36 protein-coding genes (1 of these 36 only partly in view) are annotated in these 45,081 nt (G+C 69.3%); 13 read left to right on the top strand and 23 right to left on the bottom strand.

The window, feature by feature from the left end:
* Positions 1 to 1,376, bottom strand: a 1,376-nt coding sequence (locus AC1DW3_RS10280) for a CHASE domain-containing protein (RefSeq protein ID WP_477931077.1), incomplete at its 3' end; no start/stop codon positions are given.
* 103 nt (positions 1,377 to 1,479) lie between these two features.
* Between AC1DW3_RS10280 and AC1DW3_RS10275 the strand changes: the two genes are divergently transcribed.
* On the top strand, positions 1,480 to 2,025 hold the full coding sequence (locus AC1DW3_RS10275; RefSeq protein WP_477931075.1) for a DinB family protein: 546 nt from the start codon (positions 1,480 to 1,482) through the stop codon (positions 2,023 to 2,025).
* Positions 2,026 to 2,034: 9 nt separating this feature from the next.
* Here the strand turns inward: AC1DW3_RS10275 and AC1DW3_RS10270 are convergent, their stop codons facing one another.
* Positions 2,035 to 2,586 carry a pyridoxamine 5'-phosphate oxidase family protein gene (locus AC1DW3_RS10270; RefSeq protein WP_477931073.1) on the bottom strand — a complete coding sequence of 184 codons (552 nt, stop codon included), beginning with the start codon at positions 2,584 to 2,586 and terminating at the stop codon, positions 2,035 to 2,037.
* 106 nt (positions 2,587 to 2,692) lie between these two features.
* Positions 2,693 to 6,229 carry an indolepyruvate ferredoxin oxidoreductase family protein gene (locus tag AC1DW3_RS10265; protein WP_477931071.1) on the bottom strand — a complete coding sequence of 1,179 codons (3,537 nt, stop codon included), beginning with the start codon at positions 6,227 to 6,229 and terminating at the stop codon, positions 2,693 to 2,695.
* 196 nt (positions 6,230 to 6,425) lie between these two features.
* On the opposite strand from AC1DW3_RS10265, the gene AC1DW3_RS10260 reads away from it, so the two are divergent.
* Both AC1DW3_RS10260 and AC1DW3_RS10255 read left to right on the top strand, forming a co-directional pair.
* Positions 6,426 to 6,896 carry an Lrp/AsnC family transcriptional regulator gene (locus AC1DW3_RS10260; RefSeq protein WP_477931069.1) on the top strand — a complete coding sequence of 157 codons (471 nt, stop codon included), beginning with the start codon at positions 6,426 to 6,428 and terminating at the stop codon, positions 6,894 to 6,896.
* Between the two features lie 39 nt (positions 6,897 to 6,935).
* Entirely contained in the window at positions 6,936 to 7,946 is a 1,011-nt protein-coding gene (locus AC1DW3_RS10255) for a sensor domain-containing diguanylate cyclase (RefSeq protein WP_477931067.1), read from the top strand.
* Here the strand turns inward: AC1DW3_RS10255 and AC1DW3_RS10250 are convergent.
* From AC1DW3_RS10250 to AC1DW3_RS10200, 11 genes are all read right to left on the bottom strand, one after another.
* Positions 7,918 to 11,175 carry a hybrid sensor histidine kinase/response regulator gene (locus AC1DW3_RS10250; RefSeq protein ID WP_477931065.1) on the bottom strand — a complete coding sequence of 1,086 codons (3,258 nt, stop codon included), beginning with the start codon at positions 11,173 to 11,175 and terminating at the stop codon, positions 7,918 to 7,920. The genes AC1DW3_RS10255 and AC1DW3_RS10250 overlap by 29 nt on opposite strands.
* A gap of 160 nt (positions 11,176 to 11,335) precedes the next feature.
* Positions 11,336 to 12,316: an ABC transporter substrate-binding protein gene (locus AC1DW3_RS10245; RefSeq protein WP_477931063.1), complete on the bottom strand. Its 981-nt coding sequence runs from the start codon at positions 12,314 to 12,316 to the stop codon at positions 11,336 to 11,338.
* A gap of 54 nt (positions 12,317 to 12,370) precedes the next feature.
* A complete protein-coding gene (locus tag AC1DW3_RS10240) occupies positions 12,371 to 13,351 on the bottom strand; it encodes a diguanylate cyclase domain-containing protein (protein WP_477931061.1) in 981 nt (326 codons plus the stop codon).
* Positions 13,348 to 14,319: a GGDEF domain-containing response regulator gene (locus AC1DW3_RS10235; protein WP_477931059.1), complete on the bottom strand. Its 972-nt coding sequence runs from the start codon at positions 14,317 to 14,319 to the stop codon at positions 13,348 to 13,350. The genes AC1DW3_RS10240 and AC1DW3_RS10235 overlap by 4 nt, the downstream gene beginning before the upstream one ends.
* A 37-nt stretch (positions 14,320 to 14,356) precedes the next feature.
* A complete protein-coding gene (locus AC1DW3_RS10230) occupies positions 14,357 to 16,306 on the bottom strand; it encodes an ATP-binding response regulator (protein WP_477931057.1) in 1,950 nt (649 codons plus the stop codon).
* A 40-nt stretch (positions 16,307 to 16,346) separates the two neighbouring features.
* The gene (locus AC1DW3_RS10225) at positions 16,347 to 17,933 is read right to left on the bottom strand and encodes a hybrid sensor histidine kinase/response regulator (RefSeq protein ID WP_477931056.1); all 1,587 of its coding nucleotides are present in this window, start codon (positions 17,931 to 17,933) and stop codon (positions 16,347 to 16,349) included.
* An 83-nt stretch (positions 17,934 to 18,016) separates the two neighbouring features.
* Entirely contained in the window at positions 18,017 to 18,664 is a 648-nt protein-coding gene (locus AC1DW3_RS10220; RefSeq protein WP_477931054.1) for a response regulator, read from the bottom strand.
* A gap of 216 nt (positions 18,665 to 18,880) precedes the next feature.
* Complete coding sequence (locus AC1DW3_RS10215) at positions 18,881 to 20,554, bottom strand: PAS domain-containing sensor histidine kinase (RefSeq protein WP_477931052.1); 1,674 nt, start codon at positions 20,552 to 20,554, stop codon at positions 18,881 to 18,883.
* A gap of 237 nt (positions 20,555 to 20,791) precedes the next feature.
* Positions 20,792 to 22,141, bottom strand: a complete 1,350-nt coding sequence (ccsB, locus tag AC1DW3_RS10210; protein ID WP_477931050.1) for a c-type cytochrome biogenesis protein CcsB — start codon at positions 22,139 to 22,141, stop codon at positions 20,792 to 20,794.
* Entirely contained in the window at positions 22,138 to 24,216 is a 2,079-nt protein-coding gene (locus tag AC1DW3_RS10205) for a cytochrome c biogenesis protein ResB (protein ID WP_477931048.1), read from the bottom strand. The genes ccsB and AC1DW3_RS10205 overlap by 4 nt, the downstream gene beginning before the upstream one ends.
* Positions 24,217 to 24,292: 76 nt before the next feature.
* Positions 24,293 to 24,913 (bottom strand): c-type cytochrome, encoded by a 621-nt coding sequence (locus AC1DW3_RS10200; protein WP_477931046.1) that lies wholly within the window; start codon positions 24,911 to 24,913, stop codon positions 24,293 to 24,295.
* Positions 24,914 to 24,983: 70 nt separating this feature from the next.
* Between AC1DW3_RS10200 and yihA the strand changes: the two genes are divergently transcribed.
* Positions 24,984 to 25,733 (top strand): ribosome biogenesis GTP-binding protein YihA/YsxC, encoded by a 750-nt coding sequence (yihA, locus tag AC1DW3_RS10195; protein ID WP_477931044.1) that lies wholly within the window; start codon positions 24,984 to 24,986, stop codon positions 25,731 to 25,733.
* 3 nt (positions 25,734 to 25,736) lie between these two features.
* On the opposite strand, the gene AC1DW3_RS10190 is transcribed toward yihA, so the two are convergent.
* Complete coding sequence (locus AC1DW3_RS10190) at positions 25,737 to 27,794, bottom strand: DUF1631 family protein (protein WP_477931042.1); 2,058 nt, start codon at positions 27,792 to 27,794, stop codon at positions 25,737 to 25,739.
* Between the two features lie 88 nt (positions 27,795 to 27,882).
* Between AC1DW3_RS10190 and AC1DW3_RS10185 the strand changes: the two genes are divergently transcribed.
* Positions 27,883 to 30,066 (top strand): tetratricopeptide repeat protein, encoded by a 2,184-nt coding sequence (locus AC1DW3_RS10185; protein WP_477931040.1) that lies wholly within the window; start codon positions 27,883 to 27,885, stop codon positions 30,064 to 30,066.
* A 29-nt stretch (positions 30,067 to 30,095) separates the two neighbouring features.
* Positions 30,096 to 30,923, top strand: coding sequence for a MipA/OmpV family protein (locus AC1DW3_RS10180; RefSeq protein WP_477931038.1), 828 nt, complete (start codon positions 30,096 to 30,098; stop codon positions 30,921 to 30,923).
* A gap of 80 nt (positions 30,924 to 31,003) precedes the next feature.
* Here the strand turns inward: AC1DW3_RS10180 and groL are convergent, their stop codons facing one another.
* The 3 genes from groL to AC1DW3_RS10165 all read right to left on the bottom strand — a co-directional run bounded on the left by groL (position 31,004) and on the right by AC1DW3_RS10165 (position 33,993).
* A complete protein-coding gene (groL, locus tag AC1DW3_RS10175; protein ID WP_477931036.1) occupies positions 31,004 to 32,653 on the bottom strand; it encodes a chaperonin GroEL in 1,650 nt (549 codons plus the stop codon).
* Between the two features lie 98 nt (positions 32,654 to 32,751).
* On the bottom strand, positions 32,752 to 33,042 hold the full coding sequence (locus tag AC1DW3_RS10170) for a co-chaperone GroES (RefSeq protein ID WP_056202831.1): 291 nt from the start codon (positions 33,040 to 33,042) through the stop codon (positions 32,752 to 32,754).
* Positions 33,043 to 33,333: 291 nt separating this feature from the next.
* Positions 33,334 to 33,993: a hypothetical protein gene (locus tag AC1DW3_RS10165; RefSeq protein WP_477931035.1), complete on the bottom strand. Its 660-nt coding sequence runs from the start codon at positions 33,991 to 33,993 to the stop codon at positions 33,334 to 33,336.
* 211 nt (positions 33,994 to 34,204) lie between these two features.
* Between AC1DW3_RS10165 and AC1DW3_RS10160 the strand changes: the two genes are divergently transcribed.
* From AC1DW3_RS10160 to AC1DW3_RS10135, 6 genes are all read left to right on the top strand, one after another.
* Positions 34,205 to 35,122, top strand: coding sequence for a LysR substrate-binding domain-containing protein (locus AC1DW3_RS10160; RefSeq protein WP_477931033.1), 918 nt, complete (start codon positions 34,205 to 34,207; stop codon positions 35,120 to 35,122).
* Positions 35,123 to 35,230: 108 nt separating this feature from the next.
* Entirely contained in the window at positions 35,231 to 36,121 is an 891-nt protein-coding gene (locus AC1DW3_RS10155; RefSeq protein WP_477931032.1) for an amino acid ABC transporter substrate-binding protein, read from the top strand.
* A gap of 80 nt (positions 36,122 to 36,201) precedes the next feature.
* Complete coding sequence (locus AC1DW3_RS10150; protein ID WP_477931030.1) at positions 36,202 to 36,942, top strand: amino acid ABC transporter permease; 741 nt, start codon at positions 36,202 to 36,204, stop codon at positions 36,940 to 36,942.
* A complete protein-coding gene (locus tag AC1DW3_RS10145; RefSeq protein WP_477931028.1) occupies positions 36,942 to 37,604 on the top strand; it encodes an amino acid ABC transporter permease in 663 nt (220 codons plus the stop codon). Before AC1DW3_RS10150 ends, AC1DW3_RS10145 begins: the two co-directional genes overlap by 1 nt.
* A gap of 13 nt (positions 37,605 to 37,617) precedes the next feature.
* Complete coding sequence (locus tag AC1DW3_RS10140; RefSeq protein WP_477931026.1) at positions 37,618 to 38,352, top strand: amino acid ABC transporter ATP-binding protein; 735 nt, start codon at positions 37,618 to 37,620, stop codon at positions 38,350 to 38,352.
* 10 nt (positions 38,353 to 38,362) lie between these two features.
* Positions 38,363 to 39,340, top strand: a complete 978-nt coding sequence (locus AC1DW3_RS10135) for a catalase family protein (RefSeq protein ID WP_477931024.1) — start codon at positions 38,363 to 38,365, stop codon at positions 39,338 to 39,340.
* On the opposite strand, the gene AC1DW3_RS10130 is transcribed toward AC1DW3_RS10135, so the two are convergent.
* Entirely contained in the window at positions 39,337 to 39,744 is a 408-nt protein-coding gene (locus AC1DW3_RS10130) for a nuclear transport factor 2 family protein (protein ID WP_477931022.1), read from the bottom strand. The genes AC1DW3_RS10135 and AC1DW3_RS10130 overlap by 4 nt on opposite strands.
* Positions 39,745 to 39,798: 54 nt before the next feature.
* Positions 39,799 to 40,563, bottom strand: coding sequence for an SDR family NAD(P)-dependent oxidoreductase (locus AC1DW3_RS10125; RefSeq protein WP_477931021.1), 765 nt, complete (start codon positions 40,561 to 40,563; stop codon positions 39,799 to 39,801).
* A gap of 94 nt (positions 40,564 to 40,657) precedes the next feature.
* Here AC1DW3_RS10125 and AC1DW3_RS10120 point away from each other — a divergent pair, with 94 nt between their 5' ends.
* Complete coding sequence (locus AC1DW3_RS10120) at positions 40,658 to 41,590, top strand: LysR substrate-binding domain-containing protein (RefSeq protein WP_477931019.1); 933 nt, start codon at positions 40,658 to 40,660, stop codon at positions 41,588 to 41,590.
* Between the two features lie 143 nt (positions 41,591 to 41,733).
* Here AC1DW3_RS10120 and AC1DW3_RS10115 read toward each other — a convergent pair whose 3' ends face one another.
* The 3 genes in view from AC1DW3_RS10115 to AC1DW3_RS10105 are tightly spaced (at most 5 nt apart) and all read right to left on the bottom strand, a layout consistent with a single transcriptional unit that may run on beyond the window.
* Positions 41,734 to 42,939, bottom strand: coding sequence for a toxic anion resistance protein (locus AC1DW3_RS10115; RefSeq protein ID WP_477931017.1), 1,206 nt, complete (start codon positions 42,937 to 42,939; stop codon positions 41,734 to 41,736).
* On the bottom strand, positions 42,936 to 43,580 hold the full coding sequence (locus AC1DW3_RS10110) for a hypothetical protein (protein ID WP_477931016.1): 645 nt from the start codon (positions 43,578 to 43,580) through the stop codon (positions 42,936 to 42,938). The genes AC1DW3_RS10115 and AC1DW3_RS10110 overlap by 4 nt, the downstream gene beginning before the upstream one ends.
* A 5-nt stretch (positions 43,581 to 43,585) precedes the next feature.
* Positions 43,586 to 45,081, bottom strand: partial view of a substrate-binding and vWA domain-containing protein gene (locus AC1DW3_RS10105; RefSeq protein ID WP_477931014.1) — the 3' portion only. Its footprint extends 163 nt past the window's final position; only the last 1,496 of its 1,659 coding nucleotides appear in the window; its start codon lies beyond the right edge, outside the window — the gene reads right to left on this strand; the stop codon is at positions 43,586 to 43,588.

The raw sequence follows: 45,081 nt of genomic DNA, 5'->3' as shown, positions 1-45,081 counted from the left end.
GGCTGGATCTCGATGTCCACCCAGTAGTCGCGGCCGTCCTTGCTGCGGTGCATCAGCTCCACCTTGCAGCCCAGGCCGACGTTCATGGCCTCGCGCATGCCGTGCACGGTGTCCTCGTTGGTCAGCTCGGAATGCAGCAGCTCGCTGGGCAGACGGCCCAGGGCCTCCGCGCTCGTGAAGCCGCTGAGCCGCGTGAAGCCATCGTTGACCCAGTTGATGCGGCGCTCGGCATCGGTGATGAGGACGGCGTTCGTCGTGTGGCTGGCCACCCGGGCGAGCCGCGTCAGGTCGGCCGTCATGCCGCGCGCCATCTCCTCGGCGCGCGCCCGGCCGGCGGCCAGCAGATAGACCGTCACGGCGAGCAGCAGGCTCAGCAGGGCGCCGCCCAGCTCCAGGCCGACGCCGGACAGGCCGAGCAGCTTGACGGCGGCGTCGTGCGTCAGCGCGGTGTCGAGCATGAACTCGCGCCCGGCGACCGTGAAGGACAGCGCCTCGGCCGTTGGGGCGTCCGCCAGCGAATAGTCGGCCGCTTCCTCGGGAGTCAGGGCTTGACCCCGGTGCAGGGCCAGCAGCGGCCTGAACTCGCCGTCCGCCGTTTTCGCGGACAGCTTCAGGTCCAGCAGCGCTGCCGCCGGCTCGGCCACGCCGTGCAGCAGCTCGTTGGCCACCAGCGGTGCGTACAGCAGGCCCAGCAGCGCGGCGCGGCGCTGGGTCGGCGTGCCGGGGTCGTGCCCTTCCCGGTAGACCGGCACCAGCAGCATGAAGCCCGGGCCCTTCAGCGGGTCCTGCACCAGGCGCACGGGGGCGGACAGGGTGGCTTCGCCGGTGTCGATGGCGCGATCGATGGCCTGGCGGCGTACGGGGTCGGCGCCGGAGTCGATGCCCCAGGCTGCGAAGTTGCGCGAGAACGGCGAGATCTGCGTGACGACGTAGAGGGTCTCGTCGGTGCCCGAACCATGCACGCGAAAACCCGTGGAGCCCTCGCGCTGGTGGGTGGCGACAAAGGCATCCAGGTCGCGCCGCGCCACGCGCTCGATGAAGCCGAAGCCGCGCACGCCGGGGAACTCCATGGGCAGGTCGCGCGACTCGACATAGGCATCGAAGGCGGCGCGGCTGAACTTGCCTTCCAACGCCGCGAGCGCGCCGCGCGCGCCCTTGAGGCCGTAGACCGGCATCGTCAGCCGCTTGACGACGTCGGCCTGCAGGCGCTCGACCTGGCGCTCCTGCAGGCCGCGGGCTTCGGCGCCGGCGCGGTGCTGCTGCCAGATGACCGCCGCGGCCGTCAGCGCGAGACCGAGGGACAGCACCGCCGCAGCGGCCACCCATGCGGTCGTGCTGACCATCTCTGGCCCGGAATAGCCGTCTCCGATGCGCAAGCTGTCTCTCTTGTCTGGCGGCGCAATGCCTGCGCATCGATTGAAGCATGTCCGGCCCGCGCCGTCAGCCCCTGGCGACCCCGGCCCGCGCACAATGCCCGCCATGAATCTCTTCCTGATCCAGGCCCGCGCCAACCGCCTGATGAACCGCCGCCTGCTCGGCGCGCTGGCACAGCTGTCCGACGCCGATTTCCATGCGCCGCGCACCAGCTTCTTCCCCAGTCTGGCGCTGACGCTGAACCATGTGCTCAACGTCGACCACTACTACATCGCCGCGCTGCGGGGCGACGCGGCGATGCGCAGCATCTGGGCGAGTTATGTGCCAGCGAAGACCGTGTTGGAGCTGGCGGCGCGCCAGGATGAAAGCGACCTGCGCCTGATCGAGGTCTGCTCAGGCCTGGCGTCGGGCGACGAAGAGCGCATCGTCGCCTTCGACCGCGGCGCCGGCATCGAGAACGGACCGCGTGAACCGGTGGGACGGGTGCTGGCCCACCTCTTCATGCACCAGACCCACCACCGTGGGCAGGCGCACGCGATGCTGGCCGGCACGGCCGTGAAGCCACCGCAGCTGGATGACTTCATCATGCTGGGGGACCAGGTGCATCGCGGCCCCGACATGGCAGCGCTCGGCTGGGCCGAACCCGTCTAGACCTCGCGCTCAGGGGCGCAGGCTGCCCACTTCGCCGTCGTCGAACTGCTTGCCGACGACCGCGCCGATCAGCATCTTCACGCCGGCCACGGCATCGCCGTGCTTGTTGTCCCAGTACTGGCCGCCGGTGGGCTGCACGCGGATGACGCTGACGCAGGGGTCGTCCTTGCCCTGCTCGAACCACACGCGGGCCAGCGGCGTCCAGAGCTTGTCGATGAGGGCCTTGTCGTGCAGCACGGTGGCCTGGCCACTCAGGTGCATGAAGCCGGAATGCTCGGTGGCCTGGAAGTACAGCTCCACCTGCGGGTTGGCCTCGATCTCGGCGTTCTTGTGGCTGTGCTTGTCGCTGAGGAACCAGATTGTGCCGTCCTCGTCGATTTCGCGCACACCCATCGGGCGCACGCCGCCATGCGTGACGAGGAAGCAGGTCTCGGCCTTCTTCACGACCTCGCGGATCTTCTCGAGGGCTTCGGCGCCCGAGCGGTCGTGGAAGGCGTCGGCATCCCTGGGGTGGGTGGGATGCATGTCCTGGCTCGATGAATTCAGGATGGGGGCGGTCATGGGGAATCCTTGGCTGAACAACGGTTCCCTCAAGATAGGTCGCGCCCGCGGCAGGCCGTGTCAGCCTTCACGCCATGTGGCTGTCAGGCCAGACGGCGCGAGGCGCTCAGAGCTCCGCCACGCCCTTGACCCGCACCGGCATTGCCACCGGCTGGGCCGCCACCTCGACCGCACGGCCGTGGAAGCGGTCCAGCAGGGCCTGCCACTGCTTCTTCACGGCGACGACATTGGCATGCTTCACATGGCCGTAGCCGCGGATCTTCTCGGGCAGGCGGGCCAGTTCGACAGCGGTGTTGAGCTTGTCGGCCGTCAGTGAAGCCAGGATCTCGTCGACCAGCTTTTCGTAGTCGACGATCAGCTGGCGCTCCATGCGCCTCTCCTCGGTCTTGCCGAAGATGTCGAGCGCGCCGCCGCGCAAGCCCTTGAACTTGGCCAGCCACTTGAAGGCGGTGAAGGTCCAACTGCCCAGTTCGATCTTTTTCGCGCGGCCATCGGCGCCGGGCCTGGAGATCAGCGGGGGGGCGAGGTGGAAGCTCAGGCGCTCCCAGTTCTCGAACTGGTCCTTCATGGCCTTCTCGAAGCGGCCGTCGGTGTACAGGCGTGCCACCTCGTACTCGTCCTTGATGGCCAGCAGCTTGGCGTAATAGCGGGCCACGGCCTGGGTCAGGCGCTGACCCTTGCCGAGTTGAGATTCGGCAGCGCGCACCCGCTCGACCAGGGCGCGGTAGCGCTGGGCGTAGGCAGCGTCCTGGTAGTCGGTCAGGAACTGGGTACGCCGCTCGATCAGGCCGTCAGGCCCGTCGAGCTGGTCGAAGTTGAAGAGCTTGACGACATTGACGTCACCGGCCAGTCTCGCAATGGCGTCGGGTGCCGCGATGGCCAGCCGGCCCAGCGCGAAGGCGGTCTTGTTGCCTTCGACGGCGACGCCGTTGAGTTCGATGGCGCGCATCAGCGCCGCCTCGCTGACGGGGATCAGGCCGCGCTGCCAGCAGGCGCCCAGCATGATGATGTTGCTGGGCAGGGTGTCGCCCATCAGGCGCTGGGAGATGTCCTGGGCGTCGATGGTGCTGAGCTCACCCTGCTCGCCGACGGCGAACTTCATCTTGGCGATCAGCGAGTCGCCCTGCAGCGACGCATCCGGGTTGCGCACGAAGGTCGCGGTCGGCAGCTCGTGCGTGTTGGCGAGGATGACCGTGCGGCCGGCCTTGATGGTGCCCAGCGCATCGGGCGAGGCGCCGACGACCATGTCGCAAGCTAGCAGCACGTCGGCCTGTTGGGTGTCGATGCGCACCTGGTTGAGCAGGTCCAGCGTCGGCGCCACGCGCACGAAGGAGAGCACCGCGCCGCCCTTCTGCGCAAAGCCCATGAAGTCCAGCACCGAGGCCTGCTTGCCTTCCAGGTGGGCGGCCATGGAGACCAGCGCGCCGACCGTGACGACGCCCGTGCCGCCCACGCCGGTGACCAGCAGGTCGAACGGCCCCGTCCACTGCCAGGGCGCGGGTGGCGTGATGGCGGCGAGTTCGCGCGCCAGGTCCTGCGCCGTGTAGCTCCCGCCGGCCTTCTTCTTCAACACCGGCTCGTGCACCGACACGAAGCTCGGGCAGAAGCCGTTCACGCAGGAGAAGTCCTTGTTGCAGCTGCTCTGTTCGATGGCGCGCTTGCGGCCCCAATCGGTCTCGACCGGCACCACGCTCAGGCAGTTGCTCGCCACGCCGCAATCGCCGCAGCCTTCGCAGACCGCTTCGTTGATGAAGATGCGCTTGGGCGGGTCAGCGAATTCCTTCTTCTTGCGGCGGCGGCGCTTCTCGGCGGCACAGGTCTGGTCGTAGATCAGCACCGTGACGCCTTCGATCTCGCGCAACTCGCGCTGAACCGCATCCAGCTCGCTGCGGTCATGGAAGGTCGTGCCGGTCGGGAAGAGGCCATGGTGGCCGTCGTATTTGCCGATCTCGTCGGAAACGACCACCAGGCGCTTGACGCCCTCGGCCTCCACCTGGCGCGCGATCTGCGGCACGCTGGTCTGGCCGTCCACGGGCTGGCCGCCGGTCATGGCAACCGCGTCGTTGTAGAGGATCTTGTAGGTGATGTTGGTCTTGGCCGCGATGGCCTGGCGGATGGCCAGATAGCCCGAGTGGTAGTAGGTGCCGTCGCCCAGGTTCTGGAAGACATGCTTCTCGGTCGTGAAGCGCGAATGCGCCGCCCAGTCCACGCCCTCGGCACCCATCTGGATCAGGCCGGAGGTGCCGCGCTCCATCCAGCTCGCCATGAAGTGGCAGCCGATGCCGGCCAGCGCGCGCGAGCCCTCGGGCAGCTTGGTGGACGTGTTGTGCGGGCAGCCCGAGCAGAAATAGGGCTGGCGGCGCACCGCGTCGGCCGCGTTGGACAGCAGCTGCGGCGTCAGGAAGTCGACGACGAGATGGCGGCGGTCCAGCGCGGGGTTCAGGCGCGCCAGCCAGTCGGCCACCGTGCCCATGATGCGGCTGGGGCGCAGTTCGCCGAGTGCCGACAGCACCGCACAGCCATGCTCATCCGTCTTGCCGACGACGCGCGGGCGCTGGAAGTCGGGCAGGTGGTAGAGCAGCTCCTTGATCTGGCGCTCGACGACCGGGCCCTTCTCCTCGATGACCAGCACGTCGGTCAGGTTGGAACAGAACTCGGTGATGCGGGTCGGCTCCAGCGGATAGACCAGGCCGACCTTGTAGACCCGCACGCCGGCCGCGGCGAGCGCGTTGGGGTCGAGATCCAGGCGCCGCAGCACCTCCATGAAGTCGTAGTGGGCCTTGCCGACGGTCACGATGCCCAGCGTCGCGGCCGGGCTGGTGACGATGTGCTTGTCGATGCTGTTGACCTTGGCAAAGGCCTTCACCGCTTCGATCTTGTGCGCCAGGCGCGACTCCAGTTCCAGCGAGGGCAGGTCGACCGAGCGGATGTGCAGATTGGTCGGCGCGACGTAATCGACGGCGTGGTCGAAGTTCAGCGCCACCGCGTCCAGGTCCACCGTCATGCCGCTCTCGACGACCTCGGAGATGGCCTTGAAGCCCACCCAGGCCCCCGAGAACCGGCTCAGGGCCCAGCCGTACAGGCCGAACTCCAGGTACTCGGCCACATTGGCCGGGTGCACCAGCGGCATGCTCCAGGCCTGCAGGGCCTGATCGCTCTGGTGGGGTGTGCTGCTGGACACGCAGCCATGGTCGTCACCGCAGACGACGAGCACGCCGCCCTGCATCGACGTGCCGTAGACATTGCCATGCTTGAGCGCATCGCCGGAGCGGTCCACGCCCGGGCCCTTGCCGTACCACATCGCAAACACGCCATCGACGGTGCGCTGCGGGTCCAGGGCGACGCGCTGCACGCCCAGGCAGGCCGTCGCGGCCAGGTCCTCGTTGATGGCGGGCAGGAACTCGATGTGGGCCTTCTCGAGAAATTTCTTGGCCTTCCACAGCTGCTGGTCGACCATGCCCAGCGGCGAGCCGCGGTAGCCGGAGACGAAGCCGGCCGTCTTCAGCCCGGCGCGTTCGTCCTGCGCCTTCTGCGCCAGCAGCAGCCGCACCAGGGCCTGCGTGCCGGTCAGGAAGACGGCGCCGTTGTCGGCCGCGAGGTTGTCGCTGAGCTGGTAGGGGCGCAGGGCGGGGGTGTCGGCCATCTAACTGTCTCCTTGGGGGCGGGAAATTCTTCCCTCCCGGTGGCGGAAGAACTTGCCTCATTGCCGGGTCAGCGCCGGCCCAATGAGATGATTCTTCTCCAAAGAGGCTATTTAACGAAACGCCCCCACGCTTCGCGCTGCTCGCTGCCCCCCGAGGGGGCGCGTCAGTGCCTTCGGGCGGCCGGGCGCCACTGACATGGAAACAAACCCACTCGACCGCGCCAGCCTGCAGATCCTGGAGGCCCTGCAGGCCGATGCCGGCCTGTCGACCCAGGCCCTGGCCGAGAAGGTCGGCCTGTCGGCCACGCCGGTGTGGCGGCGCGTCAAGGACATGGAGGACCGCGGCGTCATCCGCGGCCAGGTCGTGCTGGTGGACCGCGAAAAGATCGGCCTGTCCATCCTCGTGCTGGCCAATGTGAGCCTGGTGCGGCACAGCGAGGGCGCGGTCGAGCAGTTCGAGCAGCTCATCGCCACGCGGCGCGAGATCATCGAATGCCATGCCATCACCGGCGAGGCCGACTACGTCATCAAGGTCGTGGCCGCCGACATGAAGGCCTATGACCTGTTCCTGCAGCAGCACATCTTCAAGTTGCCGGGCGTGAGCAGCGTGCGCAGCAACGTCGTGCTGCGCGAGGTCAAGTACGAAACTGCCTTGCCGGTGGGCTGAGCTGTCCTACAGTGGGCTCGTCGCGACTCGACCGAGCCCATGGATTCCTTCTTCGCCCAGCTCTCCGATTCCGTCGCCACCGCCCGCACGCTGGAGGAGCTGACCCGGCCGCTGCTGGAGATGCTGGAGGCCGTCACGGGCCTGGAGTCGACCTATCTGACGACCATCGACCTCACCGAGGGCCTGCAGCACGTCATGTATGCGCGCAACTCGCGCGAGCTGCAGATCCCCGAGGGCCTGACCGTGCCCTGGGGCGACACGCTGTGCAAGCGCGCGCTGGACGAGAACCGCCCCTATACCGATGACGTGGCCGGCCTCTGGGGCGACTCCGGCGCGGCGCGCGACCTCGGCATCCAGACCTATGTCAGCACGCCGGTGCGCACCGACGACGGCGCCCTCTACGGCACGCTGTGCGCGGCCAGCTCGCAGCGCCGCGCGATGACGGCATCGGCCGAGCATGTGCTGCATCTGTTCGCCCGCCTCATCGAGCAGCATGTGGAGCGCGAGCGCCTCGTCGAGAAGCTGCAGCGGGCCAATGCCGAGCTCAAGACGCAGGCGTTGACCGATTCACTGACCGGCCTGCTGAACCGCCGCGCGCTGATGCTGGAGCTGACCCGGCTGCGCGCGCTGGCCCAGCGCACCGGCAGCTGGCTGCTGGCCGGCGCCATCGACCTGGACGGCTTCAAGCAGGTCAACGACGTGCATGGCCACGACGCCGGCGACGACTTCCTGCGCGCCCTGGCCGCCGGCCTGCAGGCGGGGCTGCGCGGTGGCGACGTGCTGGCCCGCATGGGCGGCGACGAGTTCGTCGTCATCGGCCTCGGCCCCAAGCTCGGCGGCGACGGCATCGCGGCGGCGCGCCTGCTGCAGCAGCGGCTGGCCGGGGCCACCATCGGCCGCCATGCGGCGGGCAGCGCCACCATCGACTACGCCGGCGCCAGCGTCGGCGTGGCCTGCATCGACCCCAACGATGCCGACATCGAGCAGGTGCTGAGGGAATCCGACGCGGCGATGTACCGGGTCAAGCTGGTCCGGCGTCAGCAGGGCTGAGCACCCGCAACGCCGCCTCGAAATCCAACCGGTCCAGCGCGCGGCGCAGCGTCTCGAAACCGGCTTCGCCGCAGGCCGCTCGCAGCGCCGGCGCCAGCGGCTGGAACAGGTCGAGTGCCGCCAGGTCGTGGGCCTGCAGGGCCTGCTTCAGGCGCGCCAGCGCCAGCGCATCCAGAGGGCCGCCCGCCGCGGCCGGCGGGGCGGGGCGACGGCCCTGCAGCCAGGGCCGGGCCTGCGTCGCCAGGGCGGTCAGCAGCCGCGCCACTTCGGCCAGGTCGGCATGGAAGTCGCCGCCGGCACGGGCCAGGGCTTCACCGCGCTGGGCCGCTTCGCGCAGGGCCCGTGCCGCCAGCAGGCCGGCGCTGCCGCCGAGCTTGTGCAGCCGGGACGCCACCTGCGCGGCATCCAGCGGTGACGGCGCCGTCAGGTCGCTGAACTCGTCGAGCAGGCGCTCCATCAGCCGGGCGTAGAAGGCCACATCACCCTGCATGCGCTGGCTGGCCTCGTCGCTGTCGACACCGTCCAGCGCTGGCCAGGGCTCGCCTGCCTGGGCCTCGCTGGCGCGCGCGGCCACGGGCAGCCGCCGGCCCTGCGCGCGCTCGACATGCTCGCGCAGCAGCTGCACGAGGCCGGCCGGGTCGAAGGGCTTGCTGATGAAGCCGTTCATGCCGGCGTCCAAGGCGCGCTGGCGCTCGCTGAGCAGGGCGCCGGCGGTCAGCGCCAGGATGGGCAATTGCTGCAGACCGAGCTCGGCGCGGATGCTGCGCGTCGCGGACAGGCCGTCGAGGACAGGCATCTGCACGTCCATCAGCACGGCGTCGAAAGCGGTCGGCGCGGCGCGCAAGTGCGCCACCGCCATGGCGCCGTCCTGGGCCAGTGTGACGATGGCGCCCTCCTGCGCCAGGATGCGCTGGGCCACCTCGAGGTTGATGGGGCTGTCATCGGTCACCAGCACACGCACGCCGGGCAGGCGCTGCACGGTCGTGGCATCGGGCGCGCCGGCCAGCAGATGCCGGGCCGCACCGTGGCCGGCCAGGGCCGCGTGCACGGCATCGAAAAGGGCCGACACATCGGCCGGCAGACGCAGCTGACCCGTCCCGGCCGCGCGGCTCATCAGCACGCAGGGGAGGGCAGCCAGGCGGGTTTGCAGGGCTCGCTGCTCGGTGGGGGTCAGGGTCTGCAGCAGGCGGTGGTCGAGCAGCACGAGATCGGGCGCGCTGCGGCCCAGTCGTTCGGCCAGCCCGGTGGCGTCGTCCAGCGGCTCGGCCCGCCAGCCGAGGGCGGTGCACAGGCGCTGCAAGGCGTCGCGCTGGGTGGCGTCGTCGCTGGCGAGCAGCAGCTTCAAGGGCCGCGCAGCCGCGGCCAGGCCCACCGCCGGCGCGAAGGGCAGGCGCACCAGGAAGCGGGTGCCCGCGCCCGGGCTGCTGCTGACGCCAACCTGGCCGCCCATCAGCTCGCACAGCTGCTTGACGATGGACAGGCCCAGGCCCGTGCCACCGTAGCGGCGCGACGTGGAGCTGTCGGCCTGGGTGAAGGGCGTGAAGATGCGCGACAGCGCTTCGGCCGGGATGCCGATGCCGCTGTCCTGCACGGCGATCTCGAGCTGCAGCGGCCGTGCCTGCGCCTCGGTGCAGCGCGCGCTCAAGGCGACCTCGCCCTCGGCGGTGAACTTGATCGCGTTGGACACGAGGTTGCCGACGATCTGGCGCAGCCGCGCTGCATCGCCCAGCAGCAGCGGCGGCAGGCCGGCATCGAGGTCGAGGTTCAAGGCGATGTGCTTGGCCTCGGCCTGGGGCTGGAAGAGGCTGGTGACGTCCCGCAGCAGGGCTTGCGGGTCGAAGGGCGTGGCCTCCAGCACCATTTCACCGGCCTCGATCTTGGACAGGTCCAGCACCGCGTTGATGACGTCCAGCAGCGAGCGGCTGGCACTGCTCATCTTGGCCAGCAGGTCGCGCTGGGCGTCGTCCAGCGCCGTGCGCTCGAGCAGGAAGCTCAGGCCCATGACGGCATTCATCGGCGTGCGGATCTCGTGGCTCATATTGGCCAGGAAATCGCTCTTGGCGGCGCTGGCGGCGTCGGCCGCCAGCATCGCGCGGCGCAGTCTGTCGGCGGCGGCGCGGCGCTCGGTGATGTCCTGCACGGCGCCCACCAGCCTGGCGACGCGCCCGTCCTGTCTCTCCGCGGCCCCCACGGAATGCAGCCAGCGCAGGCGGCCGTCGGGCGCCAGCAGCTCCAGCTCCAGGTCCCAGCCCTCGCCCATGCTGGCGGCCCTGGCCATGGCCTCGCGCAGCTTCTGCTCGGACTCGGGCATGAGGCCGCGCAGCATGGCCTCGGTGTCGAGCTCGGTGCCTGGGGGCAACTGGTGGATGGCGTGGGTCTGGGCGGTCCAGCTGAGGTGGCCGCTGACGAGGTCCAGCTCCCAACCGCCCACACCCGCCATCTGGCCGGCGCGCTCCAGGAAGGCCTCGTTGCGCTCGAGCTGGCGGTTGCTGTCGCGCAGCGCCGTGTCGCGCTGCTGCAGGGCTGCCGTCATCGCGTCCAGGGCCTGGGACAGCTGGCCCAGCTCGTCCTTGCTGTTCAGGCTGCTGCGGGCGGCCAGGTCGCCGCCCTCGACGGCCTTGGCCACCGCGCGCAGCCTGTCGATGGGCGCGAGCACGCGCTTCAGCAACAGGCCGGCCAGCAGCAGCGTCAGCGTCAGGGTCACAACATGGGTGGCAATAGCGAGCCAACGCTGGTTGACAGCATCTCGGCGTCGCGACTCGACCAGGTCACGCGACAGCTCGAAGGCGCCGTCGCTGACGCGGCGCGTCTCGTTGACGAGCTGGTCGGTCAGCGTCTCGCGGCGGGCCACGCCGTCGGCGTCGACGACGGGCGACTGGGAGGCCTGGCGCAGCGTGGCGAAGATCTGCGGCAGGCTGCGGGCCGTGTGCTGCAGGTCCTCGACCTGCTCCGCGCTGGCCGCATCGGCGGCGGCGTAGTCGGCGAGGGCCCGGCTCAGGCGCTGGTGCACGAGGTTCCACTGCCGCGCGGCGCGTTCGCTGTGATAGAGGCCGTAGTCCTGGGTCAGCACGAGCAGGCCGGCGGCGTCGCGGGCGATGATCTCGACCGTCGTGCGCTGGGCATCGTTGCGCTCCGAGGCCTCGCGTTCGATGGCGATCGTCGTCAGCCGCGCGCCGACCACCCCCAGCGCGGCGATCACGCAGGTCATCAGCGCGGGACGCAACCGCATCAGTGCCTCTTCTCGGCGGGCCGAGCGCCGGGCCGCTCCCTAGCCGGCCCGCTCTGGCGATGTACATGCGGCTCGACGCCGCATGTATCGCCGTCCCCCAGGGGGACCGACTGGACACGCCCGCGTTCAGCAGGGCGAGGGCAGGCGAGGGGCTTCGTCATCACTTGACGAGGGTCATCGCGCGCGGATCGAGGGCGCGCAGGGGCTCGACGCGCATCAGCTCGAGATAGTCCGGCATGGCCTTGCCTTCCACCAGGCCCTCGCGCACGGCCCAGCGCGACTCGGCCTCCAGCGTGGACAGCAGGTTCTGGTCCAGGCCGAGACGGAATTCATAACCGTCGAGCTGGGCGGCAGCGTTGCGGGCGTCGACCTTCCAGCGCGCGCCGAGCAGTTCATGGGCCCGGCCCGGCTGGCCGTTGAGCAGGGCCACGCCGCGCTGCGCGGCCTTGAGCAGGCGCAGCAGCGTGTCCTGGCTGAGGCCGCGTTGGGCGACCAGGTTGACCATGACGGTATAGGGCCGCAGCGTGGGCAGTTGCATGCCCTTGGCGCCCAGTTGCTCCAGGGCCTGCGGGCCGGCGGGGCGGTAGAGGCTGGCCGCGTCGACCTCGCCGCGCAGCAGCGGGTCGGCGCCGCGATTGGGGTCGATGAAGACCAGGCTCACCGAGTCGCGCGGCACGCCGTTGACGAGCAGGAAGACATTGGTGAAGTAGTGGGCGCTGGTGCCGCGCACGACGCCGATGCGCTTGCCGGCGAGGTCGGCCGGCGTGCGGATGCCGCGGTCGGTGCGTGCCACCAGCGCGGCGTCGCGCGTCGAGCTGCCGAAGGTGGCGAGGATGTCGAAGCGCTGGCCGGCATGCAGGGCGAACACCATGGGCGTGTCGGCCACGGTCGCGATCTGGGCCTCGCCGTCGGTCAGGTGCTTGAGGCAGCGCCGGCCATTGATGCAGCCGATGATCTGCACATCCAGGCCCTCGGCCGCGAAGAAGCCCTCCTGGGCGGCCAGTTGCATGGGCGCGAACAGCGTCGACTCGCCGACCGCGATGACCAGCGGCGCGCCCTGGGCGGTCAGCGTGGCCAGGGCGACCAGCAGGCCGGCGGCCCAGCGGCGCCATGAGGGTGGGGTGGATGAGGTCAAGGGCATGTCGAGGCCTTGTCTGGCGATGCGCGATCTTCGCCGCCCCGCCGCGGCCTGCGCTCAGGCTTCGGCATGCGCCTCGCTGGTTTCGGGCACTTCACCCACGCGACCCCGGCCGGCCGCCTTGGCGGCATAGAGGCCGCGGTCGGCCGCCTCGACGAGGGACTCGCCGCGCGTGCGCACCAGGCTGGCGTCCCTGTCGGGCCGGGCCGCGGCCCAGCCCACCGAGACGCTGACGGTGCAGCCTGGCGGCGCGCCGGCATGCGGCAGGCCAAGGTCGGTGATGGCGTCGACGATGCGCTGGGCCATGGCGCGGGCGCCGGCCGCGTCGGTCTGCGGCAGCAGCACGGCGAACTCCTCGCCGCCATAGCGCGCCGCCAGGTCGGCCGGGCGGCGGATGCAGGCGCGGATGGCGGCGGCGATCTCGCGCAGGCAGGTGTCGCCGGCGACATGGCCATAGCGGTCGTTGTAGCGCTTGAAGTGATCGGCGTCGATGAGCAGCAGCGCGACGCTCTCGTGGCCGCGGCGGGCGCGCTCGCATTCGATGCGCAGGTCCTGGTCGAAGCGGCGACGGTTGGCCAGGCCGGTCAGGCCATCGGTCAATGCCGAGGCGCGCAGCGCGTCGCCCAGGGCCTTCAGGCGCAGCTGGGTGCGGGCACGGGCGACGACGACCTCGGCCACCGGCGGCTTGCGGATGAAGTCGGAGGCGCCAGCCGCAAAGCCCGCCACCTCGACGGCGACTTCGGTGTGGCCGGTGATGATGACGACGGGAACGTCGGCCAGGCGTGGGTCGGCGCGCAGCGCGGTGCAGACCTCGAAGCCGGACAGCCCGGGCATCTCGGCGTCGACGAGGACGAGGTCGGGCGGGCTCTCGCGGGCCAGGCGCAGCGCGGCTTCACCGCTGAGCGCGAAGCGCACCTCGCCCAGGCCGTTCAGCATGCGCGCCAGCACCTGCACGCTGGCCGGGTCATCGTCGACGAGGAGCAGGCTCTGGCGCGTGCCGAGCTCGGCGGGCCAGGTGTCGGGCGCGGGCAGCTTCATGTCGCGAGCGGCGCTTCGTGGCCGTCGGCGGTCGCCGCGCACACGTGGACACGGCCGCTGGCGTCGGCGCGCGCGGCGGCCAGTGCGGCGACGGCGGCCGCGGCCGGGTCGCCGTCATGGGCGAGCAGGCCGATGCCGATGGCCAGGCTCAGTTCCTGTTCGCCGGCCAGGGRTTGCTGCAGCCGTGCGGCGAGGGCGGCGGCGCCGGCGGCGGTGGTGTCGGGCAGCAGCAGCGCGAAGCTTTCGTCGCCGTGGCGGGCGACCAGGTCGGCCGGCCGCTGCAGGGCCTGCTGGGCCAGGCCGGCGACATGGCGCAGCGCGTTGTCGGCGGCGCCCTGGCCATGGCGCTCGCGGTAGGCGGCCAGGCCCTGCAGGCCGGCCAGCAGCAGGGCCAGCGGCTGGCCGCTGCGGCGCGCGCGGCGGCATTCCAGGTCCAGCTCCTCGTCGAGCTGGGCGCGCTCGGCCAGGCCGGTCAACGGGTCGCGGCGGGCCAGGCGCACGAGGCGCTGGGCGGTGCGGTGCAGGCGCAGCTGCATGGCGACGCGGGCCCGCAGCGCGGGACCTGCCACCGGCTTGGCGACGAAGTCGGCCGCGCCGAGCTCGAAGACGGCCGATTCGACGCGGGCATCGGTGTGCTGGGTCACGAAGATGACGGGCACTTCGGCCAGCAGCGGGTCGGCCTTCAGTTGGCGGCAGACCTCGAAGCCGTCGATGCCGGGCATCTCGGCATCCAGCAGCACCAGTTCGGGCTGCCAGTTGCGCGCGATGGCCAGGGCCTGGGCACCGTCGGTCGCGAAGCGCAGCTGGCTGTAGCCCGACAGCAGCCGTCCCAGCATCTGGATCATGCCGGGGTCGTCGTCGACGAGCAGCACGCGGGCATCGGCCAGCGAGGGCAGCAGGCTGTCGAGCCGGCTGGCCAGCGGGCTGGGTGCGGCGGGGTGGATGGCGCTGGGCAGGGTCAAGGTCATGGCGCGGCCCATTTTGGGGCCACGCGGTGGCGCTGGGCTAGTCGGCGGGCTGGCTGGCCTGCAAAAGCATTTCGAAACGGCAGCCGCGGCCGGGCTGGCTGTGCACTTCCAGGCGGCCGCCCATGGCCTGCACGAGGTCGCGCGTCAGCGTCAGGCCCAGGCCCGTGCCGGGGATGCCGCCGCCGGCGCGGCCGAGGCGGTTGTAGGGCTCGAAGAGGTGGGCGAGCTGGTCCTCGCTGAGGCCGCAGCCATGGTCCTGCACGGCCAGTGCGACCTCGGCGCCGCGGGCTTCGATCTCGACTTCGATGCACAGGCCGTCGCCGGCGTACTTGATGGCGTTGGACAGCAGGTTGTCCAGGCATTGACGCAAGCGCCGGGCGTCGGCACGGACAGGGACCGGGGCCGCTGGTGCCGGCGCGTTCAGCAGCATGCCGACGGCGGCGGCCTGGGCCGCGGCGGGCTCGCAGGCCTGCCCGGCCAGCGCATGCAGCTCGACGTCCTTGAGCTCGACATGGAACTGGCCGGACTCCATGCGCGCCACATCGGTGACGTCGGCGAGCAGCCCCGAGAGGCGGCCGACGGCGTCGAGGATATGGGCGAGCTTGTCGGCCTGGCCGGCGCTCAGGCGTTCGGCCTGCATCAGCTGGGCGAAGCCCTTGATGACGTTGACGGGGTTGCCGATCTCGTGGGCGATATAGGACAGCATGGACGCGGTCGCACGGCGCGCGGCGGCGGTCTCGGTCTGGCGGCGCACCAGGGCCTGTTCGCGATCGCGCTCGCGGGTGTCGCGCAGCACGTGCACGGTCAGGGCGTCGGCACCTTCGCCTTCGGTCGAGGTGCTGACCTCGACCGGCACGCGTTGGCCACTGGCACGCTGCACGCAGTGGCGGCCAAGGGCGTCGACGATGAGCAGTTCGTCCAGGTGCAGCCGGTTGAGAGGCTCCGCCTGCAGGTTGAGCAGCGCGCTGGCAGCCGCATTGGCCATGACGACGCGGCCCTCGGTGTCGACGACGAGGATGGCGTCCTTGCAGGCCTCGACGACGGCAGCGACGCGGCCATCGCTGATCTGGCGGTGGCGATGGTCGGCCTGGTCGAGATAGCGCTCGACGGAACGCTTGCGGTCGACGAGGCGGCGCACGCGGGCGCACAGCACCGGCGCGCTGAAGGGCTTGCGCACGAAGTCGTCGCCGCCCAGGGCCAGCGCGCGGGCCTCGTGGCCGATGGTGTGCGAGTTGGTCAGGAACATGATGGGCACCTGGCCCAGCGCGGGGTCGGCGCGCAGCCGCTTGCACAGCCGGAAGCCGTCGCTGTCGGGCAGGTCGATGTCCAGCAGGATGAGGTCGGGCTTGAGCTCGCCGACGAGGCTCAGGGCCTGGGCGCCGTTCAGCGCGAAATGGCATTCGCCGACCTCGGCCAGCAGGCTGCGCACGAGCTGGATGCTGGTGGCGTCGTCGTCGACGATGAGGATGCGCGTGCGGCTCGGGGCGGTGGCCTCGGTCGTGGCCGGCCGCTCGGCGGCGGCGCGCAGCTGGGTGCGCAGTCGCGCCAGCACCTGCACGTCGTCGAAGGGCTTGCGCAGGAAGTCGTCGGCGCCCAGGTTGAGGGCGCGGGCCTCGGTGCCGGCGTCGGCATGCGAGGTCGCGAAGATGATGGGCAGGTCGGCCAGGCCCGGCGTGGCGCGCAGGCGGCGGCAGACCTCGAAGCCGCCCAGATCGGGCAGATCGACGTCGAGCAGCACAAGGTCGGGGCGGTGCTGCTCGGCCAGGCGCAGCGCGTCTTCGCCATTGGTGGCGAAGCTGATCTGGGCGAAGCCCTTGAGCAACTGGCCCAGGTACTCGATGACGGCCACGTCGTCATCGACGACGAGCAGGTGGATGAGGCAGGCGCGCTCGGCCGGCGTGCGGGCCGTTGCCGCGGCCGGGCGCCAGATCACGCGGGGCTTGGGCAACGCGGGTGCGAACCTGGGGTTCGTCGTGGTGGCGTTCATCATGTTCTCTCCCTGAGAAACCAGATAGATCGGCAGCGAATCAGCGGCCGCCGTGCTGGGCCAGCGCGTCGGCCAGGCGGCCGGCCAGCTCGAGGATGTCCAGCGGCTTGGTCCAGTAGTCGTCGAAGCCGGCCTGCATGGCCCGCTCGATCTGCCCCGGCGTTGCGTCGGCGGACAGCGCGATGCACAGCGTGCCGGCCAGGGCGGCGTCGGCGCGCAGCTCCCGGACGACGTCCAGGCCCGACAGGCCCGGCAGGTTGATGTCGGTCAGCACGACCTCGGGCTTGCGCGTCCTGGCCAGGGCCAGGCCGGCGCGGCCGTCACCGGCGTGCAGCACGCGCCAGTCGGGTCGGTCGCGCAGGGCTTCCTGGACCAGCAGCGTGTTGAGCGGCTCGTCTTCGATGTAGAGCAGCGTGTACGCGTCGTCGGCGCCAGGCCCGGCGCTGGAGCCTGAAGGCCGGCCGGGTTGGTCGCGGTCGACATCGAGCAAGCCGTCGACGAGTTGGTGCAGGCGCTTGGCGGAGTCCAGTACCCATTCGATGCGCTCCTGTTGATGCGGCGTCAGCGGGTCGTCATGGTTGAGCAGCAGCAGCTGGCTGAAACCGATGACGGCGTTCAGTGGCGTGCGCAGCTCATGGCTGGCGCGCGACAGGAAGGCGCTCTTGGCGGCGCTGGCCTGTTCGGCGGCCAGCTTGTCGCGGCGCAGGTTTTCGATCTCGATGTGCTCGTCGACATCGGCGATGAAGCCATGCCAGAGCACGCTGCCGTCGGCCTGCGTCGAAGGGCTGGCGCGGCCGGAGCGCCAGGCCGGCTTGTCGCTGCCGGGCAGGCAGACGCGGAACAGGCGCTGCCAGGGCTGCAGGCTGGCCTCGGCCTCGCGCATGCCGGCCAGCAGGCCGGGCAGGTCTTCGGCGTGGACGCGCTCGGCGAAGACGCGCAGGCCCTCGGGCTGCAGCGGCGAGACAGCGCCGAAGATGTGCTCGGCCTGGCCGCCGACGAAGCTGAGTTCGCCGGGGCTGCCCGCGGTGCTGCGGTACTGGAACAGCATGCCGGGCGTCTCGGTGCCGAGGCGGCCGAGCAGCTCGGCCTGGGCCTGCAGATGGGTGCGGCTGGCGAGCAGGTCGACATGCTCGCGGCGGTGGGCGAACCAGGCGCTGACGGCGTTGGCGATGTCGGCCAGCAGCGTGGCTTGCACGGCATCGAGGCGGCGCGGCACCGTGTCCCCGACGCACAGGGCGCCCAGCGTCAGGTTGCCCAGGCGGATGGGCAGGCCGGCATAGGCGCGCAGGCGGGTTTCGCCGACGACCCAGGGGCTGTCGGCGAAGCGCGGGTCGGCCGCGGCGTCAGCCACCTCGAACAGGCTCTCGCCGCGGATGGTGTGGGTGCAGAAAGACTGGTCGCGTTCACCGTCCAGGATTTCGGTGCCGTAGCGGGCCTTGAACCACATGCGGCGCTCGCCGACGAGGCTGATCAGCGCGATGGGATAACCCAGCAGATGGGCGGCGCAGCGCACCAGGCCATCGAGCACCGCGTCGGGCTCTGGCTCACGCGGCGGCTCGCTCAGGCCCAGTTCGGCCAGGCATTGCAGGCGCAGGGCTTCGTCCAGAGGCAGTTCGGCAGCATTCATGGTGGGCAATCTAGGTGCCCACCCTCTGCGGCGATGCGGGGAGTTCTTGACGTCGGTTGTCAGGGCGCCTAGGTCGGCGCGGTTCAGGCGTCGTTGCTGACCAAGCCGTGACGTATTGCCAACTTGACGAGAGCCGTCACGTCGGGCGCGCCGAGCTTGGCCATCAGCCGGCTGCGGTAGCTGTCCACCGTCTTGGGCGACAGGTGCAGGGCGGTGGCGATCTCGGTGCTGGAATGGCCGTCGACGACCATGGTGACGACCTGGCGCTCGCGCACCGACAGGCTGGCGAAGGGGTCGTCGCCTGCGCCTTCAGCCAGCGCCCGCGCGGCCAGTTCGGCCACGCCCTGGCCGAGGTGGCGGCGGCCGGCGCGCAGGGCTTCGATGGCCTGCAGCAGTTCTTCCGACGGCGAGCCCTTCAGCACATAGCCGCAGGCGCCGAGCTTGAGCGCCATGCCGACATGACGGGGCTGGGCCGACATCGTCAGCACCAGCGGCCGCACGGTCAGGTGGCGGCGCTGCAGCTCGGCCAGCAGCTCCATGCCGGAGCGCGGGCCGATGGACAGGTCGACGAGGACGATGTCGGGCGTCAGCTGCTGCAGTTCGGCCAGGGCAGCGGTGATGTCGCCGCTGTCGCCGACGACGTCATGGCCGGCCTCGGTCAGCAGCGCGCGCAGGCCTTGGCGGACCATGGCGTGGTCGTCGACGAGGTAGACGCGAGCAGCTTGTGTCATGTCAGTTGGTGTTAGCGGGCCGAGCGCCGGGCCGCTCCCTAGCCGGCCCGCCTGGGGCGATGTGCTTGCCGGTCAATCCGGCAAGCATCGCCGTCCCCTCGGGGGCTGAGGCCGGACACACGGCGCCCAGTGGGCGCCGTGTGCCTGCCGAAGGGCTGCGGCTCATGCCGCAGCGCGGTCTGCAAGACCGGTCAAGTATTTCTTGGACGAGGGGCTTCATTCCTCCGGGGCCTGCCAACGCAGGGTCAGCTGGGTGCCGCCGCCTTCGCGCGGACCGAGTTCCAGCGTCGCGCCGATGGCGCGGGCGCGTTCGCGCATGCCGATCAGGCCGAGATGGCCGGGACGGCGCTCGAAGCCCGCCTCCAGGCCGCTGCCGTCGTCGACGACACCGAGTTCGATCTCGTCCTCGCAGCCGTAGAAGTGGATCCTGACCTCGGTGGGCCGGGCGTGGCGCAGCGCGTTTTCCAGGCCTTCGCGGGCAATCATGAAGAGAGCGTACTCGACCTGCACCGGCCAGCGCTGGGTCAGCAGCTCCTCTTCGGCGTCCAGCACCAGGCGCACGCCGGGGTGCAGGGCGCGGCGCTGGGCGATCTCGTTGTCCAGCGCCGCGGCCAGGCCTTCGTCCTCCAGCAGCGGTGGGCGCAGGTCGACGAGCACCTGCCGCACATCGCGCAGCGCCTGGTCGACCAGGCCGCGGGCCTGCTGGCGGGCCTCGGCGGCACCCAGGTCCAGCATCAGGCGCAGTGCCGTCAGCGTCTGGCCGAGTTGATCGTGCAGGGCCTGGGCCAGGCGCTGGGTGGTGCGCCTCTCCTGGTCCATCAACTGCTCGGCCAGCGCCGACAGCGCCGCCTCGGCGTCGATCTGCACCGAGATGTCGACGACGACGCACAGCAGCAGCGCGCGGCCGGCCAGTTCGAGCGGCTCGGCCACCAGCTTGGCATGCAGGCGGCAGCCCGAGTGCGGGCGCAGCTCGCGGTCGTCGATCTCGGTGCGCCCGTCCACGCCCGGCAGCGGCGCCAGGCCGAGCGCGTTGGCGTGCTGGCCGACGACAGACAGCGTCGGCCAGCCGAGCAGGCGGCCGAGCTCATCGTTGGACTCGACGACGGTCTCGCTGGCGACGTCGAACAGCGCGATGCCGATGGGCACGGTGTGGAAGAGGGCGCGGAACTTGGACTGGCTGTCGGTCAGCGCCTGCTCGGTGAATTTGGCGATGGTGATGTCGGACAGCGTGGCCAGCACGCGGGCCGGCTGGCCGCGGGCGTCGCGCTCCGTCCAGCCGCGGCAGCGCAGCCAGCGTGCTGGACGTGCACCAGGCCCGGCCAGGCGCAGGTCGATGTCCAGCGGCGCGCCATGCTGCAGATGCGATTGCAGGGCTGCGCGCCATTGGCCCTGGTCGTCAGCGTGCAATTGCTCGGCGAAGCGGCCCGGGCGATCCAGCAGCGCCAGGGCACGCGGCGACAAATACTCGCTGTCGGCGGCGATATCCCATTCCCACAGCCCGTCGGCCGCGCCCTGCATGGCGCGGGCATAGCGGGCCTGCTCGGCATCGACGTTGCCGAGGTCGCGGGCGACATAGAGCCAGCCGGCAGCATCGGGCAAGGGCGCGATGCTGGCCTCGAAGCGCGCCAGGCGACCGCTCTGGGTGCGCAGCGCATAGCGCAGGCGTTGCGGGGTCGACGTGCAGGCCGCGGCGACGCGCTGCGCCAGGGCGGGCGGGCCGACGCTTTGCAGTGGGCGTCCGTGCAGCGTCGCCCAGGGCGCGTGCAGGTCAGCGTGGTCGGGGTGATTGCAGGCCGCGAAGCGGAGATCGGGGCCGATCAGGAAGCACAGATCGGGCAGGGCTGCCGCGATGGCCGGCGCGGCCTTTGTCCAGGGCGCGCGGTCCGGCATTTCAGCGGCTTGACGTACGGTGTTTGCGGTGCTGATTTCGCGGGCCGAGCGCCGGGCCGCTCCCTAGCCGGCCCGCACTGGCGACGTGCTTGCCGGTCGATCCGGCAAGCATCGCCGTCCCCTCGGGGGCTGAGGCCGGACACAGTGCGCCCAGTGGGTGCGCTGTGCTTGCCGAAGCGCTGCGGCCACTGGCCGCGGCGCGGTCCAGGCCAAGGTATTCCTTGGACGAGGGGCTCATCAAAGAGTACCGTAGCTGTGCAGGCCCGATAGGAACATGTTCACGCCGAGGAAGGCAAAGGTCGTCACCAGCAGGCCGACCAACGCCCACCAGGCCGAGGCCATGCCGCGCAGGCCCTTCATCAGCCGCATGTGCAGCCAGGCGGCGTAGTTGAGCCAGACGATCAGCGCCCAGGTCTCCTTGGGGTCCCAGCTCCAGTAGCCGCCCCAGGCCTCGGCGGCCCAGAAGGCGCCGAGGATGGTGGCGATGGTGAAGAAGGCAAAGCCGAGCGCGATGGCCTTGTACATCAGGTCGTCGAGCTGGGGCAGGTCGGGCAGGCGGGCCGTGATGCGGCTGCGCAGCGCGACGGCCAGTGCGAGGAAGGCCGCGACGCCGGTGATCTTGTAGGCCCAGCCGTTCAGGCCGGCGACGGTGGCGGCGTCGACCGTGGCGCCGAAGCGTACGGCCAGGATCAGGGCGACGATGCCGAGCGGCATCGCGATGAGGCCGATGACGAGGGCCCGCGTCGTGGCCGTCTTCAACAGAAAGGCCAGGGCCACCATGGCGGCCAGCGCAAAGCTGCCATAGCCGACGAAGTTGGCCGGCACGTGGATCTTCATCCACCAGCTCTGCAGGGCCGGCACCAGGGGCTGGATCTCCTGCGCCTCGCGGGCCAGCGTGTACCAGAGCAGGAAGCTGACCGCGCCGCTGACGACCAGCATCACATAGGCGCCCAGCGAGCGCGTCGCGAAACGGGCCTCGTAGTAGAGGTAGAAGGTCGTCGTCAGCCAGCAGAACAGCACGAAGACTTCGTAGAGGTTGCTGACGGGGATGTGGCCGATGTCGGGGCCGATCTGGTGGCTCTCGTACCAGCGCACCAGGGTGCCGACCAGGGCCATGAAGACGCCGCCCCAGGCGAGCTTGGAGCCGACCACCTCGGCCATGCTGTTGCGCCCGGCGCCGGTGAAGAAGCCGCCCCAGTAGAACAGCAGGCTCATGTAGAACAGCAGGCTCATCCACAGGATGGCGCTCTGGCTGGACAGCATGTACTTCAGCCAGAAGACCTTCTCGCCAGCGGCGAGGTCGGCGCCAAAGGCGTCGGTGTGCTGGGCATAGAGGCCGATGGCGACGAGGGTGGCCGCCCCGACGGCGACGCTCAGCCAGCGCAGCGGTTTCCAGAACCAGCCCAGCGCGACCAGGGCCGGCATGGCGCACAGCAGGATGCCCTGCTCATAGCCATCCATGCTGGCGTGATAGCGGCTGAAGGCATAGCCGCCGCCGAGCAGCACGAGGGCGGCGAAGAGCCAGTCGAGGGTGTCGCGGCGCTGCAGCGCGTGGCGGCGCGGCAGGTCGAAGGTGGTCGTGTTCATGCGTGATCCTTGAGCACTGCAGCCTTGAGCTGAGCGAAGAGCGTAGCGTTATCGGGCGATTCACGCGTGCTCGACATGGCCATGCGCACCTGCGAGCCGCCGATGTCGGCGCTGGGCGCGATCCAGACCCACAGCCGCCTCTCCTTGATGTAGAGCATGGAGAAGACGCCGACGATGAGCAAGAGCGCCCCCAGATAGACCAGTTTCTGGCCAGGGGCACGGGCCACCTGGAAGACGCTGGCCTGCACCTGGTCGAAGTTTTCCAGCTGCAGCAGCATGGGGGCGGGGTAGTAGAGGCTGTCGGACAGCGACAGCACGGCCTGGGTCATGAAGGCCTGGGATGCGGCGTCGGTGGCGGCCGGCTTCAGGCTGGCGCGCTCGCGGGCGATCTGGTGCAGTTCGAACAGGCTGCCGTTGAGGATGCGCAGCAGCACCTCGGAGACGCGCTGGCGGTCGGACTCGGGCACGTCGCGTTCGATGAACTGCGACAGGGCCGGCAGGCCGCCCTTGACTTCGTCGCCCGGCTTGGCGGCGGCGCCCGAGAAGAGTGTCAGCGCGCGCTGGGCCGTCAACTTCAGCTGCGGGGTCAGCTGGGGCTGGTTGGGGGGCGTGGCGGCGGCCGCGTAACGCTGGGCGGCGGCGTCGCGCAGGGCCGGCGTGGCCAGGGCCTGGCGCAACTGCAGCCAGCCGTCCAGCGCGCCGTTTTCGTCGGCCGGCATGCGCAGGTAGCGGAAAGCCTCGGCGGGCGTGTCACGCACCCCGGCGAGGAAGACCTTGTGGCTGTCCAGTTCGACGGGCAGCATGTAGTTGTTGTACTCGCGGGCCTGGCCGGCGGCGTCGCGCAGCTTGTAGCTGAAGCTCGGGCCGACGTTGTGCAGGGTCTTGGCCGTGTCGCCCTTGGCGCCGCTGCCGAGGTGCTTGCCCAGGGAGTCGGCGAGGTCGACCTTGCGCACATCGGCGCCGCTGGCATTGGTCGAGTCGCCAGCCAGGTTCTCGACGTTGATGACGCGCAGGCCGTCCAGCTCCAGCGTCTGGTCGCCGAAGGCCAGCTTGGTGCCGACGCGGCCTTCGATCTTCACGGGCGTGCTGCCGCCGGCGAGGGGGAAGCCCTTGAGCTGCAGCTTGCTGCCGCCGTCCTCGAAGCTGCTCTGGTAGATGGCCAGGCCCTTGTGGATGACGGGCTCGTTGACCTTGACCGTGGCCTCACGCAGCGTCGCTCCGTCATGGATGACGATGTCGCTGGCAAAGCTCTTGGGCATGCCGGTGGGGTAGTAGTCGACGCTGAACTTCTTCAGCTCGATGTCGAAGGGCAGGTCCTGCAGCACGACGCCGCTGGGCAGGCTCAGCACGGCTAGCCCCGAGCGCTGCTTCTCGGCGACCGACACATTGCCGCGGAAGCTCGGGTTGCCGGTGGACAGGCGGTGTTCCGGCCGGATGTCGGAGACGAAACCCGAGCCGGTGTAGAGCTGCTTGCCCTGGGCCCACATCGCCAGCTTGACCATGGCGTTGCCGTCCAGCACGCCACCGATGAGGATGAGCACGATGGCGGAATGGGCGCAGAGGTAGCCGATCTTGTTGGCCGCGCCGCGGCGGGCCGCGATCATGGTGCCGTGCTCGCGCTGCTGCACGCGCGCCTTCCAGCCGAGTTCGGTCAAGGCCCTGCCGATCTCGGCCACCGCCATGGGCGGGTTGCTGTGCAGCTCTCCGATGGCCTTGTGGTGGTGGGCCTGCAGGGATTGCTCGCGCACGCCCTCCTTGTAGCTCTTCAGGTCGACCAGGATCTTGGGCGCATTGCGCGCGATGCACAGGCTGGTCGACAGGACCAGGAAGGTCAGGATGACGAGGAACCAGGGCGCGCTGTAGACGGTGTACAGGCCCAGCTTGCCGAACACCTCGGCCCAGAAGGGACCGAACTGGTTGACGTAATTGCCCATGGGCTCGCTCTGGCGCAGCACGGTGCCGATGACCGAGGCGATGCAGATCACGCTGAGCAGCGTGATGGCGAAGCGCATGGACGACAGCAGGTCCAGCAGTTCACGGGCGACCGATTGGCGGGGGACGGCGGCTTGGGACATCAGGCGCTAGGGGCAGGGGCAAGAAAAAAGGCCGGTGGGGATCACCGGCCTTCGTTCCTCGAGGCTTGCGTGAGGTTCAGCGCAGGCCGGCGATGTAGTCGGACACAGCCTTGATTTCCTTGTCGTTCATCTTGGCGGCGATGGCGACCATCATCGGGCCATTGGCGCGGCCGCCGGCGCGGAAGGCCGTCATTTGCGCTTCGACATAGTCGCCATGCTGGCCGCCCAGGCGCGGGTACTGGGCCGGCAGGCCGGAGCCGGACGGGCCGTGGCAGCCCGCGCAGGCCGGCACATTGCGCTCGGCGATGCCGCCGCGGTAGATCTTCTCGCCCAGGGCGACGCTGTCCTTGTTCTTGGCAAAGCCCGGCTTGGCGGTCTTGGCGGCGTAGAAGGCGGAGACGTTGCGGATGTCTTCTTCCGACAGCGGGGCGGCCATGCCGCTCATGACGGCGTTCTTGCGCTTGCCGCTCTTGAACTCGGTCAGCTGCTTGGCCAGGTATTCGGCGTGCTGGCCCTGCAGGATGGGGTTGGCCGGGCTGCCGCGCGAGCCGTCTGCCGTGTGGCAGGCGGCGCAGACCTGGGAGGAGATGGCGCCGCCCTTGCCGAGATCGGGCTTGGCCGCAGCGGCAGCGGGCTCGTTCGCGTGAGCCGTGGCGGCCAGCATCAGACTCGACAGGAGGAGAGCGACAGTCTTCATGGATTTATTCGGTTTCGTTGGGCGCAACTTCCGAATTTTACAATGCTGAACCACAGCGCCCGAGCTAGACATGACCGACAAGATCCCTGAGGCCGTCACGGCCGAGCCTCTCACCGAGAAGCTCGCCCTGGCCTGGACGCATACCGCGCGCTTCCTGACCACCGCCAGCCAGCTSRTGCAYCTGCCTGCCACCGAGCTGCCCGAGGTCGCCTTCGTCGGCCGCTCCAACGCCGGCAAGTCCACCGCCATCAACACGCTGGCCCAGCAGAAACGGCTGGCTTTCGCGTCCAAGACGCCGGGCCGAACCCAGCACATCAACCTGTTCGAGCTGGGTCCCAAGGACGCGGCTGACGCCCTGTTCGCCGACCTGCCCGGCTATGGCTATGCCGCCGTCAACAAGTCCGCCAAGCTGCGCTGGCAGAAGGTGATGGCCGACTACCTCGAGGTGCGCCGCAGCCTGTCGGGCGTCGTGCTGATGGTGGATTCGCGCCTGGGGCTGACCGACCTGGACAAGCAATTGCTGCAGTTCGTCGCCGCCCGCGTCGCGACCGGCGAGATCAAGCTGCTGGTGCTGCTGACCAAGTCCGACAAGCTCAATCGCAAGGAAGCCGATGCGGCCCTGCGCTCGACGACGGAATTCCTCGCCGCGATGACGACCGATAACTCGGACGTGGCGGTGACGCTGTTCTCGGCGCTGAAGAAGAGCGGCGTCGGCGACGTCGCCATGGCGTTGCGCGAGTGGGTGCTGGCGCACCAGAGCCCGGGTGAGGTGCCTGACGAGGTGCTCGCCGCAGCGCCGCCCGCCGAGCCGGAAGACTGAGCTTCAGCCTCCGTCGAGGTCGCTCATCAGCGTATCGACGGCACGCTGGACGACGTTGTCGTCTTCCAGGGCCGTGATGAGGCCGTTGGACAGCAGGGCCTCCAGCGCGCGGCGGGTCAGCGGCAGCCGCACTTCCGAGTCGCGACCGACGAAGAGCAGGAACTGCCGGCCTTCGCTGATCCAGGCGATCTGCGCGGTATGCCAGTCGCCCTGGATGAAGAGATGGAACCAGCGGCCGATCTGCAGGCCGTCGATCCAGCGCTGCAGGGCCGCGCGGGCGTCGGGCGAATCGTGCTCGTTGTAGAGCTGCACCGGCACGGTGGGCAGCTCGCCGCGGTCGACGTCGGCGCTCAGCCAGTGCGAAGGCACCTGGGAGTCGCGCTCTTCCATCAGGCGCTTGACGATTTCGTCGGCCGAGGCCGGGGCGCTGCTCGCCGCACTGGAAGCCGGCGGCGGTGCCACGGGGCGGCGATCGGCCGGGTCCAGGGCCGGCAGGCCGCGCAGCAGGCGCGCATGCTGGCCCATCAGCTCGGACAGGGCCGGCTCGCGCTTGGCGTCGGAGAGCTGGATGCTGTCGCAGCCGGTGACGAGGCGCTCGATGAGGACCGGCAGGCGCATGCGCAGGGCCTCGCGGTCGGCGAGGTCGCGCGGCGTGGTGAGGCTGTCCAGCACGGCGTCGACCATCTCCACCGCGGCATGGGCTTCGTGCGAATCGCGGCCCCAGCGCACCATGGCCGTGACGATGACGTCGACCCAGTGCGTCTGCAGGAAGCGGTGCATGCGCGGGCCGAGCGGCGCACCGGTGATCTGGTGGTCGATCTGCTCGCGGATCAGCTCGCGCCAGTCGCTGCGCAGTTGCTCGCGCTCCAGCGCGGCCAGTGCGACGGCATTGAGTTCGCTGCTCTGGCGGGCCTGATGGTCGATATGGGCGTCCACTCGCGCCAGCACCTGCTGGAAGAGCAGGGCCGTCGGCGTGGGGGCATCGACGAGGAGCTGGGCCTCGGCCTCCATGAAGCGCAGGAAGCCGACGAAGCGCGGATCGTCGGCACGGTCGAAGGCCATGCCATGGGCGGCGACGCGATTCAGCAGCGCCCAGGTCGGGTGGTCTTGGCGGCGCAGCAGCATGCTGTCGCTGCGCGCCAGGCGCACGACCGCGATCTGCAACCGCGCCAGCAGGGCCTTCAGCGGCGGCAGCAGGCGTGGGTCGGCCAGGATCTGGTCATAGAGCCGGCTCAGCATGTCCGGCCCGGTCGAGCGCACGAAGGGGGCGGGGGCCAGCGGGTCGCGCTGCGTGACCGGGTTGTGGGGGCTGTGCGACGCCAGACCCTGGGGCCGGGAATTGACCGCATCGACGCGGCGCGACAGGCCGTCCAGCGTGCCGTGCGCGGTCGGCCGCGTGCTGACGCCGCGGGCCGCTGCCAGGCGCTGGTGGGCCAGCGGGTCGGTCTGGGCGTGGCCGTGGGAGGCCACCATGTCGCTGATGTTGGCGGCGTGCAACGTCGCGCAGGCCTGCACATAAAGGCGGTTCAGGGCCCGGGCCAGCGGCGTCGCGGCCACGCGCATCAATTCGTACTGGGCCTGGGCGCCGAGGGGGCTGGAGGCCAGCGCATGGTGCAGCGCATGGGCGAAGAGGGCGGGGCGCAGCGGGTTGTCGCGCTCGCGGGCGCGGGCGATGCCGCGCAGCGCGGCAAAGAAGTTGCCGATCTGGTGCAGTTCAGCCCGGCTCATCTCCTCGGCCGCATGGGCGACGTGGGCGATGGCCACGTCCTGCAGCGCCTGGTGCTCATCGACGAGGCTGAGGCTTTCCAGGCCGCCGAACTGGGCGGGGTTGCGGTGCAGGGGATCGTCGCCGCGGCGGCCGGCCTGCAGCAGTTCGATGAGCTTGCCTTCGAAATCGGTGGCGAAATGCGCGCGCACCTTGCGCCAGGCCTCGCGCAGCGGATAGTGCTGGGGCTGGGCGTCGAGTTCGTCCTGCATGCTGTTGAGCAGGTCGCGGGCCAGCGGGCCGGCTTCGGTCAGCGCGTGGTCAAGCAGGTCGTGAGGATGCGGGCTGAAGGGCATGGACGCTATCGGGGGGCGTGATGAGATTATCCGGCGCCAGGCTGGTGCCTCCCGAGGTGTTGCCCCCTCTTACTGACCCCTCAACCGTATGGCAAACGCCGCACTTCAGAACCTTTTCACGCTTTTCCAGACTGGGCGCCATGCCGAGATGGCCGCCCAGGCCCGTGCCCTGCTGGCCACCCACCCACAGGACGGCGAGCTGTGGAAAGCGCTGTCCGTCGCTCAGCAGATGCTGGGCGAGGACGCGCTGCCGGCGCTGGAGCAGGCCCTCGCCCTGCTGCCGGGCGATGCCGAACTGGCGGCCAACCTCGGCGCCTTGCTGGCAGCACGGGGGCGCTGGCCGGAGGCGAAGGCGGCCTACGAGCGGGCGCTGAGGCTGCAGCCGCGCCTGGCGGGCGCGCACAACAACCTGGGCAATGCGCTGCTGGCGCTTGGCCAACCCGCCGAAGCACTGGGCGCCTTCGACGCGGCGCTGGCCCTGCAGCCGGGCTTGGCTGCCGCCGCGGGCAACCGCGGGCGGGCGCTGCTGGCGCTGGGGCGGCATGCGGACGCGGCGCGGGCTTTCGAGCAGGCGATGGCTGCGCGCCCGGCGGACGCGGGCCTGCGTGCCCATGCCGCAACGGCCTGGGCGGCGGCCGGGCGGCCGGCTGATGCGCTGGCGAGGTGGCGCGAGGCCGTGGCCCTGGCGCCGGCGGATGTCGACCACCGCTTCGCCCTGGGCAATCTGCTCAACGAGACCGGGGATGCGAACGGCGCCGCCGATGCCTGGGAGGCCGTGCTGGCCCTGGATGCCGGCCATGCCGAAGCCGCCTGCAACCTGGCCCTGCTGCGGCCGCAGCGCGGCGAGGCGGTGTTGACCGCGGCCCTGGCTGCTGGCCCGGCCGTCGAGCGCCGGGCGGCGGTGCTGGCCAATCTGGGCGGCATCAGGACCCAGCAGGGCCGCTATGCCGAGGCTGTGGCCGCTTGCCGCCAGGCCGTGGATGAGACGCCCACGTCGCCGCAGGCGCTGAGCAACCTCGCGCATGCCTTGAAGCAGCAAGGCAGCCTGGACGAGGCCGATGCCGTGCTGAGCCGCCTCATTGCCTTGGACCCGGCGCTGTTGACCGCGCGCAGCGACCGTCTGCTGTTGCGTGCGTATCGCGGGCAGACTGCTGCGCTGCGGGGTGAGGCTGAGGCCTTTGGGCGGGCGGCAGCAGCGCCTGCCGTGGCGCGGCCTGCCCGCGCTGCCGGGCCTTTGCGCGTGGGCCTGGTGTCTGCCGATCTGCGCACCCATCCGGTCGGGCGCCTGGCCCAGGCGTGGCTGCCGGCGCTGGCGCGGCGTTGCGAGCTGTTCGTCTATGCCAGCCATGCCAGCGACGACGGCCTGACGCAGCGGCTGCGGGCCGCGGTGCCGCGCTGGCTGCAGGTGGCCTCATGGGATGACTCGGCGTTGGCGCAGCGCATCGCGGCCGATGGCATCGACGTGCTGGTCGACCTGAACGGCCACACGGGTGGCCATCGCCTGGGCGTGTTCGCACGCCGGCCGGCGCCACGCCAGTTCAGCTGGCTGGGTTATGCCGGCAGCACCGGCCTGGCCGAGGTGGATGGCTTCATCGCTGACCGCTGGCTTTTGCCGACAGGCTCGGAAACGGCTTTCGTCGAGCCCCTGCTGCGCCTGCCTGACAGCTTCACCGTCTATGCGCCGCCCGCCGAGGCGCCGGCCGTGACCGTGCGCGAGGGCCCGGTCTGCTTCGGCTGCTTCAACGCGCTGCACAAGCTCGGCGACGGCGTGCTGGCGCTGTGGGCTCGCGTGCTGGAGGCGACGCCCGGCAGCCGCCTGCTGCTGAAGGCGCCCGGACTGCAGCACGAGGCCGGTCGCGCCGCCCTGCTGGCGCGCTGGCCGGGCGACGCGGCGCAGCTGGACCTGCAGGGGCCGGGGCCGCTGGCCGACTATCTCGGCGCCTTCGGTCAGGTCGACATCGCCCTCGACCCGGCGCCCTACAGCGGCGGCATGACAACGCTGGACGGACTCTGGATGGGCGTGCCGGTGCTGACGCTGCCCGGGGCGGCGCCGATCTCGCGCCAGGGGCTGAGCTTCATGCAGACCCTGGGGCTGGCGCCGGACTGGTTCGCGGCCGATGAGGACGACTATGTGCGCCTCGCGGCGCGGTGGGCCGGCGACCGGGCCGGCCTGGCGGCACTGCGCGCCGGCCTGCGCGAGCGCATGGCCGCCAGCCCGCTCTGCGATGCCGAACGCTTTGCCACAGACTGGCTGGCGCTGGTGCAGGCATGATGCGCGCCGTCGCCACCTGCCCCTCGCCCATGAAGCGCTTTCTCGGTTTCAGCCTGGCCTGCCTCGCCACCCTCGCGCATGCGCAAGACGCTGCGACCGCCAAGCCGGACCTGCCGCTGTGGGAACTGGGCCTGGCCGCCGGCGCCCTGTCCCAGCAGGCCTATCCGGGCGCGGACCAGCAGGTCACGCGCACGCCGCTGCTGCCCTATGTCATCTACCGCGGCAAAGTGCTGCGGGCCGATGACGAAGGGGCCGGGCTGCGCGCGGTGCGGACCGAGAGCTTCGAGCTGGATGTGTCCTTCGCGGGCTCGCTGAGTGCCGGCGGCAAGGCGTTGCGGGCGCGCGAGGGCATGCCGCGGCTGCACTCGCTGGTGGAGTTCGGGCCGGTCGGGCGCTGGTATCTGAACGGCCGCAAGGCCGCCGACAGCCTGACCTTCGAGCTGCCGCTGCGCGGCGTGTTCGAGGCCAGCGACCTGCGCCGGCACCGCGGCATGAGCCTGGAGCCGGAACTGGCCCTGGAGCACCGTTCGCGGTCGGGTTGGAGCTATGGCGTCAGCGCGGGCCTGCTGTTCGGCGACCGGCGTCTTGGGGCGACCTATTACACCGTCGCTCCCAGCGAGGCGCTGGCGGATCGGCCGGCCTACGCGGCCCGCGCCGGGCTGATCGCCTGGCGACTCAAGGGGGGCGTGTCGCATCAGCTGACGCCGGATGTGCGCCTGTTTGCCATCGGCCGCATCGACAGTGTGGCCGGGGCCGCCAATCGCGACAGTCCGCTGGTGCGCCAGACGACGGGCGCCAGCATCGGTATCGGGCTGACCTACACGTTCAAGCGCTCGGAGGCTCGTGCGACCGACTGAGCTTCTGACGAGGCAATGAAAAAGGGCTCCCTCGCGGGAGCCCTTTGTTTGTCAGCGACGGGTGAGTCGCCGGCGTGGACTTACATGTCCATGCCGCCCATGCCACCCATGCCGCCCATGCCGCCAGGCATGCCGCCGCCGGCAGCTTCGTCCTTGGGGGACTCGGCAACCATGGCTTCGGTCGTCAGCATCAGCGACGCGACGGATGCAGCGTTCTGCAGGGCAGTGCGCGTCACCTTGGTCGGGTCCAGGATGCCCATTTCGATCATGTCGCCATAGGTGTCGTTGGCGGCGTTGAAGCCGTAGTTGCCCGAACCAGCCAGCACGGCGTTGACGACGACGGAGGCTTCGCCACCGGCGTTGTAGACGATCTCGCGCAGCGGCGCTTCGATGGCGCGCAGCACCAGCTTGATGCCGGCGTCCTGGTCGGCGTTGTCGCCCTTGATGGCGCCAGCAGCTTGCTTGGCGCGCAGCAGCGCGACGCCGCCACCAGCCACGATGCCTTCTTCAACGGCTGCGCGCGTGGCGTGCAGCGCGTCTTCGACGCGGGCCTTCTTTTCCTTCATCTCGACTTCGGTGGCAGCACCGACCTTGATGACGGCAACACCGCCGGCCAGCTTGGCCACGCGCTCTTGCAGCTTCTCGCGGTCGTAGTCGCTGGTGGCTTCCTCGATCTGGATGCGCACTTGCTTGACGCGGGCTTCGATGTCGCCTGCAGCGCCGGCACCGTCGATGATGGTGGTGTTTTCCTTGCCCACTTCGACGCGCTTGGCTTGGCCCAGGTCGGCCAGCGTGACCTTCTCCAGCGTCAGGCCGACTTCTTCGGCGATGACCTTGCCGCCGGTCAGGATGGCGATGTCTTCCAGCATGGCCTTGCGGCGGTCGCCGAAGCCAGGCGCCTTGACGGCGACGACCTTCAGGATGCCGCGGATGGTGTTGACCACCAGCGTCGCCAGCGCTTCGCCGTCGACTTCTTCAGCAACGATCAGCAGCGGGCGGCCGGCCTTGGCCACTTGCTCCAGCGTGGGCAGCAGGTCGCGGATGTTCGAGATCTTCTTGTCGAACAGCAGGACAAACGGGTTGTCCAGCAGCGCGGCTTGCTTCTCGGGGTTGTTGATGAAGTAGGGCGACAGGTAGCCGCGGTCGAACTGCATGCCTTCGACGACGTCCAGCTCGCTGTCCAGGCTCTTGCCGTCTTCGACGGTGATGACGCCTTCCTTGCCGACCTTGTCCATGGCTTCGGCAATGATGCGGCCGACTTCCACGTCGCTGTTGGCCGAGATCGTGCCGACTTGAGCGATTTCCTTGGAGGTGGTGGTGGCCTTGGAGGCCTTCTTCAGCTCGGCGACCAGGGCGGTGACCGCCTTGTCGATGCCGCGCTTCAGGTCCATCGGGTTCATGCCGGCGGCCACGTACTTCATGCCTTCGCGCACGATGGCCTGGGCCAGGACCGTGGCGGTCGTGGTGCCGTCACCGGCGTTGTCAGACGTCTTGGAAGCAACTTCCTTGACCATCTGCGCGCCCATGTTCTGCAGCTTGTCCTTCAGCTCGATTTCCTTGGCCACGGACACACCGTCCTTGGTCACGGTGGGGGCGCCGAAGGAGCGCTCGAGCACCACATTGCGGCCCTTGGGGCCCAGGGTCACCTTGACCGCATTGGCCAGGATGTTCACGCCTTCAACCATGCGGGCACGAGCCTCGCCGCCAAAGATCACGTCTTTTGCTGCCATTTGATTCTCCGGATACTTAAATTGGGGTCAGAGTCGAATTTCGAACTCTTGATCAGTGAGGACGGAGCATCACTGCGTGATGGGCCATCCCCATGACATTACTTTTGCACCACAGCGAAGAGGTCTTCTTCGCGCATGACCAGCAACTCGTCGCCGTCGACCTTGACGGTCTGGCCGGAGTACTTGCCAAACAGCACGCGATCGCCGACGACGACGTTCAGGGCCACGAATTCGCCCTTGTCGTTGCGCTTGCCCGGGCCGACGGCCAGGACTTCACCTTGATCAGGCTTCTCGGCGGCGTTGTCGGGGATGACGATGCCCGAGGCGGTCTTGGTTTCTTGCTCCAGACGGCGAACGATCACGCGATCGTGCAGGGGGCGCAGCTTCATGGAATCTCCTTGAGAGTTGGAACTGGAGCGGCCGCAACGCCGCGGCTCGCCGAAAAAACGGGGCCGCCAGCTCAGAAACCAGTCGGCCCGATTCGTTAGCACTCGAATGAGTCGAGTGCTAGCAGTCAGGCATTATAGGGACGGAGTGTGGCGATTCAAGCCTTGCCAGGCCCGGGCTTGCCATATCGCGCCGAAGCGCTGGCGTCCGACCTGGCAGCTGCAGGCCGGGCAAACGGCGGCGCCAATGAAAARCGACCGCCGTGGCGGTCGTTCTTGCGGGTCAGGCGGCGCTCAGCGGGCAGCGCGGCGGCGGGTCCAGCCCAGGCCGGCGAGGGCACCCAGGGCCAGAGCCACGCTCGTCGGCTCGGGCAGGCGACCCGGTGCGTCGGCCGTCTTGAAGCTGATGTCATCGAGCAGGATGGTCTGGTCATCTGCCGAGAAGACCACCTTGCGGGCCACGCCCGTGAAGTCCAGCTTGGCGTTGATCCAGTTGCAGAACACCAGGGTGTCGCAGCTGGCGGCGGTTTGGTTGTCCAAACCCCCGCCGAGATCGTTGCCGGCGGCGTCGTACACATGAATCGAGAAGTGGGGAGCACCCACGCTGCCGGCGTAGACGAAGGATAGGGTGTCGACGAAGCCGCCGGCCAGGTCCAGCGTCAAGCTGGCGCCGACGCCGACGGGCTTGGTCGGGTCCTGGGCGAGATAGAGCGCGCCGCAGCTGCTGTCGCGGAAGAAGCTGACCTTACCAGGGGTGTTGTTGGGGCCGTAGTTGCAGGCAGCCGAGGTAGCCCCCCAGGAGTCGCCACTGGCGACAACGCCCAGCGCGGAGTATCGGGTGGTCAGCGCTGCAGTGGTCTGCAGGTCCTCGAAATCCAGGAAGACCGCACCGGCCATGGCCGACTGCATGGTGGCTGTCAAGGCGAGTGCCAGAAGTTTGCTCGTCGCGCGCATGGCGTTCTCCGTCCGGGTTTGTTCGAGTTGGGGTTGTGGCTGGACTTTAAACAAGCGTCCTCCCGCCGGGCCGGCTGACGCCCCTTCAGTTGAGGGGGAGTCAAGTACCTAGGGGCCGCGCTTGAGGGGGGTCAAGCGTGCTGGCGGCGTGAAGTCGGGCTCGGGCAGGGCGGTTGCGGCCGGCCGGGAGGCCTTGGCTACACTGCCGCCGGTGGAAACCAAATGGCTTGAAGACTTCGTCAGCCTGGCCGAGACGCGCAGCTTTTCCCGCTCCGCCCAGCTGCGCCACGTGACCCAGCCGGCGTTCTCGCGCCGCATCCAGGCGCTGGAGGCCTGGGCGGGGGTCGACCTCGTGGACCGCTCGTCCTATCCGACCCGGTTGACGGCCGCCGGCGCGACGCTGCTCGCCCAGGCCGTCGAGCTGCTCGGCAACCTGCAGGCCACGCGCAATATGTTGCGCAGCCACCAGGCGTCGGACCAGGACATGATCGAGTTCGCCGTGCCGCACTCGCTGGCCTTCTCCTTCTTCCCGCATTGGCTGATGGGGCTGCGCCGCGGCTTCGGCGCCATCAAGTGCCGGCTCAACGCGGCCAATGTGCACGACGCCATGCTGCAGCTCAGTGAAGGCAATTGCGATCTGCTACTGGTCTACCACCACGCCAGCCAGCCGCTGCAGCTGGACCCGGAGCGCTACCAGATGGTGTCGCTCGGCCATGAGACCCTGTCGCCTTACGCCAAGGCCGACACGAATGGCGAGCCGCTGTTCCGCCTGCCCGGTCGGCCCGGCCAGAAGATCCCCTTTCTCAGTTATGCCGCCGGCGCCTATCTCGGCCGCCTCGTCGAGCTGATCGTCAAGGAAGCCGACTGCGCGCTGAACCTGGATGCCATCTACGAGACCGACATGGCCGAAGGCCTGAAGGCGATGGCGCTCGAAGGCCATGGCTTCGCCTTCCTGCCCGCCAGCTCGGTGCAAAAGGAGATCGCCAGCGGCCGTCTCGTGCCAGCCGCGGCGCCAGGGACTTTCAGCGTCAGCATGGAGCTGCGCATCTATCGCGAGAAGCCCGAGCTTTCGCGCCGGCTCAAGCCTGCCTCCTTGGCTTTGTGGGACTATCTGCTGTCTCAGGCATGAGCTCATCCAGCTTCGGCATGCATCGTGTAAACCCGGATTCGGGCTGAACGCGGGGCGTGGTCTGCTAGTGCCTGTTATCGATATCCACTTCCTGTTGTTGGAGTCTCCATGAAGAAAGTTCTGCTCGTCGCGGCCCTGTTCGCCGGCGTCTCTGCCGTGCATGCCGAAGACACGCTGAAGAAGATCAAGGACAGCGGCGCGATCACGATGGGTGTGCGCGAATCCTCTGGCCTGTCCTACACCATCGGCGATGGCAAATACGTCGGCTATCACATCGATGTCTGCGAGCACGTCATCGCCGATCTGCGCAAGCAGCTGGGCGGCAAGATCGACGTCAAGTACCAGCCGGTCACGTCGGCCAACCGCATCCCGCTGACGGTCAATGGCACCGTCGACCTGGAATGCGGCTCCACCACCAACAACGCCACCCGCCAGAAGGACGTCGCCTTCGCCGTGACGACCTATGTGGAAGAAGTGCGCATCGCGGTGAAGGCCAACTCGGGCATCACCAATATCAATCAGCTCAACGGCAAGACCGTCGCGACGACGACCGGCACCACCTCGGTGCAGACGCTGCGCAAGCACGAGCGCGCCACCGGCGTCGACTTCAAGGAAGTCTTCGGCAAGGACCACGCCGACAGCTTCCTGCTGCTGGATTCCGGCCGCGCCGACGCTTTCGTCATGGACGGCTCCATCCTGGCCAAGAACATCGCCACGTCCAAGAACCCGGCGGACTTCAAGATCGTCGGCGAGGTGCTGTCGGTCGAGCCGATCGCCATCATGATCCGCAAGGACGACCCCGGCTTCAAGACCGCCGTCGACAACAGCATCAAGGCCATGATGAAGTCGGGCGAAATGGCCAAGATCTACGACAAGTGGTTCCTGCAGCCCATCCCGCCGACCAACACCAAGATCGGCCTGCCGTTGTCGGCTGCCACCAAGGACGCCTGGGCCAACCCCAACGACAAGCCGATGGAAGACTACGCCGCGAAGAAGTGATTCGCGCGTTGACCTGAACGGCTGCAAAGCGGGTGCCTGGCACCCGCTTTGCTTTAGATGCAAGGCTTGAGGAGAGGGCCATGAGTTGGGACTGGCAGTTCTACTGCAATGACACCGCCACCGGGGAGGCCGTCGCCGGCTGCTTCGGCCCCGGGGGCAAGGAGCAGACCTATCTGCAATGGATGCTGAATGCCTGGGGCTGGACGCTGTATGTCTCGGTGCTGGCCCTGCTGCTCGCGCTGGTCGTGGGCTCGCTGATCGGCATCGCGCGCACGGCACCCAACAAATGGCTGGCGCGCTTCGGCGAGGCGTGGACGGAGTTGTTCCGCAACATCCCGCTGCTGGTGCAGGTCTTCCTCTGGTACCACGTGCTGCCCGCCTTCATTCCTGTACTCAAGGAAGTTCCTTCGTCGGTGCTGGTGGTGCTGGCGCTGGGCTTCTTCACCAGCGCGCGCATCGGTGAACAGGTCAAGGCCGGCATCCGCACGCTGCCGACCGGCCAGCGCTATGCGGGCCTGGCCGTGGGCATGACCCTGCCCCAGACCTACCGCTTCGTGCTGCTGCCGATGGCGTTTCGCATCGTCATCCCGCCGCTGACCAGCGAGAGCATGAACATCGTCAAGAACTCGGCCGTGGCCTTCGCGGTCAGCATTCCCGAGTTGGCGCAGTTTGCGCAGCAGGCCTCTGAAGAGACGTCTCATTTCGAGGAGATCTTCATCCCCGTCACGCTGCTGTATTTCGTTTCCGCGTTCGCCGTCAACCGCGTCGCCAAGTTCATCGAGGCGCGCGTGCGCATCCCCGGCCAGTCGGGAGGCAAGTGATGCTGAACCTCGACTATTCCTTCCTGAACTGGGCGGTCATCCAGAGCTTCATCGCCAAGGGCTTCTGGTTCTCCATCCAGTTGACGCTGGTCTCGATGATCGGCGGCATCGTGCTCGGCACGGTGCTGGCGATGATGCGGCTGTCCGGCAAGCCCTGGCTGGCCACGCCGGCGGCGGTCTATGTGGACACGCTGCGTTCCATCCCGCTGGTGATGGTGATCCTGTGGTTCTTCCTGCTGATCCCCAAGGTCGTGCCGGTCAGCGCCGAGGCGTCGGCCTTCATCACCTTCACGCTGTTCGAGGCCACCTACTACTCCGAGATCATGCGGGCCGGCATCCAGAGCGTGTCCCGGGGCCAGGTGAATGCCGGCTATGCGGTGGGCATGACCTATGGCCAGAGCATGCGCTACGTCGTGCTGCCGCAGGCCTTCCGCAACATGCTGCCGGTGCTGCTGACGCAGACCATCATCCTGTTCCAGGACACGTCGCTGGTCTATGCGGTGGGCATGTACGACCTGCTGAAGGGCTTCGAGGTCGCGGGCAAGAACTTCAACCGCCCGGTCGAGACCTACCTCGTCGCCGCCATCGTCTATTTCGTCATCTGCTTCGGCCTGTCGCAGCTCGTGCGCCGCCTGCAGAAGAAGATCGCCATCATTCGTTGAGCCGAGCATCACCATGATCGACATCAAGAACATCTCCAAGTGGTACGGCGCCTTCCAGGTGCTGACCGACTGCACGACCACCATCCAGAAGGGCGAGGTCGTCGTCGTCTGCGGGCCGTCGGGCTCGGGCAAGTCGACGCTGATCAAGACCGTCAACGCGCTGGAGCCCTTCCAGAAGGGCGACATCGTCGTCGACGGCATCTCCATTGCCGACCCCAAGACCAACCTGCCCAAGCTGCGCTCGCGCGTCGGCATGGTGTTCCAGCATTTCGAGCTGTTTCCGCACCTGTCGGTGACGGAGAACCTGACCATCGCCCAGATCAAGGTGCTGGGCCGCTCGGCGGACGACGCCAAGACGCGCGGCCTGAAGATGCTGGACCGCGTCGGCCTGTCCGCCCACAAGGACAAGTTCCCCGGCCAGCTGTCCGGCGGCCAGCAGCAGCGCGTGGCCATCGCGCGGGCGCTGTCGATGGACCCCATCGTCATGCTGTTCGACGAACCCACCTCGGCGCTGGACCCCGAGATGGTCGGCGAAGTGCTGGACGTGATGGTGCAGCTCGCCCACGAGGGCATGACCATGATGTGCGTGACCCACGAGATGGGCTTCGCCAAGCGCGTCAGCAACCGCGTCATCTTCATGGACGCCGGCAAGATCATCGAGGACTGCAGCAGCAGCGATTTCTTCACCAAGCCCGAGGAGCGCTCGCCGCGCGCCAAGGACTTCCTGGCGAAGATCCTCCAACACTGAGGAAAGCCTTATGAGCAGCGTTGGCACCGGTTGGAAAGAGATCATCGGCGCTGACGAGGCGGTGCGGCACGCCGAGGCTGCGAAGGCCATGGCCGAGATGCAGAAGCGCAAGGACGAGCGCTTCGGCGCTGGCCGCGCCCTGCACCGCAAGCCCCTGGCCGCCGTGCGCGGCCGGCTGCGTGTGCTGGACGGCCTGCCCGAGCAGGCCCGCCATGGGCTGTTCGCAGCGCCGGGCATGCATGAGGTCTGGGTGCGCCTGTCCAATGGCGCGATGGACAGGCAGAGCAACCGCCGGCCCGACATCCGCGGCTTCGCGATGCGCGTCTTCGGTGTCGAGGGCGAAGCCGCCCTGGGCGGACGCACGGACCACCAGGACCTGTCGCTGATCAACCAGACGGCGTTTGCCTTCCCCGACAGCCGCCACTTCTTCGGCCTCGTGCTGGCCGCCGGCCGCAGCCCGGGCGCGCTGCTGGGCTGGGTGTTCAAGACCTTCGGCCTGGTCGGCGGCTTCAAGCAGCTGAAGAAGCTGGCCGCGACGGCCGGCAAGCCCTTCACGGGTTTCGCGACCGAGGCCTTTGCCAGCACGTTGCCCATCAGTTGCGGCCCGGCGGCCGTCAAGGTGCGCCTGCTGCCGCCGGCCGGCCTGAAACCGCGCGCCGAAGTCAATGGCGACTGGGCCGGTGATCTCACCGCCCAGGCCGCCGCGGGGCCGCTGAAGTACCGGCTGCAGCTGCAGTTCTTCGTCGACGAGGCACGCACGCCCCTTGAGGACGCGTCCGTCGAATGGCCCGAGCCCATCGCGCCTTTTGTCGACGTGGCGGAACTCACGCTGGACGCGCCGTCGACCGATGCCGACTTCATCGTCCTCGTCGAGGCCGGTGTCTTCGACCCCTGGCAGTCCCTGGCCGCGCACCGCCCGCTGGGCGAGGTCATGCGCGCCCGCAAGGTGGCCTACTTCAGCAGCCAGCAGGTGCGCGGCGCGGCCTAGGCGCGGGCCTGCTGCGCCGCCTGGGCAGCCGCCGTGTCGTAGAGGCCGACGAAGCGCGCGACCTTGCCGTCGCGCAGCGTGAACAGGTGCACCCAGGGCGTTTCGAACACGCCGCCGTTGGGCTTGGCGCGCGTGCGCTCCCAACCCAGCACGGTGACGTGGTCCTCGCCGGCGAAGAACTCGCGCGGCTCGAAGGCCTGGATGTCGTCGAACTCGGCGACGAGGCCGAACCAGCGCAGCAACGCCTGCTTGCCTTTGAACTGGCCGATATAGGGCAGGGCTATGCTGCCCAGCATGGTCCAGTCGACGTCGTCGCTGCACAGGCTCAGCAGCCCTTCGACGTCGCCGCGGCCGAAGGCGGCGTACATGGACTGAACCACGGCGGTCGGGTTTGCTGTCGTCATGGCGGTCTCCTGTGTTGAGGTAACCGCCAGTACGCGTTGCCCCGCCGCGCGGATTCACAGGAACATGCCGCCCGAGGCTTCGACACGCTGGCCGGTGATCCAGCCGGCACCCGGGCGCATCAGTGCTGCGGCGGCGCCGCCGATGTCGTCGGCTTCACCGACGCGCCCGAGCGCGGTGACGGACGCAACGAATCGGTTCAGCTCCGCGTTGTCGCGCACGGCGCCGCCGCCGAAGTCGGTGGCGATCGCGCCTGGCGCCAGCGTGTTGACGCGGATGCCGCGGCTGCTGAGCTCCTTAGCCTGGTAGCGGGTCAGCACCTCCATCGCGCCCTTCATGGCTGCATACGCCGCGTAGCCGGGAATCGTGAAGCGGGCCAGGCCGCTGGAGATGTTCAGCACGCGGGCGTTGTCGGCCAGCAGCGGCAGCAGGGCCTGGGTCAGGAAGAAGGGGCCCTTCAGGTGGATGGCGACCATGCTGTCGAACTGGGTCGAAGTCGTTTCGGCAAAGCTGGCATGGGCCCCCGTGCCGGCGTTGTTGATGAGGCCATCGAGCTGGGTCGCGCCCCAGGCCTTCAGGCCCGCGCTGACGCGCTCGGCAAAGGCGGGAAAGCTGGTCGGGTCGGCCACGTCCAGCGGCAGGGCGAGGGCGCGGCGGCCCAGGGCGTGGATCTGGGTGAGGACGGCGTCGGCGGCCGCCGCGGCTTCACGGTAGGTCAGCACGATGTCGTGGCCGTCGCGGGCCAGGGACAGTGCCATCTGGGCGCCCAGGCCGCGGCTGCCACCGGTGATCAGGGTGATGGGGGAGGAGGAAGAAGTCATGTCAGCTCCGTCAGGGAAAGATTGGGACGGACTGAAATTTATTGTTCGCGCGGAAATGGATAAAGTGGCCGTAACTGAAATGACTGTGCTTCGAATGGCATCCAATCTGGACCTCGCCGCGCTGCGTGTCTTCCTGCAGGTGGCTGAACTGGCGCACTTCAGCCGCGCGGCCGACGAGCTGGGCCTGCCCAAGGGCCGGGTCAGCCAGGTCGTGCGCGACCTGGAGGCGCAGCTCGGCACGCGGTTGTTCCAGCGCACGACGCGGCGCGTCAGCCTGACGTCGGACGGCGAGCTGCTGGCCGAGCGCGCCCGGGCATTGCTGGCCGACGCGGGCGAGATCGAGGCGTTGTTCCAGCAGGACCAGCAGCTCAGTGGCCGGCTGCGCGTGGACATGCCGGTGCGCCTGGCCCTGGACGCTGTGCTGCCGGCCTTGCCGGAATTCCTGGCCGCCCACCCCGGCGTGACGGTGGAGCTGAGCTGCACCGACCGCCGCGTGGACCTGGTGGAAGAGGGCTTCGACTGCGTGCTGCGCGTGGGTGCCGTGCACGACCCGCTGCTGGTGGCGCGGCCGCTGGGCCAGATGAGCATGGTCAACGTGGCCAGCCCCGGCTACCTCGCCGCGCACGGCACGCCGGCCACGCCGGAGGACCTGGTCACTCAGGGCCACTACCTGGTGCACTACAGCCAGAGCTGGGCCGACCGTCGACCGCGCTTCGACTGGGTGGACGCCAGCGGGCAGGAGCACACGCTGACCCTGCCGTCACGCGTCACTGTCAACAACACCGACGCCTACCAGGCCGCCGCGGTGGCCGGCGCCGGCGTGGCGCAGTTCCCCCTCCAGGGCGTGCGCCATCTGCTGGCCGAGGGCCGCCTGGTGCAGCTGCTCGAGGGTTTCGATGCCGCGCCGCTGCCGGTGCGCCTGGTGCTCAGTCAGCGCCGCCACACGCCGCGCCGGGTGCGCGTGTTCATGGACTGGCTGGCGGGCCGGCTGGCCGACCGGCTTGATGCCCAGGGGAGCGCTGAATAGGTCCCGCGATGTGGCGCGCCCTGGTTTGGGATGGGCTGCAAGGCGCAAACCACAGCCATAGCTTGGCTATGGCGAGGATTTGCAACGCAGCAGACCGCCCAAAGCAGGGATGCGCCGCGCGTGAGGACTTGTTCAGCGCTTCCCTATAGCTTGACCGGACCCTCGATGGCCGAGCCGGCCACGGCCGCCTTGGCCTGCTGCTGGCGCACGCGGTCCAGATAGCCCTCGGAGCGCTGCAGCTGCTCCTGGATGAGCTTGTTGTTGGTGCCCATGGTCTCGATGGCCTTGCTGCGGAAGTTGTCCATCGCGTCCATGGCCTGGAAGGTCTGGTCGAACATGGACTGGATCTGCTGGATGCCCAGCATGGGGTTGGCCGAGAACTCGGCCGTCGCGTCGACGTGCTGGTTCAGCGCCGTGCCGGTTTGCTGGATCAGGTCGCCGATGGTCTTGTTGACGCCCTGCAGCATCTGCATGACCTCGATCTGGTTGCCGGTGGCGCGGGCCACGGTCTGGGCCACGGCCAGGGCGCTCATGCCCGTCGTCGCCACGCGGTCGCAGCCGATCATCATTTCGCGGCCGGTCTTCTTCAGCACGTCCAGGGCCAGGTAGCCGTTCACGCAGACGGCCTGCTGGGTCTGGATGTCGGCCAGGTTCTGGCGGGCGTAGAACAGCACCTCCTGCTCCAGCGCCTTGGCCTTCATCGGGTCGGTGGGCTGCAGCTGCTGCACCCGCGTGGCCAGGCGCTCGTCCAGCACGCGGGCGAAGCGCGCGGCGCCGGCGAGCTTCTGCATCGCATCCCACAGCTTGGCGCGCGTGGCCTCGATGTCGACGACGTCGCGCTGGATGTCGTCCTTGGCCGCATAGAGCTGGGTCATGGCCGTCTGCAGCTGCGAGCTGGCGGACTGGAAGCGCCGGAAATAGGCCTCCAGCTTGTTGCCGAAGGGGATCAGCCCGAGCAGCTTGCGCGGCTGCAGCAGGTCGCCGTCCTTGCCGGGGTTGAGCTCGTCCAGYTGGCCGCGGATGGCGGCGATGGCCTTGTAGGCCGGCGTGTCCGTCGCGCCGACGAAGTTGCGCTGCATCAGGCTGCCCTGCATCAGGCCGGCGGCCACGCTGATCTCCTGGCGGCCGAGCTGGAAGGCGCTGTCCAGCTTGGCCTTGAAGGGCTCGCTGTGCAGGTCTTCCTTCTCGAGCGCCTCGATGAAGCGCTGCACCTGCTCGTCGACCTTGTCGGCGACATCGGCCTTCAGCGGCACGGCTTCGACGGCCTGGACCGGTTGCACCGGCGTGATGACTTCGGGCGGAGTCAGCGTGAACGTGGGGGTGGCGGTCGCGGTGGTCGTCGTATTCATGCGATGTCCTTGTTGCCGAACTTCTGGTTCAGGAATTCACTGTGGCGCAGGAAGGCCTGGGCGTCCTGCGAGGCGAGATCGTCGCCGAGCTGCTCGACCTTGGTCTCCAGCTCGGCCAGCACGCCCTCGAAAGTGGTCTGGGCCGTCTTGCCATTGGCCAGCAGCTTGGTGGTGGCGAACTGGGCCGGGATGCTGAGGTAGGTGTTCAGGGCCTGCGGCAGATAACTGATGGCGATGTGGCGGGCATGGAAGGTCTCCTGCAGGCTGAGCTGGCCCTTGCTGCGCTCCCATTGGTCGAGCAGGCCTTCCAGGCGCTGGCAGAGCTGCTTGATGCGCTGGGCCAGCGGCGCCGGAATGCGGCCGCCGGGGTTGTGCTCGGTGAGGCCGCGCACGCCGCTGAGCGCCCGGCCCATCGCCTCGCGGGCGTCGCCCTCGTCCTCGAAGTTCAGCGCCTCCCAGGCGTCTTCCTTGGTGGTGGGCCAGCCCCACCACAGCGAGCCGCCGACCAAGCCGGCGACATAGCCGAGTGCCGCCACGCCGATGCCCCAGCCGCCCAGCAAGCCCAGCGCCTTCAGCACCAATACACCGGTTGCCGCCAGCAGGCCGCACCAGTTGGCCGGCGCGTTGAGCCATCGAATCACGCCGTTCATTGATACGCCCGGATGTCCTTGAACACCGCATACAGCGGCGTCTTGCGCGCGTCGAAGACGCGGCCGCCGGTGATGCTCACCAGTTCCTTCAGGTCGCCTTCCTGGGCCTCGCCGAACAGCACCATGAAGACGGGGATGCCGCGCACGTCCTCGGGCAGTTGCTCGTAGGCGCGCTTGAAGTCCTCGAGCTTGCGGCCCATGTTGTTCTTGCCGTCGGTGAAGGCGACGACCGAGTACTGGTACTCGGGGTTGCGCTTGCGCTCCTCCAGCATCTGCTGCAGCCCGGCCAGCACGGCGTCGTACAGGGCCGTGCCACCGGCCATCTTCAGCTCGTCGGCGGCGTCGCGCACGCGTTGCAGCTCGGCCCGCTTGGCCTCGGTGTCGGCCTGGGGCAGCACGCCCTTGGCCACCTTGCTGCCGGCCGGGATCTCGAAAGCCACCGGCGTGCGCGGGCGGTCGCTGAAGGGCAGGAACCACAGCCGCTCGCGGTTGGTCAGCTTGGCGACGCGGCCGGTCAGCGACACGTCGGCGCCCGCCAGGTAGTGGATGGCCTCGACGAGCTGCTCGCGCCGCTTGCCTTGCATGCTGCCACTGGTGTCCAGCACGAAGGTGCTGGCGATGGGCTTGCGGAACTCGTTGAGGTAGGCGTCGATGAGGCCGTCGGCCAGCTGGCGGTCGGGCGAGAAGGGCAGCTCGACCTGGAAGCCGCGCGCCGGCAGGATGTCGGCCACCTTGGCAGCCACCTCGGCCCGCATCGGGCGGCGCAGCGTCTGGCGCGCCAGCCACAACTGGGCGGTGTCGCCCTTCAGGTACTCGACAACCTTCAAGTAGTCGGCGCGGCGCGCGTCGTTCAGCAGCATGAAGGGGTAGTCGGCCGTGGCCACGCCTTCGTAAGGGTAGATCAGGTGCAGGGGCTCGCGCAGCTTGCCGCTGGCGTTCAGCGTCAGCAGCCAGCTCTCGTAGTTGATGAAGGCGTTGGCGCGCGTGCCCTGGCCCTTGATGAACTGCTCGGCCAGATAGGTCGAGTTGTCGCCGACGATCCTGTAGCCCTTCAGGAAGTCGGCAATCGCGCCGCGGTCCACGTCGGCGGCACTCAGCGCCTCGCCCTTGCCGCCGGCCGCGGCCACCACGCCCAGCAAGGCCATGAAGCCCTGGTTGCTGGTGGCGGGGTTGGACAGCGCGTACTGCAGCTTGCCCGCCTTGGCGGCGCGCGCGATGTCGGCCCAGGTCAGCTTCGCATCGGGCTTGTCCCAGCCGTTCCTGGCGGCGTCGCTCTTGCTGACGCCCACCGCCATGGGCGACAGCATGATCTTTTCCTGCAGCTTGACCTTGCCCTGGCCGGCCGCGTCGCTGAGCAGGTATTTGGCATTGGCGAACCAGGCCACGTCGGGCTTGGGCGCACTGCCGCTGTCGCCGCTGAGCACCTCCTGGGTGCTCTCCATCGTGCCGCCGAAGCGGAACTGCACGTCCACACCGGTGGCAGCCTTGATCT

It is taken from the genome of Roseateles sp. P2_H4, from assembly GCF_056403315.1.
This window is presented reverse-complemented; position numbering and strand designations above follow the sequence as displayed.

Excerpts from the sequence above, each read along its gene's own strand:
- AC1DW3_RS10275 (WP_477931075.1), top strand. The coding sequence starts at position 1,480 with ATGAATCTCTTCCTGATCCAGGCCCGCGCCAACCGCCTGATGAACCGC.
- AC1DW3_RS10270 (WP_477931073.1), bottom strand. The coding sequence starts at position 2,586 with ATGACCGCCCCCATCCTGAATTCATCGAGCCAGGACATGCATCCCACC.
- AC1DW3_RS10265 (WP_477931071.1), bottom strand. The coding sequence starts at position 6,229 with ATGGCCGACACCCCCGCCCTGCGCCCCTACCAGCTCAGCGACAACCTC.
- AC1DW3_RS10260 (WP_477931069.1), top strand. The coding sequence starts at position 6,426 with ATGGAAACAAACCCACTCGACCGCGCCAGCCTGCAGATCCTGGAGGCC.
- AC1DW3_RS10255 (WP_477931067.1), top strand. The coding sequence starts at position 6,936 with ATGGATTCCTTCTTCGCCCAGCTCTCCGATTCCGTCGCCACCGCCCGC.
- AC1DW3_RS10250 (WP_477931065.1), bottom strand. The coding sequence starts at position 11,175 with ATGCGGTTGCGTCCCGCGCTGATGACCTGCGTGATCGCCGCGCTGGGG.
- AC1DW3_RS10245 (WP_477931063.1), bottom strand. The coding sequence starts at position 12,316 with ATGCCCTTGACCTCATCCACCCCACCCTCATGGCGCCGCTGGGCCGCC.
- AC1DW3_RS10240 (WP_477931061.1), bottom strand. The coding sequence starts at position 13,351 with ATGAAGCTGCCCGCGCCCGACACCTGGCCCGCCGAGCTCGGCACGCGC.
- AC1DW3_RS10230 (WP_477931057.1), bottom strand. The coding sequence starts at position 16,306 with ATGAACGCCACCACGACGAACCCCAGGTTCGCACCCGCGTTGCCCAAG.
- AC1DW3_RS10225 (WP_477931056.1), bottom strand. The coding sequence starts at position 17,933 with ATGAATGCTGCCGAACTGCCTCTGGACGAAGCCCTGCGCCTGCAATGC.
- AC1DW3_RS10220 (WP_477931054.1), bottom strand. The coding sequence starts at position 18,664 with ATGACACAAGCTGCTCGCGTCTACCTCGTCGACGACCACGCCATGGTC.
- AC1DW3_RS10215 (WP_477931052.1), bottom strand. The coding sequence starts at position 20,554 with ATGCCGGACCGCGCGCCCTGGACAAAGGCCGCGCCGGCCATCGCGGCA.
- ccsB (WP_477931050.1), bottom strand. The coding sequence starts at position 22,141 with ATGAACACGACCACCTTCGACCTGCCGCGCCGCCACGCGCTGCAGCGC.
- AC1DW3_RS10205 (WP_477931048.1), bottom strand. The coding sequence starts at position 24,216 with ATGTCCCAAGCCGCCGTCCCCCGCCAATCGGTCGCCCGTGAACTGCTG.
- AC1DW3_RS10200 (WP_477931046.1), bottom strand. The coding sequence starts at position 24,913 with ATGAAGACTGTCGCTCTCCTCCTGTCGAGTCTGATGCTGGCCGCCACG.
- AC1DW3_RS10190 (WP_477931042.1), bottom strand. The coding sequence starts at position 27,794 with ATGCCCTTCAGCCCGCATCCTCACGACCTGCTTGACCACGCGCTGACC.
- AC1DW3_RS10185 (WP_477931040.1), top strand. The coding sequence starts at position 27,883 with ATGGCAAACGCCGCACTTCAGAACCTTTTCACGCTTTTCCAGACTGGG.
- AC1DW3_RS10180 (WP_477931038.1), top strand. The coding sequence starts at position 30,096 with ATGAAGCGCTTTCTCGGTTTCAGCCTGGCCTGCCTCGCCACCCTCGCG.
- groL (WP_477931036.1), bottom strand. The coding sequence starts at position 32,653 with ATGGCAGCAAAAGACGTGATCTTTGGCGGCGAGGCTCGTGCCCGCATG.
- AC1DW3_RS10170 (WP_056202831.1), bottom strand. The coding sequence starts at position 33,042 with ATGAAGCTGCGCCCCCTGCACGATCGCGTGATCGTTCGCCGTCTGGAG.
- AC1DW3_RS10165 (WP_477931035.1), bottom strand. The coding sequence starts at position 33,993 with ATGCGCGCGACGAGCAAACTTCTGGCACTCGCCTTGACAGCCACCATG.
- AC1DW3_RS10155 (WP_477931032.1), top strand. The coding sequence starts at position 35,231 with ATGAAGAAAGTTCTGCTCGTCGCGGCCCTGTTCGCCGGCGTCTCTGCC.
- AC1DW3_RS10150 (WP_477931030.1), top strand. The coding sequence starts at position 36,202 with ATGAGTTGGGACTGGCAGTTCTACTGCAATGACACCGCCACCGGGGAG.
- AC1DW3_RS10145 (WP_477931028.1), top strand. The coding sequence starts at position 36,942 with ATGCTGAACCTCGACTATTCCTTCCTGAACTGGGCGGTCATCCAGAGC.
- AC1DW3_RS10140 (WP_477931026.1), top strand. The coding sequence starts at position 37,618 with ATGATCGACATCAAGAACATCTCCAAGTGGTACGGCGCCTTCCAGGTG.
- AC1DW3_RS10135 (WP_477931024.1), top strand. The coding sequence starts at position 38,363 with ATGAGCAGCGTTGGCACCGGTTGGAAAGAGATCATCGGCGCTGACGAG.
- AC1DW3_RS10130 (WP_477931022.1), bottom strand. The coding sequence starts at position 39,744 with ATGACGACAGCAAACCCGACCGCCGTGGTTCAGTCCATGTACGCCGCC.
- AC1DW3_RS10125 (WP_477931021.1), bottom strand. The coding sequence starts at position 40,563 with ATGACTTCTTCCTCCTCCCCCATCACCCTGATCACCGGTGGCAGCCGC.
- AC1DW3_RS10120 (WP_477931019.1), top strand. The coding sequence starts at position 40,658 with ATGGCATCCAATCTGGACCTCGCCGCGCTGCGTGTCTTCCTGCAGGTG.